A 56,122-nucleotide genomic window follows, 5' to 3' on the forward strand; every position below is an offset into this window, starting at 1 on the left:
GCGGTCGTCGAAGGCCTCGGCGAGGGCCTCGCGGCGGGTGGCGTCGGCCTCGGCGAAGGCGCGGCGGCCCGCCTCGGTCAGGGCGATCCCCACGGACCGGGCGTCCGTCGGGGACGGGACCCGCTCGACCAGGCCGCGGGCCCGGAGCGAATCGGCGACGCGCGAGACCTGGCTGCGGCTGAGCAGGGTCCGCGCGCCCAGCTCGGAGGGGGCGACCGGCTCGTGCTGGACGCTCAGCCACAGCATCACCTCGAACCACGACAGCGGCAGGTCGTGGTGGCGCGTGAGGGCCTGGTCGACCCGGGCCGTGAGGGTGGTACCGGCCCAGACCAGGCCGTAGAAGGCGTGGTCGCGGGGGGTGAGTCCGTCCAGGTTGAGTTCTCTGTGCGCCATGGGAAAAGAGTACCCGGGTTGCGTGCACGTGCACACAAAGATAATGTGTGTGTGCACGCACAAATCCAGGGAGACCTCCATGAGCACCAAGACCGTCCTCATCACCGGCACGTCCTCCGGCATCGGTCTGGCCGCCGCCGTGGCCGCCGCCCAGGCCGGCTGGCACACCGTGGCCACCATGCGCGACACCGCCAAGGCCGACGCCCTGCGCCAGGCCGCCGCCGAAGCCGGCGTCGCCGACCTGGTCCAGGTCAAGCGGCTGGACGTGACCGACGCCGGATCCGTCGCCTCGTGCGTGGCGGAGGTCGTCGCCGAGCGCGGCCGGCTCGACGCCGTCGTGAACAACGCGGGCGCCGGCTTCGTCGGCACCATCGAGCAGCACGACATGGAGGGCGTCCGGGCCACCATGGAGGTCAACTACTTCGGCGTCGTCGAACTCACCAAGGCCGCGCTCCCCCACCTGCGCGCCTCCGGCGGCCGGGTCATCACGGTGACGAGCGTCGGCGGGATGATCGGCCAGCCGTTCAACGAGTCGTACTGCGCGGCCAAGTTCGCCGTCGAGGGCTTCATGGAGTCCCTGGCGCCGGTCGCCGCCACCACCGGCGTCCAGGTGGCCGTCGTCGAACCGGGCGCCGTCGCCAGCGAGTTCGTCACCAACGTACGGCTCGACGTCCCGGCCCTGCTCGCCGAGGCCGGCCCGTACGCCCCCGCGCTGAAGGCCTACATCGAGCGCACCATGCAGACCTTCGGGAACGCCCAGACCTCGCAGGAGGCGGCGGCCCCGATCATCGCGGCGCTGACCGCCGAGACGATGCCGTTCCGGATCCAGACCTCCGACTGGGCGCGGGACTTCGTCGCCACCAAGCTCGCCGACCTGGACGGCTCGGCCGTCCAGGACCTCACCGGCGGCTGGCTGCGCTGACCCCGCGCCGCCCCCGACGGCCGGGCCGCAGCGGGTCCGCCGGTTACAGCAGACCGGCCGTCGCGAGCAGGTACGCCACCATCGGGTCGTAGAACCTCGGGTCACGGACGTGGTCGTCCAGCGGGACCGCCACCTGGAGGGTGCCCTCGGCCTCGCCGAGGAACAGGGCCGGGTCGTTGCAGTCCGCGTAGCCCACCGCGTCCAGGCCGCGCTGCGCGGCGCAGCCCGCCCAGCCGTGGTCGGCGACGACCAGGTCCGGCTGCGGGCGCCCCGCGGCGGCCAGGCCGTCCAGGATCGCCGCCATCGGCGCGGGCGAGTGGGTGTGCCACAGGGTCGCGCCCCGCTCCAGGACCGCGATGTCCGCGAACTGCCAGACCGAGCCCTCGTCGGCCGTCAGACCGGCCGGGATGACCACGATCTCGCAGCCGGCGGCGCGCAGGGCCACCGCGGTCGCCCGGTGGACGTCCAGCAGGCCACCCGGGTGCCCGGTGGCGAGCAGCACGCTCTGCCGGTCCAGCGCGGCCTTGCGCAGCCTGGCCGCCAGCCGCTCCAGGCCCGCGACGGTCAGTTCCGGATCGATGGTGTCCTGGCCCTGGCGGTGCTGCGGGTCGTCCACGACCCCGCAGCGCTCCGCCATCACCGCGAGGACGTCCTGCTCGTCGGCCCAGCGGTCGCCCAGTTCCAGGCCGAGCCAGTAGTGCCGATCGCCGTTGGCGAGTTTGCGGTAGTGGGAGAGGTTGTTCTCGCGTGGCGTGGCGACGTCCCCGGCGATCCGGGTGCGGACCAGGTGGTCGATGAGTTCGGCTCGGGTGGGTACGGACGTCTCTATCGGCATCGGCATACGGCCCATTCTGCCGCCGTCCGGGCGGACGCGTCCCGTCCGTCCCGACCGGCGGACGCGCCGGATCACCCGGAGAGCGCCCCGAACGATCCGTGCGCGAGCCTGCGCAGCAGCGATTCGGTCGCCTCCCGGCCCAGCGCCGCCAGGTGCGGGGTGGAGTTGAGCAGGCCGAACACCGCGTGCACGGAGACCCGGACCTCCGCCTCCCCCACCCGGGGGTGCAGCTCGCGCACGACGGCCACCCACAGCTCCACGTACTGGCGCTGCAACTGGCGTACGAGCTTGCGGTCGGCCTCGCGCAGCCGGTCGAGCTCCCGGTCGTGGACGGTGATCAGCGCCCGGTCGTCGAGCGCGAAGTCGATGTGCCCGTCGATGAGCGAGGCCAGCACCAGGGAGGGGTCCCCGGCCGCTTCCTCCGCCCGGCGGCGCCCGCCGGTCAGCAGCCGCTCGCTGATCCCGACCAGCAGCTCGGCGAGCATGGCGTCCTTGCCCGCGAAATGCCGGTACAGGCCGGGGCCGCTGATGCCCACCGCGGCCCCTATCTCGTCCACGCCCACGCCGTGGAATCCGCGCTCGGCGAAGAGGCGGGCGGCCTCGTTGAGGATCTGCTCGCGACGGGTCGGGGCGGCGGCACTGGTGCTCATGGGAATCCATTCTAGACAGGGCCGTTAGCGCTCGTTAACCTAGGCGGTACATGCGTTAACGCTCATTAACAGCGTGCACCGAGCAAGGGAGCTCGACCGATGCAGCAGGCACCAGTGCTGACGAGCGCCGCGGACCCGGCGTCCGAGGCCTGGCGGACCAACGAGGCCGCCCACCGCGAGCTGACCGAGGGCCTGCGCGCCCGGCTCGGCGCGGCCCGGCTCGGCGGCGGCGACAAGGCCCGCGCCCGCCACACCGCCCGCGGGAAGCTGCTTCCCCGCGACCGCGTGGACGCCCTCCTCGACCCCGGATCCCCGTTCCTGGAGCTGGCCCCGCTGGCCGCCGAGGGGATGTACGGGGGCGCGGCCCCGGCCGCCGGGGTCATCGCGGGCATCGGCCGGGTCAGCGGCCGCGAGTGCGTGATCGTCGCCAACGACGCCACCGTCAAGGGCGGCACGTACTACCCGATGACCGTCAAGAAGCACCTGCGCGCCCAGGAGGTGGCCCTGGAGAACCGTCTCCCCTGCCTCTACCTGGTCGACTCGGGCGGCGCCTTCCTCCCCATGCAGGACGAGGTCTTCCCCGACCGGGACCACTTCGGCCGCATCTTCTACAACCAGGCGCGCATGTCCGGCGCCGGCATCCCGCAGATCGCGGCCGTCCTCGGCTCCTGCACGGCGGGCGGCGCGTACGTCCCGGCGATGAGCGACGAGGCCGTCATCGTGCGCGGCCAGGGCACGATCTTCCTCGGCGGCCCGCCGCTGGTGAAGGCGGCCACCGGCGAGGTCGTCACGGCCGAGGAGCTGGGCGGCGGCGAGGTCCACTCCCGGACCTCCGGCGTCACCGACCACCTCGCGGAGGACGACGCGCACGCGCTGCGGATCGTAAGGAACATCGTGGCCACCCTGCCCGGGCGCGGGGAGCTGCCCTGGTCGGTGGAGGCCCCCGAGGAGCCGAAGGTGGACCCGGCCGGGCTGTACGGCGCGGTCCCGGTGGACTCCCGCACCCCGTACGACGCCCGCGAGATCATCGCCCGGCTCGTGGACGGTTCCCGCTTCCAGGAGTTCAAGGCCGAGTTCGGCACGACGCTGGTCACCGGCTTCGCCCGGATCCACGGCCACCCGGTCGGCATCGTCGCCAACAACGGCATCCTCTTCTCCGAGTCGGCCCAGAAGGGCGCGCACTTCATCGAGCTGTGCGACCAGCGCGGGATCCCGCTCCTCTTCCTCCAGAACATCTCCGGCTTCATGGTCGGCCGCGACTACGAGGCCGGCGGCATCGCCAAGCACGGCGCCAAGATGGTCACGGCGGTGGCCTGCACCCGGGTCCCGAAGCTGACGGTGGTGGTCGGCGGCTCGTACGGCGCGGGCAACTACTCGATGTGCGGGCGGGCGTACTCGCCGCGGTTCCTGTGGATGTGGCCCAACGCGAAGATCTCCGTCATGGGCGGCGAGCAGGCGGCCTCGGTGCTCGCCACCGTCAAGCGCGACCAGATCGAGGGCGCGGGCCAGGAGTGGCCGGCCGAGGACGAGGAGGCCTTCAAGGCCCCGGTCCGCGCGCAGTACGAGGAGCAGGGCAACGCCTACTACGCCACCGCGCGGCTGTGGGACGACGGGGTCATCGACCCGATGGAGACCCGGCAGGTGCTGGGACTGGCCCTGACCGCGTGCGCGAACGCCCCGCTGGGCGATCGCGGCTTCGGCATCTTCCGTATGTGACGTGAGGACCTCACTGATGTTCAGCACTGTTCTGGTCGCCAACCGGGGCGAGATCGCGGTCCGGGTCATCCGCACGCTGCGGGAGCTCGGGGTGCGCTCGGTTGCCGTCTTCAGCGACGCGGACGCCGACGCCCGGCACGTACGGGAGGCCGACACGGCCGTCCGGATCGGCCCGGCGGCGGCCGCCGAGAGCTACCTGTCGGTGGAGCGGCTGCTCGACGCCGCCCGCCGCAGCGGGGCCGAGGCGATCCACCCGGGGTACGGGTTCCTCGCGGAGAACGCGGGTTTCGCGCAGGCGTGCGCGGAGGCGGGGCTGGCCTTCATCGGGCCGCCCGCCAAGGCGATCTCCCTGATGGGCGACAAGATCCGGGCCAAGGAGACGGTGAAGGCGGCGGGCGTGCCCGTGGTCCCCGGCTCGTCCGGGAGCGGCCTGTCGGACGCCGAACTCGTCGCGGCGGCCGAGGAGATCGGCATGCCGGTGCTGCTGAAGCCCTCGGCGGGCGGCGGCGGCAAGGGCATGCGGCTGGTGCGGGACGCCGGGCTGCTGGCGGAGGAGATCGCGGCGGCGCGGCGCGAGGCGAGGTCCTCGTTCGGCGACGACACGCTGCTCGTGGAGCGCTGGGTGGACCGGCCCCGGCACATCGAGATCCAGGTGCTGGCGGACTCGTACGGGAACGTGGTGCACCTGGGTGAGCGCGAGTGCTCGCTCCAGCGCCGTCACCAGAAGGTGATCGAGGAGGCCCCGTCGGTCCTGCTGACGCCGGAGCTGCGGGCCTCGATGGGCGCGGCGGCGGTGGAGGCGGCGCGGTCGTGCGGGTACGTGGGCGCGGGGACGGTGGAGTTCATCGTCCCGGGCGGGGACCCGTCCTCCTACTACTTCATGGAGATGAACACCCGGCTCCAGGTGGAGCACCCGGTGACGGAGCTGATCACCGGGCTGGACCTGGTGGAGCAGCAGCTGCGGGTGGCCTCCGGCGCGGAGCTGGGCTTCGGCCAGGCGGACGTCACCCTCACCGGGCACGCCGTCGAGGCCCGCGTCTGCGCGGAGGACCCGGCGCGGGGCTTCCTGCCCTCCGGGGGGACGGTGCTGGCGCTGTCCGAGCCGTCGGGCGGGTCCGTGCGGACGGACTCCGGCCTGGTGGCGGGGGTGGACACCGGCTCGACCTACGACCCGATGCTGTCGAAGGTGATCGCGTACGGTCCCGACCGGGCCACCGCCCTGCGCATCCTGCGGGGGGCCCTGGCGGACACGGTGATCCTGGGCGTCCAGACCAACACCGGGTTCCTGCGCAGGCTCCTGGCGCACCCGGACGTGGTGTCGGGCAACCTGGACACCGGTCTGGTGGAGCGCGACCTGTCCACGCTGCTCCCGGAGGGCGTCCCGCCGGAGGTCTTCGCGGCGGCGGCCCTGCTGACCGCCGCCCGCCCCGCCCACTCCGCCCCTTCCCGGAACTGGGTCGACCCCTTCGGGGCAGCCGACGGCTGGCGCCTGGGCGGGACCCCCGCCTGGACGGTCCACCACTTCCGCCTCCCGGGCCAGGAGCCGGTAACGGTCCGCTCCCGCCCCTCGGGCACCGAGACGGAGCTCCTGCTCGCCGAGGGCCCCGGCGCACCGGCCCGGGGCCGGATCGTCAGCCGGGGCGAGGACCGCGTCACGGTGGAACTCGACGGCGTCACGCACACCTTCAGTCACGCCCGCTCCCCCGAAGGGACCTGGCTCGGCCGGGACGGCGACAGCTGGCACGTCCAGGCCCACGACCCCGTCACCGCGGCCCTCAGCGGTCGCGGCCACGCCGGGGCGGAGACGCTCGCCGCCCCGATGCCCGGCACCGTCACCGTCGTCAAGGTGGCCGTCGGCGACAAGGTGACGGCCGGTCAGAGCCTGCTCGTCGTCGAGGCGATGAAGATGGAGCACGTCATCTCCGCCCCGCACTCCGGCACCGTCGCCGAGCTCGACGTCTCCCCCGGCACCACCGTCGCGATGGACCAGGTCCTCGCGGTCGTCACGCCGGAGGAGCCGCGAGGAGAAGAGGAGGAGGGCAAGTGAACGGGCTTCCCATGACCGTCCCCGCCCCCGCGCTCCCGGCCCGCGTGCGGATCCACGAGGTCGGTGCCCGCGACGGGCTGCAGAACGAGAAGTCGGCCGTGCCCACGCACGTGAAGGCCGAGTTCGTGCACCGGCTGGCCGCCGCCGGGCTGACCACGATCGAGGCGACCAGCTTCGTGCACCCCAAGTGGGTCCCCCAACTGGCGGACGCCGAGGAGCTGTTCCCGCAGCTGTCGGACCTGCCCGGGGTGCACCTGCCCGTGCTCGTCCCCAACGAGCGCGGGCTGGACCGGGCGCTCGCCCTCGGGGCGAGCCGGATCGCCGTCTTCGGTTCGGCCACCGAGACCTTCGCCTCCCGCAACCTCAACCGGACCGTCGCCGAGTCCCTCGCGATGTTCGAGCCGGTCGTGGCCCGCGCCAAGGAGGGCGGGGCGCACGTCCGCGGCTACCTTTCCATGTGCTTCGGCGACCCCTGGGAGGGGCCCGTCCCGGTCCAGCAGGTGGTCCGCGTCGCCAAGGCCCTGCTCGACCTCGGCTGCGACGAGCTCAGCCTCGGCGACACCATCGGCGTCGCCACCCCGGGGCACGTCCAGGCGCTCCTCGGCGAGCTGGGCGAGGAGGGCGTCGGCGCCGACCTGATCGGCGTGCACTTCCACGACACCTACGGCCAGGCCCTGTCCAACACCCTGGCCGCGCTCCAGCACGGCGTGACCACGGTCGACGCCTCCGCCGGCGGTCTCGGCGGCTGCCCGTACGCCAAGAGCGCCACCGGCAACCTCGCCACCGAGGACCTGGTGTGGATGCTCGACGGCCTCGGCATCGAGACCGGTGTCGATCTGGCCGCCCTCACCGCCACGAGCGTGTGGATGGCCGAACAGCTGGGCCGCCCCAGCCCTTCCCGTACCGTCCGCGCCCTCTCCCACAAGGAGTAACGAAAACATGTCCCTCGACCACCGGCTCACCCCTGAGCACGAGGAACTCCGCCGCACCGTCGAGGAGTTCGCGCACGACGTCGTCGCCCCCAAGATCGGCGACCTGTACGAGCGGCACGAGTTCCCGTACGAGATCGTCCGCGAGATGGGCCGCATGGGCCTGTTCGGCCTGCCCTTCCCGGAGGAGTACGGCGGCATGGGCGGCGACTACCTCGCCCTCGGCATCGCCCTGGAGGAGCTGGCCCGCGTCGACTCCTCGGTCGCGATCACCCTGGAGGCGGGCGTCTCCCTCGGCGCCATGCCCCTCCACCTGTTCGGCACCGAGGAGCAGAAGCGGGAGTGGCTGCCGAGGATGTGCTCCGGCGAGATCCTCGGCGCCTTCGGCCTGACCGAGCCGGACGGCGGCTCCGACGCCGGCGGCACCCGCACCACCGCCGTCAAGGACGGCGACGAGTGGGTGATCAACGGCTCGAAGTGCTTCATCACCAACTCCGGTACGGACATCACCGGTCTGGTCACCGTCACCGCCGTCACCGGCCGCAAGGCGGACGGCCGCCCGGAGATCTCCTCGATCATCGTCCCGTCCGGCACCCCCGGCTTCACCGTGGCCGCCCCGTACTCCAAGGTCGGCTGGAACTCCTCGGACACCCGTGAGCTGTCCTTCCAGGACGTACGGGTCCCCCTCGCCAACCTGGTCGGCGCGGAGGGCCGCGGCTACGCCCAGTTCCTCCGCATCCTCGACGAGGGCCGGATCGCCATCTCGGCGCTCGCGACGGGCCTCGCCCAGGGCTGCGTGGACGAGTCGGTGAAGTACGCGAAGGAGCGCAAGGCCTTCGGCCGTCCGATCGGCGACAACCAGGCCATCCAGTTCAAGCTGGCCGACATGGAGATGCGCGCCCACATGGCCCGGATCGGCTGGCGCGACGCGGCCTCCCGCCTGGTGGCCGGGGAGCCGTTCAAGAAGGAGGCGGCGATCGCCAAGCTGTACTCCTCCACCGTCGCGGTGGACAACGCCCGGGACGCCACGCAGATCCACGGCGGCTACGGCTTCATGAACGAGTACCCGGTGGCGCGCATGTGGCGGGACTCGAAGATCCTCGAAATCGGCGAGGGCACCAGCGAGGTGCAGCGCATGCTCATCGCCCGCGAGCTGGGCTTCTCCTCCTAGCGCGGAGGACGGCGGCGGACCGTACACCGAGGGGGCCCTAGAAAAACTTAGGGCCCCCTTACCGCTTTCGGCCAAGGTTAGGCTAACCTTCCCTCCGAACGGCCCAGCGGCCGCCTGACACGCACGAAAGCGGACATCGACATGCCCAAGTCCCGTACCTCCTACCTCTCCCGCCGCGGGCTCATCGCGGCCGGCGGCGCCCTCGGCCTCGTCGCGGCGCTCACCGCGTGCGGCGGCACCGACTCCGCGAAGGGCGAGACGGGCAAGGACAAGGACAAGGGCGCCGCCGCCTCGGGTCCCTGGACCTTCAAGGACGACCTCGGCAAGGACATCAGCCTGAAGGCCGCCCCGAAGAACATCGTGGCCTACACCGGCACCGCCGCCGCGCTCTACGACTACGGCGTCCAGGTCAAGGGCGTGTTCGGCCCGACCAAGACCGCCGACGGCAAGCCCGACGTCCAGGCCGGCTCGATGGACATCTCCAAGGTCGAGATCCTCGGCAACGTCTACGACGAGTTCAACGTCGAGAAGTACGCGGCCCTCCAGCCGGAGCTGCTCGTCACCAACACCTGGGACGGCACCTACTGGTACGTCCCGGAGGCCTCCAAGGACAAGATCCTGAAGCTGGCCCCGGCCGCCGCCATCGGCGTGGGCGGCGACGCCTCCCTCGACAAGTCCCTGGAGCGCACGGCCGACCTGGCCAAGTCCCTGGGCGCCGACCTGAGCAGCAAGAAGACCGCCGACGCGAAGGCCCGCTTCGAGGCCGCCGCCGCCAAGGTGCGCGAGGCCACCAAGGCCAACCCGGGCATCAAGGTGCTCGTCGGCTCCGGCTCCGCCGACCTGTTCTACGTCTCCACCCCGAAGACCTCCGCCGACCTCAAGTACTTCGAGACCCTCGGCGTCGAGTTCATCACCCCGGACAAGGACAAGCTGGACGCGGGCGGCTTCTTCGAGAGCCTCAGCTGGGAGAACGCCGGCAAGTACAAGGCCGACCTGGTCCTGCTCGACAACCGCACCGGCACCCTCCAGTCGGAGGAGCTGAAGGCCAAGCCGACCTGGGCCGAGATGCCCGCCGTCAAGGCCGGCCAGGTCGCCCCGCGCGTGACCGAGCCGATCTACTCGTACGAGAAGTGCGCGCAGATCCTGGAAGACCTCGCCAAGGCCGTCCAGAACGCCAAGAAGGTCAGCTGACCCCAGGCGCCCGACCCGGCGCCGACCCGAATTCCCAGGGGGACCCACCGCATGACCGTCACCGCATCAGACGCCGCCCCGGCCATCGCCCACTTCCGGTTCTTCGAACTCGAAGTGCTCCGCACGCGCCGGCTCGGGCACTCGTTCCTGCGGGTCACGTTCGGCGGTGGGTCCCTCGCGGACTTCCGCTCGGGCGGCTACGACCAGAGCCTCTCGCTCTTCCTGCCGCCCGCCCACGAGAAGCACACGGTGCTCCCGTCCACCGACGAGGACACCTGGTTCGGCGCGTGGCGCGCGATGCCCGACGCCGACCGCCCGGTGATGCGCTCGTACACGGTGCGCGAGCAGCGCCGGACCCCCGAGGGCGTGGACGAGGTGGACATCGACTTCGTCCTCCACGGGGACGCCTCGCCGGCGTCCCGCTGGGCCGGAGGGGCCGCCACCGGCCGCCGGATCCTGGCGATCGGCCCGGCCGTCGCGGAGAACAAGTCCGTACGGTTCCAGCCGCCGGCCGGCACCGACGCGCTGGTGATGTACGCGGACGAGACCGCGCTCCCCGCCGCCGCCGCGATCCTGGACCGGCTCGCCTCCGGCACCCGTGTGCGGGCCTGGTTCGAGGTCCCGCACGAGGACGACCGGCTCGTCCTGCCCACCCTCGCCGACGCGGAGATCACCTGGATCGTCCGCGAGGGCGGAGCGGGCCGCGAGGAGCGCGTCCAGCGGGTGCTCGACGCGATGCGGATGGCCGAACTGCCGCCCGCCACGGCCCCGTACGTCTGGCTCGCGGGCGAGGCGGGCACCATCCGCGCGGTCCGCCGGCACATCGTGCAGGAACGTTCCATCGACCGGCGCGCGGTGCGCTTCACCGGTTACTGGCGGCTCGGCGCGAGCGAGGAGGAACTCCTCGCCGAGGCGTACGCCGGCAAGTCGGCCAGCGAGGACCCCGCGTCCGCGCTGTAGCCGAGGACGCCCCGCACTTCGCGGATCGCCGCCTCGCGGCAACTCGTTCCGCCCTCGGACGACTTCAGGGATGGGCCCCGGTTCCGACCGGGGCCCATCCCTATTTGGCTTGAGTGTTAGGTTAGGCTAACCTAATCCAGCACCCCCACCCCCGCTTCCCCTGCCTGCCCGGAGGAAAGTTGATGCGTTCGCATCTGCTGAATGAGACGACCGCGGACATCTACCGGCGTACCGTGACCGAGGGCGTCGAGCGTGTCGCCGCCAAACTCGCGACCACGGAACGGCCCCACACCGGCATATCCGTGGACGAACTCGCCCCGGTCATCAACGGGATCGACCTGGACCGGCCGCTCGAAGACCCGGCCGCCGTCCTCGACGAGCTGGAGGACGTCTACCTGCGCGACGCGGTGTACTTCCACCACCCGCGCTACCTCGGCCACCTCAACTGCCCCGTCGTGATACCGGCCGTACTCGGCGAGGCGGTCCTCTCGGCCGTCAACTCCTCGCTGGACACCTGGGACCAGTCCATCGGCGGCACGCTCATCGAGCGCCGCCTCATCGACTGGACCGCCCAGCGCATCGGCCTCGGCGAGGGCGCGGACGGCGTCTTCACCTCCGGCGGCAGCCAGTCCAACTTCCACGCGCTCCTGCTGGCCCGCGACGAGGCCTGCCGGATCGTCATGAAGCAGGCGCTGAACGAGGGCCGGGAACTCCCGAAGTCCGAGGTCCTCCCCAAGCTGCGCATCTTCACCTCCGAGGCCAGCCACTTCAGCGTCAAGAAGTCGGCCGCCATGCTCGGCCTCGGCTACGAGGCGGTCATCTCCGTCCCGGTCGACCGCAACCGCCGCATGGACACCGCGATCCTCGCCCTGGAGCTGGAGAACTGCCGCCGCGACGGCCTCTTCCCGATGGCCGTCGTCGCGACCGCCGGCACCACCGACTTCGGATCCATCGACCCGCTCCCCGAGATCGCCCGCCTGACCTCCGAGCACTCCGCCTGGATGCACGTGGACGCCGCCTACGGCTGCGGACTGCTGATCTCCCCGACGCGCCGGCACCTCCTCGACGGCATCGAGAACGCCGACTCCGTCACGGTCGACTACCACAAGTCGTTCTTCCAGCCCGTCAGCTCCAGCGCGGTACTGGTCCGCGACCGGGACACCCTCAAGCACGCCACGTACCACGCGGACTACCTCAACCCCCGCCGCATGGCGGAGGAGCGGATCCCGAACCAGGTCGACAAGTCCATCCAGACCACGCGCCGCTTCGACGCGCTCAAGCTCTGGATGACCCTGCGCACCATGGGCGCCGACGGCCTCGGCTCCCTCTTCGACGAGGTCATCGACCTGGCCGCGGCCGGCTGGGACATCATCGACGCCGACCCGCGCTTCGAGGTCGTCGTCAAGCCGCAGATCTCCACCCTGGTCTTCCGCTACGTGCCCGGTCCGGACGCCGCGGACCTGCCCGCCGAGCTCCTGGACGAGGCCCAGCTGCACGCCCGCAAGGCCCTGTTCGCCTCCGGTGAGGCGGTCGTGGCCGGCACCAAGGTGGACGGGAAGCAGTACCTGAAGTTCACCCTCCTCAACCCTCAGACCACGACGGCCGACATCTCCGCCGTCCTCGACCTTCTCGCCGCACACGCCGCGCAGTTCCTGGGAGCATCCCTTGCCGTCCACCGTTAAGCCCCACGACTTCATCGGAATCGGTCTCGGTCCCTTCAACCTGGGACTCGCCTGCCTGACCGATCCGATCGAAGAACTCGACGGTCTCTTCATCGAGTCGAAGCCGCACTTCGAGTGGCACGCCGGCATGTTCCTGGACGGCGCGCACCTGCAGACCCCGTTCATGTCGGACCTGGTCACGCTGGCCGACCCGACCTCGCCCTTCTCCTTCCTGAACTACCTGAAGGACCGGGACCGGCTGTACTCCTTCTACATCCGGGAGAACTTCTACCCGCTGCGGGCCGAGTACAACGACTACTGCCGCTGGGCCGCCGACCGGCTCGACAACGTCCTGTGGTCCACCTCCGTCAGCGAGGTCACCTACGACGAGGCCGCCGGGCTCTACGAGGTCCACACGGACGGGGGCGAGACCCACCTGGCCCGCCGCCTGGTCCTGGGCACCGGTACCTCGCCCTACGTCCCGCAGGCCTGCGCGAACCTCGGCGGGGACTTCCTGCACAACTCCTCCTACATGCAGAACAAGGAGGAGCTGCAGAAGAAGAAGTCGATCACCCTGATCGGCTCCGGCCAGAGCGCGGCCGAGATCTACTACGACCTGCTCGCCGAGATCGACGTCCACGGCTACCAGCTCAACTGGGTCACCCGCTCCCCGCGCTTCTTCCCGCTCGAATACACGAAGCTGACGCTGGAGATGACCTCCCCGGAGTACGTGGACTACTTCCACGCCCTCCCCGAGGAGACCCGCTACCGGCTGGAGACCCAGCAGAAGAACCTCTTCAAGGGCATCGACGGCGATCTGATCAACGAGATCTTCGATCTGCTCTACCAGAAGAAGATCAGCATGCCGGGCCCCGTCCCGACCACCCTGCTGACCAACACCTCCCTGAACACCACGGCGTACGACACCACCACGGGCACCTACGCCCTGGGGCTGCGCCAGGAGGAGCAGGAGCGGGACTTCTCCCTCGCCACCGAGGGCCTGGTCCTGGCCACCGGCTACAAGTACGTCGTGCCCGAGTTCCTGAACCCGGTCCGTCCGCGCCTCAACTTCGACGGGCACGGCCGCCTCGACGCCGCCCGCAACTACAGCGTGGACACCACCGGCCGGGGGGTCTACCTCCAGAACGGCACGACCCACAACCACTCCATCACCTCGCCCGACCTGGGCATGGCCGCGTACCGCAACGCGTACATCGTCGGTGAGCTGCTCGGCCGCGAGTACTACAAGGTCGAGAAGTCCATCGCGTTCCAGCAGTTCGCGGCCCCGGAAGGCATGCACGCATGAGCACCACCAAAATCCTGTACGCCCGCACCGACGCGGAACTGGGCACCTTCTCCGTGAGGCCCCTGGACCCGTTCGCCGACGCGGAGCTGCTGCACGGCTGGGTCACCCACCCGAAGGCCTCGTTCTGGATGATGCAGGACGCCACGCTGGCGGACGTCGAGCGCGAGTACACGCGGATCGCGGCGCACGAGCACCACCAGGCCTTCATCGGCCTGCACGAGGGCCGCCCGGCGTTCCTGATGGAGACGTACGACCCGAGCGAGCTGGAGCTCGTCGGCCTGTACGACGCGCAGCCCGGCGACGTCGGCATGCACTTCCTCGTCGCCCCGAGCGAGAAGCCGCTGCACGGCTTCACCCGCGCGGTCATCACCACCGTGATGGCGGCCGTCTTCGCGGACCCGGCGGCCGAGCGCGTCGTCGTCGAGCCGGACGTGCGCAACACGGCCGTGCACGCCCTCAACGAGGCCGTCGGCTTCGTCGCCGAGCGCCCCGTGACGAAGCCGGAGAAGGAAGCCCTGCTGAGCTTCTGCACCCGCGGCCAGTTCGAGGCGGCCACCGGCCTGACGGGAGCCTCCATATGAGCCTCGCCGACGCCATCTCCCACCTCTCCCCCGAGCTGTGGGACCGCGCGAACCGCGCCCTGGTCCGCAAGGGCCTGGCCGAGTTCTCGCACGAGCGCCTCCTGACCCCGAAGCCGCTCGGCGGCTCCTCGTACTCCGTGCTCAGCGACGACGCCACCGTGGAGTACCGCTTCGAGGCGGAGCTGCACGCCCTGGACCACTGGGCCGTGGACGAGGCCTCCATCACCCGCCACCGCGACGGCGCCGAGCTGCCGCTGGACGCCCTCGACTTCCACATCGAGCTGCGCGAGGCCCTGGGCCTGAGCGCCGAGGTGCTGCCGGTCTACCTGGAGGAGATCTCCTCCACCCTGGCGGGCTCGGGCTTCAAGTACACGAAGCCGCAGGTCTCCTCCGCCGTCCTCGCCAAGTCCTCCTTCCAGGACATCGAGACCGGCATGACCGAGGGCCACCCCTGCTTCGTGGCCAACAACGGCCGCCTCGGCTTCGGCGTGCACGAGTACCTCGCGTACGCCCCGGAGACCGCGAGCCCCGTGCACCTGGTGTGGGTGGCGGCCCGCAAGGACGTCTCCACCTTCACGGCGGGCGCGGGCCTGGACTACGACTCGTTCGTCCGCGAGGAGCTGGGCGAGGAGACCGTCGCGGCGTTCTCGGCGCGGATGGCGGAGCTCGGCCTGGACCTGGCGGACTACCACCTGCTGCCGATCCACCCCTGGCAGTGGTGGAACAAGACCACGGTCACCTTCGCGGCCGAGATCGCGAACCGCCGCCTGGTGCTGCTCGGCGAGGGCTCGGACGCGTACCTGGCCCAGCAGTCGATCCGTACGTTCTTCAACACCAGCGCCCCCGAGAAGCACTACGTCAAGACGGCGATCTCGGTGCTCAACATGGGCTTCATGCGGGGCCTGTCGGCCGCGTACATGGAGGCCACGCCTGCCATCAACGACTGGCTGCACCAGCTCATCGAGGGCGACGAGGTCCTGCGGTCGGTGGACTTCTCGATCATCCGCGAGCGCGCGGCGATCGGCTACCACCACCGCCAGTACGAGCGCGCCACCGACCGCTACTCGCCGTACCGCAAGATGCTGGCGGCGCTGTGGCGCGAGTCCCCGGTCGCCTCCCTCCGGGGCGGCGAGCGGCTCGCGACGATGGCCTCGCTCCTGCACGTGGACTCCGAGGGCAAGTCCTTCGTCGGCGCCCTGATCGCGGAGTCGGGCCTGACGCCCGAGGAGTGGCTGCGCTCGTACCTCAAGGCGTACCTGGTCCCGCTGCTGCACTGCTTCTACCAGTACGACCTCGCGTACATGCCCCACGGTGAGAACACCATCCTCGTCATCGAGGGCGGCGTGGTGAAGCGGGCGATCTTCAAGGACATCGCCGAGGAGATCGTGGTCATGGACCCGGACGCGGTCCTGCCGCCCGCGGTCGAGCGGGTCCGGGCGGACATCCCGGAGGACATGAAGCTGCTGTCCATCTTCACGGACGTGTTCGACTGCTTCTTCCGCTTCCTGGGCTCGATCCTGGTCTCGGAGGGCATCTGCGAGGAGGACACCTTCTGGAAGGCGGTCGCCGACTGCGGCCACGCCTACCAGGAGTCGATGCCGCAGCTCGCGGAGCGCTTCGAGCGGTACGACTACTTCGCGGAGGAGTTCCAGCTGTCCTGCCTGAACCGCCTCCAGCTGCGCAACAACAAGCAGATGGTCGACCTCGCCGACCCGGCGGCGGCCCTCCAGCTGATCGGCACCCTCAAGAACCCCGTCGCGCCCTTCGCGCGCCGGTAGGCATCGAGCGGGCCCCGCCGGACGATACGGTCCCTCGTCCGGCGGGGCCCGCCTTTGCGTGTGCGGCTACCGCCCCCAGGGGACGTCCGGGGCCCGGTGGAAGGCGATGTCCTGGGCCGTCAGGCGCGGGGCCTGCGCCGCCAGCCGCTGGCGGTACGCCGTCCAGTCCAGGGCGCCGGCCGGGGACCAGCCCAGTTCCGCGAGGCCCAGCACGCGCGGGAAGGCCATGTACTCCAGGTCGGCCCGGGCCGAGATGGTCTCCGTCCACAGCGGCGCCTCCACCCCGAGGACGGCGGACTCCGCCACGCCCTCCAGGTAGGTCCCCGGGTTCCACTCGTAGGCGCGCCGCACCGGGACGTACCCGGCCCAGGCCAGGCCCGGCTTCGTCGCCGTGTCGTACTTCATGTCCAGGTACAGCCGGTCCGCCGGCGAGAGGATCACCGGGTGGCCCGCCCGGGCCGCCGCGGCCACCGCCGCCTTCTCGGCCGCCGGCGTCTTGTCGTGACCCCAGTACTGGAGGACCGCGCCCGCCGCCGGACGGGCCGTCGCCAGCTGGTGCCAGGCCAGCACCGTCTTGCCGTGCCGCGCGACCACCTGCTGCGCCCGGTCCATGAACGCCGCGTAGTCCGCCGCCGGGGTCGAGTGCGCCTCGTCGCCGCCGATGTGGAGGTAGCGGCCCGGGGTCAGCTCCGCCAGCTCGCCGAGCACGTCGTCGATGAACTCGTACGTCCGCTCCTTGCCGACGCACAGCGAGCTGAAGCCCACCTTGGTCCCCGTGTACCGCTCCCGTGCCTTGCCGTCGCAGTTCAGCTCGGCGTACGAGGCCTGCGCCGCGTTGACGTGCCCCGGCATGTCGATCTCGGGGACCACCTCCACGTACCGCTCGCGGGCGTAGGCCACCAGCTCCCGGTACTCGTCCTTCGTCCAGTGGCCGCCGGGGCCGCCGCCGACCTCGCCGGCGCCCCCGTACTCGGCCAGCCGCGGCCAGCCGTCGACGGCGATCCGCCAGCCCTGGTCGTCGGTCAGGTGCAGGTGCAGCGTGTTGACCTTGTACTGGGCGAGCTGGTCGACGTACCGCTTGACCTGGTCGATGCCGAAGAAGTGCCGCGCGACGTCGAGCATCGCGCCGCGGTACGCGAACCTCGGCGCGTCGGTGACGGTCCCGCCGGGCACCGTTCCCGGGCCGCTCACGGGCAGCAGCTGGCGCAGCGTCTGCCCCGCGTGGAAGAGCCCCGCCGGGGTGCGGGCGGTCAGGGTGACCCCCGAGGCCGAGGCCTCCAGCCGGTACCCCTCGGGTCCCAGCCCGGCGGCCCGCCCGTCGAGGCGCAGCCGGACGCCGTCGCCGGCCTCCCCGTCGACCACGGGCAGCGGCAGCCCGCTGGGGCCGCGCAGCTGCTCGGCGAGGAGTTCGCCGACGCGTCGGACCTCCGCGCCGGCGGCGCCGTCGGCGCGGCCGGTACGGATGACGGTGCCCGCGCCGAAGGGGTACCCGGGGCCGCCGGGGCGGGCGGAGGCGGGCGCCGGCAGGAGCCGTTCGTAGGGGGTCAGGGCGGCGGTGCGGCCGCCCCCGGGTTTGGCGTCGTCGCCGTGGGCCGCGGTGCAGGAGACGGCCGCACCGAGGACGAGGAGGGTGCCGAGCGCGCGTCGCAGGACTCTCATGTGCCCAGGTATAGGCCAACTCCCGGCCCCGCGCGGGTGCGAGAATCCCAGGATGGCGGAAATCATCCAGAAGGACGGCACCTGGACCTTCGACGGTGACGTGGTGCGCATCGTCCCCGGCCGCGACAAGGAGGTCGGGCCGCTGCGCCAGACCCTCGGCGAGCTGGCCGTACCCCTGCGCGCGATCGCGGGCGTCTCCTACGAACCGGGCCGCAAGTCGGGCCGGTTGCGGCTGCGGCCGCGGGACGGGGCCGACCCGCTGCTCCAGGTGACCGGCGGGCGGCTGCCGGAGAGCTCCGACCCCTACCGGCTCACGGTCGAGCAGGACCGCACCGGGGTCGCGGAGTACTTCGTCGACGAGGTGCGCAACGCCCTGCTGCTGGAGCAGGTGGATCCGGGCCCGGTCGACGCCTACCTGCTGCCCGGGCCGGCGGTGCCGGTCACGGCGGGCGGGGGCGACGCGGCGGTGGCCTTCGACGGGGACCGGGTGTCCCTGGACTGGAACTGGACGGCCGAGGACTCCAAGCACTCCGCCGGTCCCAGCCGGTTCCGGGTGGCGGACGTCCGGGCGGTGGACTGGTCCCCGGCGAAGGGGCTGACGAACGGCTGGCTCCGGTTCTCCCTGGCGGGCACCCCGGCGGCGGCCGCCCCCAAGTACGACCCGCACACGGTGGAGCTCTTCGGCTTCGGCAAGAAGGAGCTGGTCACCGCGCTCGTGGCGGCCGCCGTGGCGGTACGGCTGCCCCACCCGGCCGCTCCCGCGGCCCTCCCGGAACGTGCCGCGCCCGCCGCCGGGGCCCTCGCCGGCGGGGCTGCCGCCGAGGACCACGACGCCCTGCTGCGCCGGCTCCAGGAACTGGGCGATCTGCGCGCGAAGGGCATCCTCACGGACGAGGAGTTCACGTCGGCGAAGGCGCTGGTCCTGCGCCGCTTCTGACCCCACTCAACCGGAATATCCCATTCTGTTGGTCCAGACCAGCAAGATCCTGCCCGGAATCGGGCAGGATTTTTGCATTCCGCCCCGCTGACGGTCAGTATCTACGGATGCTCGACCGCCGCCCGTCACACGACGATCTCGTCGACCACCTGGTCCGCAGCACCGCGCTCCAGCGCGGTGAGGCCGCCCGGGTGGTGCTGGACGTGCTCGCGTACTTCGACGAGACGACGGAGGACTTCGTCCGCCGCCGCCACCGTGAGCTCCAGTCCGGTGGCGCGGTCAACGCGGAGATCTTCGAGCGGATCGCGGCGGAACTGCCGCACCGCGCCGTGGCGCCACCGGAGCTCTCGCTCCGGCAGCTGCGCCGCGTCGTCTACGGCTGAGCGCGGCCGAAGGACGGACAGGGCAAGGGCCGGAGCCGCGACAGGGCGGCGAAGGCGAAGACGGCACGAGCGAACGAAAACCAGGAGGGGTAACACCGTATGTGCGGAATCGTGGGTTACATCGGCAAGCGTGACGTGGCACCGCTGCTGCTGGAGGGTCTCCAGCGCCTTGAGTACCGCGGCTACGACTCGGCGGGCATCGTCGTCAACACGCCGAAGTCGCCGGCCCTGAAGGTCGTCAAGGCCAAGGGCCGCGTCCGTGAGCTGGAGTCCCGGGTCCCCAAGCGCTTCGCCGGCACCACCGGCATCGCCCACACCCGCTGGGCCACCCACGGCGCCCCGAGCGACATCAACTCCCACCCGCACCTGGACGCCGACAACAACGTCGCCGTCGTCCACAACGGCATCGTCGACAACGCCGACGAGCTGCGCGCCAAGCTGGTGGCCGACGGCATCGTCTTCGTCTCGGAGACCGACACCGAGGTCATCACCCACCTGATCGCGCGCTCCCAGGCCGACACCCTGGAGGAGAAGGTCCGCGAGGCGGTCAAGGTGATCGAGGGCACCTACGGCATCGCCGTGATGCACGCCGACTTCCCCGACCGCATCGTCGTCGCCCGCAACGGCTCCCCGGTCGTCCTCGGCATCGGCGAGAAGGAGATGTTCGTCGCCTCGGACGTCGCCGCGCTGGTCGCCCACACCCGCCAGATCGTCACCCTCAACGACGGCGAGATGGCCACCCTGAAGGCCGACGACTTCCGCACCTACACCACCAGCGGTGCCACCACCACCGCCACCCCGGAGACCGTGGAGTGGGAGGCCGCCTCCTACGACATGGGCGGTCACGACACCTACATGCACAAGGAGATCTCCGAGCAGGCCGACGCGGTCGACCGCGTCCTGCGCGGCCGGATCGACGACCGCTTCAACACCGTGCACCTGGGCGGCCTGAACCTGGACCCGCGCGAGGCGCGCGGCATCCGCCGGGTCAAGATCCTGGGCTGCGGCACCTCGTACCACGCCGGCATGATCGGCGCCGGCCTCATCGAGAGCCTGGCCCGCATCCCCGCCGACGCCGAGCCGGCCTCCGAGTTCCGCTACCGCAACCCGGTCGTGGACCCCGACACCCTCTACATCGCGGTCTCCCAGTCCGGTGAGACGTACGACGTGCTCGCGGCGGTGCAGGAGCTCAAGCGCAAGGGCGCCCGCGTCCTCGGCGTGGTCAACGTGGTCGGTTCCGCGATCGCCCGCGAGGCCGACGGCGGCGTCTACGTGCACGCCGGCCCCGAGGTCTGCGTCGTCTCCACCAAGTGCTTCACCAACACGGTCGTGGCCTTCGCGCTGCTCGCCGTGCACCTCGGCCGCATCCGCGACCTGTCGGTCACCGACGGCAAGCGGATCATCGAGGGCCTGCGCAAGCTGCCCGCGCAGATCCAGGAGATCCTGGAGACCGAAGAGGACATCAAGAAGCTGGCGGCCGAGTACGCCGAGGCCAAGTCGATGATGTTCATCGGCCGGGTCCGCGGCTACCCGGTGGCCCTGGAGGCCTCCCTCAAGCTGAAGGAGATCTCCTACATCCACGCCGAGGCCTACCCGGCCTCCGAGCTCAAGCACGGCCCGCTCGCGCTCATCGAGCCGGCGATGCCGACGGTCGCGATCGTCCCGGACGACGACCTGCTGGAGAAGAACCGCGCCGCGCTGGAGGAGATCAAGGCCCGCAGCGGCCGGATCCTGGCGGTCGCCCACCGTGAGCAGGAGAAGGCCGACCACACCATCCTCGTTCCCAAGAACGAGGACGAGCTGGACCCGATCCTGATGGGCATCCCGCTCCAGCTGCTGGCGTACCACACCGCCCTGGCCCTGGGCCGGGACATCGACAAGCCGCGCAACCTGGCGAAGTCCGTCACCGTCGAGTAGTCCTTCCCGGACACCGCGGACATGGGTACGGCCCCCCGAGCCTCTCGGGGGGCCGTACCCGTATCCGTACCCGTGCCGTACCGGTACCCGTGCCCGTTCGCGTCAGCTCGCGGTGACCACGGCTCGGCGCGAGCCCCGGCCGAAGGCGGCGGGCCAGCCGGCCACGACGGCCGTCGCCCCGTACCAGGCGAGCAGCCCGCAGACCACGGCCACCCAGCCCGCGGCCTTGCCCAGGGCGCCGCTGTCCGCGAAGGCGCCTATCGCGAGGAGCAGCAGGGAGAGGGTGAACAGGGCGTACACGCCCTGACCGAACGGCCCGCGGGGCGCCCCCATCGTGAGGGTCAGCCCGAGGAGGGCGAAGAGGACGAGGAAGAGGCCGGCGGCATCTGCCGAAACCTTTCCGTCGGCTCCGTTGGCCCAGGTGAACCAGAAGGCACCGAGGCCCGCGAAAGCCGTCCCGTTGAACCCGTTGCCCGCGCGGAATTCGAGGATTCCGAGGACGAAGAGGGCGAGACCGCCGAGGTAGGTCGCGAGCGACACGGAGTCGGCCGCGCTCACGCCGTCGATGACACCGGTGTGGCCGATACCGAACGCGAGAAGGGTGAGACCCAGGGCGATGTTCCCGAGGGTCGAAGTCGAGGCCGTGCTTCCCGCAGAGACACCATTGTCCACGGCGGGCTCCCTTCGATCTGCAGTTGTTTGCTGCGTCCCAGCAGCATTTATCTACCCTTTACAAGGGGGTTCACAACCGCACGATCGACATACACGGGGTTACGGAATGACAACAACCGGTCGCTGCGCGCGCTTGGCCAGCCGCCCGGCCACCGAGCCGAAGATCCGGCCGACGATCCCGTGGGTGGATCCGACGACGATGGCGTCGGCCGAATACTCCCGGCCGACCTCCTCCAGCTCGTGGCAGATGTCCCCACCGCGCTCGACCAGGATCCACGGCACTTCCGACAGGTAGTCGGCGCAGGCCAGCTCCAGCCCCAGCACCTCGGTGCGGTGGTCCGGGACGTCCACGAAGACGGGCGGCTCACAGCCGGCCCACACGGTGGTGGGCAGCCGGTTGGCCACATGCACGATGATCAGGCCGGATCCGGAGCGCCGGGCCATCCCGATCGCGTACGCGAGGGCCCGCTCACTGGACGTCGAGCCGTCGAATCCCACCACGACGCCGTGCCGGAAGGCCGGGTCGCAGGGATGGCGTGCCTGTTCCACCGCGCGCAGGTCGCTGGACGCGTGGTCGGCGACTGGCTTGCGCTTGCGGTCCGCGGGTTCGGAGAATTCGTGACCGGCCATGATGTCTCGGCGAAGGGGTCCTTGGGGGAAGCGACAGGGGCGTGTTCGGCGACGCGGGTTCTGGACGGCGCAGGTTTACAACGACACAGGTTTTCAGCGACACAGGTCTTCAGCGACACAGCGTGACGGAGCTCTGTCCGGGAAGCATCTTCCCAAGCCCTTACCCCCAGGGTACGGCGACACTCCTGTCCTGCACAGGGCATGCCGCCCTTGGAGAGCGTCCCAGGGAGCATGCCGGAGAGGCGGCGGCTTGGCAATGACCACTGTCCCCTACAGCCAGTGACGAGCCACCCGTGTGCGCGGTGACCGACCCCCGCCGCCGGGCGTTGGACAGCCGTCCGACCGTCCAGGAAGAGCCGCAGGGAGTACGACGTGCCCGGCCATCCGGTTCACCCCGTCCAGCCCGCTCAGCCGACGCGGTCCGTCCGCGCTCCGCACCCCTTTCCCCCCTCCGCCCTTCACTCGTCCGTGCGGCCCGCGAGGCGCTCCCATGACGACCCCGCGGGTGACGTGGTGCGCTGGGCGGCGTTCAGCTGCCTGCTCGTCCCCGTGGTCCTCGTCGTCTACGGAACCTCCTTCGGCGGGACGGTGGGCGCGACCCTGGGGCTCGCCGCCGTCACGGCCGCCTGCCGGGTGCTGCTGCGGCACTCGGAGAAGATGGAGCGGGCCACCGCCGCCCGGGCGTTCGCGCGGGGCCGGCAGCCCGGCGGGGCCGCGCCCACGCACCGCGGCCGGCACTCGCGCGGCGGGGCCGGTTCACACCGCGGCTGCGCCGCCTCCGAGTGGATCCCGGGAGTGGCGCCCAGCACCCCGCCCCCTCAGGACTGACCGGTTCGCACGCACACACCCGCATGTTTTCAGCCAACTTCCGGACAGGGTGGCCCCCTTGCCGGAATGTCCCCCCAACCCCCCTACCACCAGCGACGACAGAGCCCCGGGAGGCTCGCGACCCTATGGGTACTGGCCATGGCCGGGCGGCGCGCTTCCCACCCCGGTAGCGGAATGGAACGCTTACTGATCGAATGCTTTTCGCCAAGTTGCCAAGTCGACATAGCGCTGCGTGCTGAACTTGTCACGCCGACACCACGGGACGCAGTAGATTCGATCATGTATTTACGGCGGGGGATCCACGTGCGAGGCCGAGGGGAAACGTGCAGGTGCGACCAGACCAAGGAGTCGCGACACCCAAGGGGGGCTTAGCGCCATGAGCCAGGATTCCACCGTCGTCGTGGACGCGGGTCGGAAACTCGCGGGGCGTCGCCGCAGGGAGATCGTCGCGGTGCTGCTGTTCAGCGGCGGACCGATCTTCGAGAGTTCCATTCCACTCTCCGTGTTCGGCATTGACCGGCAGGACGCGGGAGTTCCACGCTACCGACTGCTCGTGTGCGCCGGGGAGGACGGTCCGCTGCGGACCACCGGCGGACTCGAACTGACCGCGCCGTACGGGCTGGAGGCGATCGCCCGGGCAGGGACCGTCGTCGTTCCGGCCTGGCGCTCCATCACCTCACCGCCGCCGCCGGAGGCGCTCGACGCGCTGCGCCAGGCGCACGAGGAGGGGGCCCGGATCGTCGGACTGTGCACGGGGGCCTTCGTGCTCGCCGCCGCCGGTCTGCTGGACGGGCGGCCCGCGACGACGCACTGGATGTACGCGCCGACGCTGGCCAAGCGGTACCCGTCCGTCCATGTCGATCCGCGCGAGCTGTTCGTCGACGACGGCGACGTGCTGACGTCCGCGGGCACCGCGGCCGGAATCGACCTGTGCCTGCACATCGTGCGCACGGACCACGGCAGCGAGGCGGCCGGAGCCCTGGCCCGCCGGCTGGTCGTGCCGCCGCGCCGCACGGGCGGCCAGGAGCGCTACCTCGACCGGTCGCTGCCGGAGGAGATCGGCGCCGACCCGCTGGCCGAGGTCGTCGCCTGGGCGCTGGAACACCTCCACGAGCAGTTCGACGTGGAGACGCTGGCGGCGCGCGCCTACATGAGCAGGCGCACCTTCGACCGGCGGTTCCGCTCGCTGACCGGCAGCGCGCCGCTCCAGTGGCTGATCACCCAGCGGGTGCTCCAGGCACAGCGGCTGCTGGAGACCTCCGACTACTCGGTCGACGAGGTCGCCGGACGCTGCGGGTTCCGCTCGCCGGTCGCGCTGCGCGGGCACTTCCGGCGGCAGCTGGGGTCCTCCCCGGCCGCCTACCGCTCCGCCTACCGGGCGCGCCGGCCGCAGACCGACACGGCGCAGGTTTCGGACATCTCGTCGGGTCCGCTTCCGCACCAGCGCACTCCGCAGCCCCAGCGGGCCGCGGCGGCCCTGGCCGCCGCCGGTCCCTCGGTGACGGAGCTGTACGCCCCGGGCCGGGTGCTGCGCGAGCACGCGTAACGCCCGCCGCGGGCACCGCCCGACGTGAGGTCCCCCCATCGGCCGTCTCCGGTGGGGGGACCTTCGCGTGCGGGGACGGACCCCCCTGATCGCGCCGCGGGCCCGCCACGATCCGCGAGGTACCGCATAAGGTGGGACGCATGAACGATCGCATGGTGTGGATCGACTGCGAGATGACCGGGCTCTCGTTGACGGACGACGCACTTATCGAGGTGGCCGCACTGGTCACCGACTCGGAGCTCAACGTGCTCGGCGAAGGCGTGGACATCGTGATCCGCCCGCCGGACACGGCCCTGGAAACCATGCCCGACGTGGTGCGCGCGATGCACACCGCCTCCGGCCTGCTCGACGAGCTGGCCGGCGGGACCACCCTCGCGGATGCCGAGGCACAGGTCCTGGCGTACGTACGGGAACACGTGAAGGAGCCCGGCAAGGCCCCGCTGTGCGGGAACTCGGTCGGCACCGACCGCGGCTTCCTGCTGCGCGACATGGCGGCGCTGGAGGGGTACCTGCACTACCGGATCGTGGACGTGTCCTCGGTCAAGGAGCTGGCCCGCCGCTGGTACCCGCGGGCGTACTTCAACAGCCCGCCGAAGAACGGCAACCACCGGGCGCTCGCGGACATCAAGGAGTCCATCGCCGAGCTGCGCTACTACCGGGAGGCCGTCTTCGTACCGCAGCCCGGTCCGGACTCGGACACCGCGCGGAGCATCGCCGCGAAGCACGTGGTGCCCGCCGAGTAGGACCCCCCTTCCGACAGCGCGGAAACGGGCGCGGGGAAGGGGGGAGCGAGCACCCTCCCGGACCCTGTACCCTTTTCTTCGGCCGGTCGGTTTTCCGACCGGACATGGTGGGTGTAGCTCAGTTGGTAGAGCACCTGGTTGTGGTCCAGGTGGCCGCGGGTTCAAGTCCCGTCACTCACCCTGCGAGAAGGCCCCGGCCCGCGAAAGCGGACCGGGGCCTTCTGCGTGTAGCCGGGCCTCCCGCACGTACCGGAGCCTCCCGCGCGTACCGGGCCGGGGGCCTACGAGGACTCCCGGACCACCAGCTCGGTCGGGAGCACGATCGAGTGCTCCGGGGCCTCCCCCGCGATCCGCTCCAGCAGCACCCGGGCCATGGTGCGGCCCATCTCCTCGATCGGCTGGCGGACGCTGGTCAGCGGCGGGTCCATGTGCCGGGCCACCACCGAGTCGTCGAAGCCGACGAGCGCCACGTCGTCCGGTATCCGGCGGCCGGCCGCGCGCAGCTCGCGGCGGGCGCCCGCCGCCATCACGTCGGAGGCGGCGAACACCGCGTCGAGCCCGGGGCGGCGCTCCAACAGCTCGCGCATGGCCAGCCGGCCGCCTTCCTCGGTGAAGTCCGCGACGGCGATCAGCGCCTCGGCCACGGGCTGCCCGGCCGCGGCGAGGGCCTGCCGGTAGCCGTCCAGGCGGCACTGGGCCCCGTAGACGTCCAGCGGGCCGGTGATCGTGGCGATGGCGCGGCGGCCCCGGCCCAGGAGGTGGCGTACGGCCTCGGCGGCGCCCGCCAGGTTGTCGGAGTCCACGCAGGGCAGCGCCTCGTCGGCGGAGCGGCGGCCGCTGATCACGGCGGGGATGCCGAGCTCGGCCAGCAGCTCCGGCAGCGGGTCCCCGGCGTGTACGGAGACCAGCAGCACGCCGTCGACGCGGTGCCCGGAGAGGTACTGGGCGAGGCGGCGGCGCTCGCGGTCGCTGCCCGCCAGGGTGAGGACGAGCTGGACGTCGGTCTCGGCGAGGGTGGCGCCGACGCCCCGGACCACGTCCGAGAAGTAGGGCTCGGCGAAGAAGCGCGCCTCGGGCTCGGGGATGACGAGGGCGATGGCGTCGGTGCGGTTGGCCGCGAGGGCGCGGGCGGCGCGGTTGGGCACGTACCCGAGCTCGGCGACGGCGGCCTCGACGGCGGCCCTGGTGTGCTCGCTGACCTTGGACGACCCGTTGATCACCCGGGAGACGGTGCCGCGTCCGACTCCCGCCCGGACCGCCACCTCCTCCAGGGTCGGCCGTCCCCCGCTGCGCCCTTGCCCGTTCATGACTTCCTCCCGGGTGCGAATCTACCTCTTGACGCCAATGGGAGCGCTCCCACACTGTGTCACACGACACCCGGCACGTTCCGTCCTTTCAGGGAGGATGCCCATGCGAGCCAGCGCCCGAGTCCAGGCGAACGTCCGAAGAACCCTCGTCAGCGCGGGAGCCGCGGCGGCCGCGGCGGCCCTGCTGCTCACCGGGTGCTCGTCGGACCCGGCCGACTCCTCGAAGCGGGGCGGCCAGAGCGGCGGCCAGGACCGGACCACCCTCACCGTCGGCGTCTTCGGGGCCTTCGGCCTCCAGGAGGCCGGCCTCTACGACGAGTACACGGCGCAGAACCCCGGCATCCGCATCGAGCAGACCTCCATCGAGCGGAACGAGAACTACTACCCGCAGCTCCTGACCCACCTGGGCACCGGCAGCGGGCTCGCCGACATCCAGGCCGTCGAGGTCAACAACATCGCGGAGATCACCGCCACCCAGGCGGACAAGCTGGTCGACCTCGGCAAGGCCCCCGGCGTGGACCGGGCCGCGTACCTGCCGTGGAAGTGGGCCCAGGGCACGGCGAGCGCGGCGAACGGCGGCGCGACGGTCGCACTCGGCACCGACATAGGCCCGCAGGGGATCTGCTACCGCAAGGACCTGTTCGAGGCGGCAGGGCTGCCCACGGACCGGACGGCGGTCGGCGCGCTGTGGGCGGACGACTGGAACAAGTACCTGGAGGCGGGCAAGGCCTACAAGGCGAAGGCCAGCGGGGGGAAGGCCTTCGTGGACTCCGCCTCGGGCGTGATGGCGGCCGTCACCGGCAGCAGCGCGCAGCGCTTCTACGACGAGCGGGGCAAGGTCGCCTACAAGACCAACCCGGCGGTGCGGGGCGCCTTCGACCTGGCGGCCTCCTTCGCCACCGAGGGCCTGAGCGCGAAGCTCCAGCAGTTCACCCCGGCCTGGGACCAGGGCTTCGCCAACGGGACGTTCGCGACGGTCTCCTGCCCGGCCTGGATGCTCGGCTACATCCAGGACAAGGCGGGCCCGGCGGGCAAGGACAAGTGGGACGTGGCGCGGGCGCCGAAGCCGGGCAACTGGGGCGGCTCCTTCCTGGTGGTGCCCAAGGCGGGCAAGCACGCCGAGGAGGCGGCGAAGCTGGCGGCCTGGCTGACGGCCCCGGCGCAGCAGGCCAAGCTGTTCGAGAAGCGCGGGAGTTTCCCGAGCGCGAGCGCGGCGTACCGGCTGCCGGCGGTGTCGGGGGCCAAGCACGACTACTTCGGCGGCGCCCCGATCGGGGAGATCTTCGCGCGGGCCGCCGAGGGCGTGCCGGTGACGGTGCTCGGCCCGAAGGACCTGGTGATCGCGCAGAACCTGGCGGACATCGGAATGCTCCAGGTCGACCAGAAGGGCCGGACGCCGCAGGAGGGCTGGGACGCCGCGGTGAAGGCGATCGACAACGCCCTGGACCGGTGAGGGCCGGTGCTCGCGGATGACTGACGAGACGGCCGTCCTGTCCCCCTCACCCGCCCGCACGGCGCGGGAGGGCGAGGGGGGCGGCAGGCGCCAGGTGTGGCGCTCGCGCCGCTACCGGTGGGACGTGCGCTTCGGTCCGTACGCCCTCGTGGCGCCCTTCTTCCTGTTCTTCGCCGCCTTCGGGCTGTTCCCGCTGCTGTACACGGGCTGGGCGGCGCTGCACCAGGTGGAGCTGACCGATCCAGATTCGATGACGTGGGTGGGGCTGAAGAACTTCACCCGGCTGTGGGACGACGAGTTCTTCTGGAACGCGCTGCGCAACACCGTCACCATCGGGCTGCTGTCCACGGTGCCGCAGCTGCTGATCGCGCTGGGGCTGGCGCACCTGCTCAACTACCGGCTGCGGGGCTCCGCCTTCTTCCGGGTCGCGGTGCTCACCCCGTACGCGACCTCGGTGGCGGCGGCCACGCTCGTCTTCGTGCTGCTCTTCGGCCGGGACTACGGGATGGTCAACTGGGCGCTGTCCGGGCTCGGGGTCGGGCCGGTGGACTGGCAGAACGGCCCGCTGGCCTCGCAGGTGGCGGTGTCGACGATCGTGGTGTGGCGGTGGACCGGCTACAACGCGCTGATCTACCTGGCGGCCATGCAGGCCGTGCCCGCGGAGCTGTACGAGTCCGCGGAGCTGGACGGGGCCTCGCGGTGGCGGCAGTTCGTCCACGTGACGGTGCCCTCGCTCCGGCCGACGATCTTCTTCACCTGCGTGGTCTCGACGATCGGGGCGACCCAGCTGTTCGGCGAGCCGCTGCTGTTCAACGGCGGGGCGGCCGCGACGGGCGGCTCCGACCACCAGTTCCAGACGCTCGGGCTGTACCTGTACGAGCAGGGCTGGGTGAACCTGCACCTGGGGCGGGCCTCGGCGATCGCCTGGGCGATGTTCCTGATCCTGCTGCTGATCGCGGGCGCCGCCCGGCTGCTGCGGGGGCGGGGGGAGGCGCGATGAGGGCGCTGCGCGCGGGCAGGCTGACGTACGCGGTCCTCGGGGTGTTCACCCTCGGGTCGCTCTTCCCGCTGGTGTGGACGGCGATCGCGGCGTCGCGGAACAGCACGCGGCTCGCCCGGACGCCGCCGCCGTTCTGGTTCGGCGGGAACCTGGGGCGCAACCTGTCGGTCGCCTGGACCGACGCGAACATGGGCACGGCCCTGCTGAACACCGTGATCGTGGCGGGCACCGTCGCGGCCGGCACGGTGGTGTTCTCGACGCTGGCCGGGTTCGCGTTCGCCCGGCTGCGGTTCCGGGGCAGCCGGGTGCTGCTGGCGCTGGTGGTGGGGACGATGCTGATCCCTCCGCAGCTGAGCGTGGTCCCGCTGTACATGCTGATCGCCGAACTGTCGTGGACGGACCGGCTCCAGGCGGTGGTCCTGCCGACGCTGGTCTCGGCCTTCGGGGTGTTCTTCATGCGGCAGTACCTGGCGCAGGCCCTGCCGGTGGAGCTGGTGGAGGCGGCGCGGACGGACGGGGCGGGTTCGCTGCGGATCGTGTGGCACGTCGTCTTCCCGGTGGCCCGGCCCGCGATGGCGGTGCTCGGGATGCTGACCTTCGTCATGGCCTGGAACGACTTCTTCTGGCCGATCGTGGCGCTGACCCAGAACGGCAGCCCGACGGTGCAGGTGGCCCTGACGGGACTGGGCCGGGGCTACATCCCCGACCAGTCGGTGATCATGGCGGGCGCGCTGCTGGGCACGCTCCCGCTGCTGCTGGTGTTCCTTCTCTTCGGCCGCCAGATCGTGGGCGGCATCATGCAGGGGGCGGTCAAGGGATGACGGACAGGACATTCCCGGAGGGGTTCCTCTGGGGCACGGCCACGGCGGCCTTCCAGATCGAGGGCGCGGCGGCCGGCCGCGGGCCCTGCATCTGGGACACCTTCTGCCGTACGCCGGGCAAGGTGCACGGCGGGGACACCGGTGACGTGGCCGCCGACCACCACCGGCTGTGGCGCCAGGACGTCCGGATGATGGCGGAGCTGGGGCTGGGCGCGTACCGCTTCTCGGTCTCCTGGCCGCGGGTGCTGGCGGGCGGGATCGGCTTCTACGACGCGCTCGTGGACGAGCTGCTCGCGTACGGGATCCAGCCCTGCGTCACCCTCTACCACTGGGACCTCCCGCAGGAACTGGAGACCGGGCCGGCCGGCGGCTCCGGCGCGGGGGGCGGCTGGCCGGAGCGGGAGACGGCGTACGCCTTCGCCGCGTACGCGGAGACGGTCGCCGGGAAACTCGCCGACCGGGTCCCGCTCTGGACCACCCTCAACGAGCCCTGGTGCAGCGCCTTCCTCGGCTACGCCTCCGGGGTGCACGCCCCGGGCCGGACCTCCCCGGCCGACTCCCTGCGGGCCGCGCACCACCTCAACCTGGCGCACGGCCTGGCCGCTTCGGTGCTGCCCTCCTCGGCGCGGGTCGGGATCGCCCTCAACCCGAGCGCGGTACGGGCGCTGACGGGCCGGGCGACCGACCTGGACGCGCGGCGCCGGATCGACGCGCTCGCGAACCGGATCTTCACCGGGCCGCTGCTGCACGGGGCGTACCCCGAGGACCTGCTCGCGGACACCGCCGCGCTGACCGACTGGTCCTTCGTACGGCCCGGTGACACGGCGCTGATCCACCGGCCGCTCGGGTTCCTCGGGGTGAACTACTACGCCCCGGCGGTCGTCTCGGCGTCCCCGGACGGCCCCCGGGCCGACGGCCACGGCTCCGGCGGCCGTTCGCCCTGGCCGGGCGCGGAATCCGTCGCCTTCCACCAGCCGCCGGGCGAGCTGACCGACATGAACTGGTCGATCGATCCGACCGGGCTGTACGACCTGCTGATGCGCTTCACCCGCGAGGCGCCGGGGCTGCCGCTGCTGGTCACCGAGAACGGGGCGGCGTACGGCCCGGACCTGCACGATCCGCTGCGCATCCGCTACCTGGAGGCCCATCTGGCGGCGGTCCACCGGGCGATGGGCGACGGCGCCCCGGTGGAGGGCTACTTCCTCTGGTCACTGATGGACAACTTCGAGTGGTCCTACGGCTACAGCAAGCGCTTCGGGATCGTCCACGTCGACTACGAGACCCAGGCCCGCACCCCGCGCTCCAGCGCCCACTGGTACGCGGCCCTGGCCCGGAGCGGCACCATGTGAGCCGCCGGCCGCGCCGCGCCCCGGACGGGGGCCGCTCGCCCCGGAATCCGGCGCGGGGGCTCAGGTCCGCCTCGGTCCGGGCACGGGCGCCCCGGAGGCGGCCGGCTGGTCGAGGACGCCGAGGTCGTGGAAGAACTCGTACCGCCCCGGGTCGTCCGGCAGGAACCAGTGGAACCCCTGCTCCAGGAAGACCGCCGCCAGGCTGAGCGCGACGGCCGCCCCGAGGAACCACAGGGCGAACAGTCCCACCGCCCGGTACGGACCGGGACCGGAGGTCGGGATCGCCCGGTCCGCCGTGGAGTGGGCGAAGGCGAGCACGACGCCGATCGCGGCGACCGAGAGCTGGAAGAGGATCCACGCCCACACGTACAGGTGGAGCCCGAGCACCTCGCCGCCGTAGCCCTTGGCGCCCGGCAGGATGTGCAGCGCCGTCTGCCGCCACGAGGCGAACGAGCCTCCGGTGGCGGCGACGAGCGCCAGCCCCCAGCCCGTCATGTAGTCCCGGCCGGTCACCGCCCCGTACGTCAGCGCCGTGCGGATGACGTGGCACGCGCCGAGCGCCGCCAGCACCATGAACATCCGCTGCACGAGGCAGAGCGCGCACGGGACCTCGCCGAGCCCGAACTGGCGGAACAGCCCGACGCAGACGGCCCCCGTCCAGCCGACGACGAAGAAGCAGGCGAACCAGTACTGGACCCGCCCCAGCAGCCCGCCCTCCAGCGGGGCCTCCGGGAGGAGGCTGTCCATCGTCGCCGTCATCAGTAGCTCAGGGTCAGGGCGAGGCCGCCGGTGACGTGATGTGCCGTCAGCAGGACCACGGCGAGGAGCAAGACCCACCAGGCAGCGAGCACGACGGTCCGGGACGACTCCCGGTACATCGCGATCAGGGTGGCGAGGAGGCCGCCGAAGATCAGGGTGTCCATGCCGCGGACCGTACCGAGCGGGAGGGACACCGGCGGCGAGGCGCGCCCCCGGCGGCTGCCGGTTAGATCAGTTGCCCCGCCGCTTGCGGCGGCCGCGGCGGACCCGGGCGCCGTCCGGGCCGCCCCGGGCGCGGGCGTCCAGGGCGATCCACACCCGGACCTCGGTCCCGCCGAGCACGGACCGGCCGAGCCGTACGTCGCCGCCCGTCGACTCCGCGACGCGGCGGACGATGTCCAGGCCGAGCCCCGTCGAGCCGTCGCGGCCGCCGTCGTTGCCCCGGCGCAGGGCGGCGTCGGGGTCGGCGATCCCGGGGCCCGCGTCCGAGACGAGGACGATGACCGCGTCCCCCGCGTCGTGCACGTCCACCGCGAACGGGGTCGTCTCGGGGGTGTGCCGGAAGACGTTGCCGAGCATCGCGTCCAGCGCGGCCGCGAGCTCCGGCCGGGCCACGGGTATCCGTACGGGACGGTCCACGCCCGCGAGCCGCACCTCGCGGCCCTCGTCCTCCGCGAGCGCCGACCAGAAGGCCATCCGGTCGCGGATCACCTCGGAGGCGTCGCACCCGGCCACGCCGGCGGCCGCGGCGGGCGAGCGCTGTTCGCGGGCGGTACGGATGATCGTGTCGACCTCCCGTTCCAGCTGCTCCACCGCCGCCCGGGTCTGCTCGGCGGCCGGGCCGTCTCCGAGCGAGGCCGTGTTGAGCCGCAGCACCGTCAGCGGCGTCCGCAGCCGGTGCGACAGGTCGGCGGCCAGCTCCCGCTCGTTGGCCAGGAGTTCCACCACCTGGTCCGCCATCGAGTTGAACGCGACGGCCGCCGAGCGGAGTTCCTTGGGGCCGTCCTCGGGCACGCGCGCCCCGAGCCTCCCCTCCCCCAGCTGGTGCGCGGCGTCCGCGAGCCGCTCCGCCGGCCGCACCAGGCGGGCGCCGAGCCGGTCCGCGACCGCCACCGAGCCCACGATCAGGGCCAGGCCGACGCCCGCGAGGACCACCCAGGCGGTCGCGACGCCATTGCTGACCTCGCTCTCCGGCACATAGATCTCGATCACCGCGATGTCCCCGGAGCCGAGCGCGGTCGGCTGGAGCAGCGCCGAACCCCCGCCCGCCACGCGGGCGGTGGTGGCCCGCCCGATCCTGCGGGTCTCGGCCACCGCGTGCTCGCCCGCCCAGCCCTTGCCGATGTCCGCGGCCGCGTCGTCGCCCACGGGCGGCAGGTGGACGGCCATCCTCCGGGCGGCGCCCATCTGCGTGGACTCCACCGCCTTGCGCAGCTGGAGGGGGTCGGTGGTGATGGACAGGGTCGGCCCCATCGTGGCGGCCTGCCGCTCGGCGTTGGAGAAGGCCCGGTCGCTGGCCATCTCCTGGACCACCAGCCCGAGGGGCACGGCGAAGGCCACGACCACCATCGCGGTGACCGCGAGGCACACCTTGACCAGGGCCCATCTCATCCGCGGCTCACAGCGGCGGCTCCAGCTTGACCCCCACACCCCGCAGCGTGTGCAGGTAGCGGGGGCGGGCGGCGGTCTCGCCGAGCTTGCGGCGCAGCCAGGACAGGTGGACGTCGATGGTCTGGTCGTCGCCGTACGACTGCTGCCAGACCTCGGCGAGCAGCTCGCGCCGGGCCACGACCACCCCGGGCCGCCCGGCGAGGAACGCCAGCAGGTCGAACTCCCGCCGCGTGAGGTCCAGTACGGCCCCGTCCAGCTCGGCCTGACGGCGCAGCGGGTCGATCGCCAGCCCGCCGACGCGCAGCACCCGCGAGGGCGGTTCGGCCCCGGCGGCGGAGCGGGCGCGGCGCAGTACGGCCGCCATCCGGGCGGAGAGGTGCTCGACGGAGAACGGCTTGGTGAGGTAGTCGTCGGCGCCGTCGTTGAGCAGCCGGACGATCTCGGCCTCGTCGTCGCGGGCGGTCGCGATGATCACCGGTACGTCGGTGATGCCGCGCAGCATCTTCAGCGCCTCGGAGCCGTCCAGGTCGGGGAGTCCGAGGTCGAGGATGACCACGTCGAAGCGGTGGTGGGCGACTTCGCGGAGCGCCTCCAGGGCCGTGCCGACGCTCCGCACGGTGTGGGAGGCCTCGGTCAGGTGCCGGATCAGGGCGGAACGTACGAACTGGTCGTCCTCGACCACGAGCACACTTGCCATGGCGGCACCGTAGTCCATGTGAGGGACCGCGCGGGGTGTCGGGCCACCACTGGGGCGGGTGGTGCAGTATGTCCCCCGATGCGAAGAGGACTTCTCCATGCCATGGCCTGGACACTGGCGACCTCGGCGGCGGTGACGCTGTCGTGGTGGGGTGTGCACACCGTCATGTCCGGTACCGCCTACGATCCTCCGCTCGCGGTTCCGCTGACGACGCGTCCGCTGTCGTCCTCGACGCAGGGGTCGGAACCGCCGGATTCCCCTTCGCCTTCCGCTTCGCCGTCCCCGCCGGCCTCCCCCGCCGCCTCGGCTTCGGCCTCGGCCTCCGGCGGCAGCCCCTCCGCCTCCTCGCCCGCCCCGGCGAAGTCCTCGCGGAAGCCGTCGGCCGGGTACCAGGGCAGGCAGCCGGAGGATCCCGCCGCGGGGGACGTGAAGGGGTACACCGTCTCGGGCGGGCGGGTCGTGTTCGACCTCGGGGACACCTCGGCCGAGCTGGTCTCCGCGACCCCGGCGGCCGGCTGGCGCATACAGGTGTGGAAGCAGGACTTCTGGATCCGGGTCACCTTCACCCGGGACGGCCGGGAGGTGTCGGTGTTCTGCACCTGGCACGACCACGCGCCGACCGTGGAGATCGTCGACCCCTGATCCGCCGGTCCGCGGCCGCGCGCGCTCCCCGGGGACGCTCCCGCACCCCCTACCGGAACACCGAGGGCGGCGGCTCCGGCGAGGCCACCGCCGAGGCGTCGGCGACCGGGGCCGCCCCGCCCGCGAAGTCCGCGAGGGCGCGGCCGTGCTCGACCCGCCCGGGGTGCGGGTCGCTCGCCACCCGACGGGTGAAGTCGGCGACCGGGAGCTCCCGGTCGGCGGCCACCAGCACCGCGTTGCCGAAGCGTTTCCCCCGCCACACCACCGGGTCGGCCGCGACCGCCAGGTGCCCGAACCGGGACGCGGCCGTGGCGATCTGGCCCCTCAGGTGCGTCAGCGGCGGACCGTCCGCCAGGTTGGCCACGTACCACCCGGTGGGCGCGAGGGCACGGCGTACGTCGTCCAGGAACTCGGTGCTCGTCAGGTGCGCCGGGGTCCGCGCCCCGCTGAACACGTCCGCGATCACCAGGTCCGCCCAGCCGTCCGGGATCTTGGCGAGGCCCGCCCGCGCGTCCACCGCGCGGACCCGGACCCGCGCCTGCGGGTCCAGCGGCAGGTGTTCCCGTACGAAGGCCACCAGCCCGGCGTCGATCTCCACCACCTGCTGGGTGGAGCGGGGCCGGGCGGCCGCCGTGTAGCGGGCGAGGGTGAAGGCGCCGCCGCCCAGGTGCACCACGTTCAGGGGCTGCCGGGCGGGCGCGACGAGGTCGATCAGGTGCCCGATCCGGCGCTGGTACGCGAAGTCCAGGTACCCGGGGTCGTCCAGGTCGACGTGTGACTGCGGGGCCCCGTCGATCAGCAGCGTCCAGGCGTTGCCGCGCTCCCGGTCGGGCGCCAGCTCGGCCCGGCCGCCGGCCACCTGCCCGACGACCGCCTCGGCGGCGCCGCGTCCGCGCGGTGCCTCGCCCTTGCCCTTGCTGCCCTTGCCGCCCTTGCCTGCCACCACCCCATTGTGACGGGCCGGGGCGGCGCGGGCGTCAGCGGCAGTTGTCGGCGGCCTCGATCAGCCGGGCCGCCTCGCCGAGCGCCGCGCGCAGCACCTCGGGGTCGGTGACCGGACCGACGGCCTCGGGCGGGAGCAGCCAGCCCGTACAGCCCGCCGTGGGCGAGGCGGCGCCGGCGTCGACCACGACCTCGACGTCGCCGAAGCGCATGCCGCGCCCGTTGGTCTGCGTACAGGCGCTGCCCGGCAGGTCCCAGGCGTCCGCGGTGCCGGGCGGGACGAGGAAGCCGAGGGTGTCGCCCGAGCCGTCGTGCAGCACGGGGCCGACGCCGACGCCCGCGGTGGCGTGCGCGGCGGTGCGGCGGATGATGTCCACCGCCTCCAGCCCCTGGCGGGCGGGGACGGTGACCAGGTCCGGCGCCGCCACCAGCAGCGGGGTGCCCGCTCCGGGCTCGGGCGCGGTGTTCGTTCCAGTGCTCGCCATGCCGGCCTCCACCAAGGGAATCCCTCCTCGATCCGCATACGCGTGCAGGAGCCTGCGCCGGAGACCCGGGAGCCGCCTCCCACTCCGCACGGGTTCAACGCGCCACATCGTCAACGGGTGCGGCGGAAGGATGCCGCAAAGGATGGCAGTTCATGGCGGATCGTGGGTGAGATATCCGTTTTGTAGCCAAACACCGTGCGCGGGATCGGCCGCTGGCGGTACGTTCATGCGCGCCGGGCACCCGCATCACACGTCACATGACCGGCAGCGCGTTCCTTGCCAGAGAGGTCACGTCCATGGCGGCGTCCCCCCACTCACCCAACTCCACCTTCCGGCGAATGCGCGGAGACCGCTCCCCGGCCGAGTTCGCGGCCGTGGTGCGACGGGCGGCCCGTGAGATCGGCGAAACGGTTTCCTGCGACGCCCGTTACATCGGCCGGGTCGAGTCCGGCGAGATCCGCTGCCCCAACTACGCCTACGAGCGGGTCTTCCTCCACATGTTCCCCGGCCGGACCCTCGCCGACCTGGGCTTCTCCCCGCGCGAGGCCGTCCGCGGCCGGCTGGCGCAGCGCACCCCCCTCACCCCCAAGGAGAGCGACGTGCTGCGTCGCGCGTTCATGGCGGGCGGCTCCGCGACCGTGGCCGCCGCCACGCTGGGCCTCACCCTGCTCGGCGACGGCCGCCGCGTCCCCTCCCGCGCCGGCGAGTCCGAGGCCGCGGCGGTCGAGGACGCCGTACGCCAGATCCGGCTGCTGGACGACCGGCACGGGGCCGACGCGCTCTACCGGCGGGCCGCCGAACCCCTGCGCACCGCCTACGCGTTGCTCGACGCCGGGGCCACCCGGCAGTCCACCGAGGACCGGTTGCACTCCGGCGCGGGCGAACTGGCCGTATCGGTGGGCTGGCTGGCACACGACTCGGGCCGCTTCGACGACGCCCGCTCCCACTACGCCGAGGCGCTGGCCACCGCCCGGGTCGCGGGGGACGCGGGCCTGGAGGCGCACGCCTTCAGCAACATGGCGTTCCTGGCGCGGGACTGCGGGCGCTCCCGCGAGTCCGTCCGCGCCGCCCAGGCGGGCCGGCGCGCGGCCCGCTCACTGGGCTCCCCGAGGCTGCTGTCGCTGCTCGCGCTCCGGGAGGCCGGCGGCTGGGCGGGGCTGGGCGACCGCAAGGCCTGCGAGGAGGCGCTGTCCCGGGCGCACACGGAGTTCTCCCGGGGCGAGGCGGGGGCGGACCCGGAGTGGATGTCCTTCTTCGGCGAGGCCGAACTGGAGTTTCTGGAGGCGCGGTGCTGGGCGACGCTCGGCGAGCACGCCCGCGCGGCCCGGCACGCCCGCCGCGCGGCCGACCTCCAGGACCCGCACTTCGCGCGGAACGTGGCCCTCTACACCGCCGAGCTGGCCGACGACCTGGCCCACGCGGGCGCCCCCGACGAGGCGGCCTGGGCGGGCGGGCGGGTCCTGGACCTGCTCACCGAGGTGCAGTCCACCCGGGTCCGGTCGATGCTGTCGGCCACGGCCCAGACCCTGGTCCCGCACCAGCGCTCCCCGCGCGTGGGCGCGTTCCTGAACCGCCACGCCTCGGCCTGACCACACCCCGCGAGCCCGCCGCCGGGCGGGGCGGCCGGTCAGGCGTCGAGGTGGCCCGTGTCGTTCCAGCGCTCCAGCGCGGGGGCCCCGTACGCCCAGCCGAGCACCGACAGGGAGGTCGGCTCCAGCCTGATGCGCGCGCCGAAGGAGACGTCGAAGCCGAGCCAGCGGGCGGCCAGGGTGCGCAGGATGTGGCCGTGGGCGAAGACCAGGACGTCGCGCTCGGCCGCGCGGGCCCAGCCGACGACCTCGTCCGCCCGGGCCCCGACGTCGGCGACGGACTCCCCGCCGGGGACCCCGTCGCGCCAGATCAGCCAGCCGGGGCGGACCGCCTGGATCTCGGCCGGGGTCATGCCCTCGTAGTCGCCGTAGTCCCACTCCATCAGCGCGTCCCAGGGATCGGCCCGGACGCCGAACCCGGCGAGCTCGCAGCTCTCGCTCGCCCGCACCAGCGGGCTGGTGCGGACCTCGACCCCGGGCAGGCCCCGCCACGGATCCCGCGCCAGCCGCTCGCCGAGCAGCTTCGCGCCCCGCCGGCCCTCCTCCAGCAGGGGCACGTCGGTGCGCCCGGTGTGCTTGCCGAGCTGGGACCACGCCGTCTGGCCGTGGCGGGCCAGCAGGATGCGGGGGGCCATATGAATTTCTCCCGGTCCGTATGGATGCGTACGGATTCGCGCAGATGGGGTGCTTTCCCTGCCATTCCGTCGTCCGTCCATCATCCAACACACGAACACCGGGCAACTCCTCCCGGCCCACGAGCGTCTTACGGCGTATGACCAAACGGCAGCGGCCCACGCGATGGTGGGCAGAACTGCTGCTCCTGGGACTCGTCTACGCGGCGTACTCGGGCGGCAGACTCCTGGCCCGCGGGGACGTGGCCCTCGCCACGGACCACGGCCTCGCGATCCTGGACGTCGAGGGTCCGCTGGGCATCGACTTCGAGCGGCCGCTCAACCGGCTCTTCTCGGAGACGGGCTGGCTCGGCATACCCGCCGACTTCGTCTACGCCTCGATGCACTACCTCGTCACCCCGGCCGTCCTGCTCTGGATCTACCACCGGCGGCCCGCGCACTACCGGAGCGCCCGCACCTGGCTGGTGGCCTCCACCCTCCTCGGGCTCGTCGGCTTCAGCCTGATGCCCACCTGCCCGCCCCGGCTGCTCGACGCCGCGCACGGCTTCACGGACACGATGGCCCAGTACAGCGCCTACGGCTGGTGGGGCGCCGAGGCCAGCGCCCCGCGGGGGCTCGGGGCCCTCACCAACCAGTACGCGGCGATGCCGAGCCTGCACGTCGGCTGGGCCCTGTGGTGCGGGGTCCTGCTGTGGACGCACGGCCGGCACCCGCTGGTGAAGGCGTTCGGCATCGCCTACCCGGCGATCACCACACTGGTGGTCATGGGCACCGCCAACCACTACTTCCTCGACGCGGCCGCCGGGGCGGCCGTGATGGGCCTCGGTTTCCTCCTCGCGCGCACCCCCCTGACCCGCGGTTTCGGCACGGGAGCTGCCGGTTTCCGCCGTAAGTCCACGATTGTCAGTGGCGGATGGGACACTTCCGCCCGTGAGCTCCTACCCGCCCAGCGGCCCTCCGCAGAACACACCGCAGACGACGACACTGCGGCAGCGGCTCGCTGACCTGCGCGGCCCCGCCGTGCCACCGCGCCCGCTCGACGCCCGGGCGCTGGCGGCGCTCGCCGCCAACCCCGGCTGTGGCAGACGCGCCCTGCTGGACGGCGCCGGAGTGGACAAGACCGCGCTCGCCGCGGCCCTCGGATCGCCCGCCGCCTTCGGGCAGTCACAGTTCGCGATCATCCGCGGGAACTCCTTCGAGGCCAAGGTCAAGGGGGACGGCGGCGCCGAGCTGCTCCGGCTGGTCCACGCCCGGCTCGATGCCGGTACGGAACCGCCCGGGCCCGGGGCCCGCGTCCCCGACCTGACCGCCGCCGGGCCCGAGGGGCGCGCCGCCCGGACCGCGCTCGCGCTGCGCGAGGCGACCGCCGGGGCCGCCCGCGGCGGCTGGACCCTGCTGGACCACCCGATGCTGGCGCTGGAGGTGGCGGGCTCCCCCGCCTACCTGGAGCCGGACGCCGTCGTGGTGCATCCCGACGGCCGCTGGACCGTCGTGGAGATCAAGTCGTTCCCGATGATCGACGGGGCCGCCGACGCCGCGAAGGTGGGCGCCGCCGCCCGGCAGGCCGCCGTCTACGTCCTGGCCCTGGAGAAGACCGCCGAGAAGCTGGGCGGCGCCACCGTCGGCCACCGGGTACTGCTGGTCTGCCCCAAGGACTTCTCCAACCTGCCCACCGCCGCCGCCGTCGACATCCGCCGCGAGCACGCCGTGACCCGGCGCCAGCTGGAGCGGCTGACCCGGGTCGAGGAGCTCGCCGCGGCCCTGCCCGAGGGGCTCAGTTTCGACCCGGCACGGCCCGCCGAGGAGCTCACCGAGGCCGTCTCCGCCGTGGACGCCTCCTACGCCCCCGAGTGCCTGGCCGCCTGCGAGCTGGCCTTCCACTGCCGGGAGCGGGCCCGCGCCGCCGACGAGGTGACCGCCCTGGGCCGTTCCGTACGGGGCGAGCTGGGCGCGCTGACGACCGTCGGGGCCGCCCTCGCGGCGGCCGCCGGACGCGCCTCTTGCGAGGACCCGACCGCGACCGCGCTGCACCGGGCGGCCCGGCTGCGCGCCGAGGCGCTGGAGCAGGCCCCCGCCCGGACCGCGCGGGAGGACGCCGCATGTCCCTGCTGACCACCCTGGCCCGGCTGGAGGCCGTCCGCGCGGGACGCGCGCAGCCGCTGGCGACCGTACGGCACCGGCATCTGAGCGGGAATCCGCTGGTCTTCGTACCGCTGACGACGGCGGGCGAGGCCGGGGCGCCGCTCGGGGCGATGGTCGGGACGGACCCGCACGACCCGCGGATCCTCGTCATACCGCAGCCGCGCGACCGGGACCTGCGCTGGGACTTCCTGGCGGACCTGGCGCGACAGGTGATGCCCTACATCGACGCGTACGCCGATGCCGTCGAGCCGGCCGAGCGGACCGAGACCGACCCGGAGACGGGCAAGCGCGTCAAGGTCGAGGCCGAGCTGTGCGTGGACGCGCCGCAGCTGATCGTGCCCGGCCGGGCCGGAATCGAGTACGTCCGCCTGCTGGGACGGTCGATGCGGTTCCGCCGGACCGCCGAGGAGGACCCGGACAACCCGTACCCGGTGCCCACCCAGGTCCCGCTGCTGGGCCGCTGGTTCACGCATCTGGGCGAGCGCGCCCGGGTCCCGGGGTCCTCGATGCTGCTGGCGGCGACGGACCTGCTGTCCCGGCACTGGGCCACCGGCCAGAGCAACCTGGAGGACCAGCACCTGCGGGCCCTGCTGGAGTGGATCGACCCCGGCCAGGGGATGTCCGGCGCCGAGGCGGCGCTGCGCGCGGAGCTCGGCCGCGACGAGTCCGGCCAGCTGCTGGTCCCGCCCGCCGGTCCCGCGACCGACCCGGCCTTCGACAACAGGCTGCTGGCCCCGGCGATCGCGAGGTTCGACGCGGCGCGGGCGGGCGAGCCCCGCGACGGGGACGGGCCGCGGCTCGCCGAGCGGGAGATCCGGCGCCTGGTCGTGGACCAGATGACCGGCACCTGGTGGTCGGTGTGGCAGGCGCTGGAGCTGCTGCGCGGGCTGCCGCCCGGGGAGCGGGCCGAGGAGCGCTGGACCCGCGACCGCTGGTCGTACACCGGCCACCGGGACCGGGTCCGCGCGGGCGAGCCCCCGCAGCCGCGCCGCGACGACGCGGTGACGGCGGCGCAGAAGCTGGCGACGCGGGAGACCGAGCAGGTGCGCCTGGACGCCCAGGAGGCGCTGGACGACGCCCTGGTGATGGCGGGCCGGCGGCTCGCCGGCGAGGCCTTCGCCGGCGAGGTCACCGAGGTGGTCATGGAGTGGACGGAGTCGAAGCGGCCGAGCCCCCGCCCGCTGGTGACGGTGGCGACGGAGGACCGGCCGCAGCTGGAGGACGGCGTCGGCGGCAAGGTGTTCCGCTCGCTGGAGGGGCGCCCGCAGGCCGCCGAGTTCGTGCGCTTCGAGGAGGACGGGCGGCTGGTGCTGCGGCTGCTCGACAAGATGGGCCGCGGCCGGGAGCCCGAGCCGGGCTCGGTGCCGGAGAAGGGCGACCGGGTGTGCTGGACGCTGTTCGAGCACGACGCGCGCGGCGGCCCGAAGCTGCCCGACCCGGAGCAGACCCCGTGGACGCACGGCGGGCCGCCCGGGCACCTGACCGGACCGGCCCTGCCCGACCCCGTGACCGCCGAGGACGTGCTGTGACCTCCTTCGACCCGGGGGCCGAGGCGGCCCGGGCGACCGCCGCGATCCTGCGCGACACCCTGCACGGCACCGAGCGGGGCGTCGTCGTCGACTCCCCGCCCGGGGCCGGCAAGTCCACGCTCGTCGTCCGGGCGGCCCGGGAACTGGCCGCCGCCGGGCGCCGGCTGATGGTGGTGGCGCAGACCAACGCGCAGGTCGACGACCTGGTGCTGCGCCTCGCCGACAAGGACCCGGAGCTGAAGGTGGGCCGGCTGCACAGCAGCGACGGCGACGCCTACGACCCGGCGCTGCGCGAGCTGCCCTCGGTCACCCTGTCGGCGAAGCCGGCGGACCTCGCGGAGCTGCCGGTCACCATTTCCACCGCGGCGAAATGGGCCTACGTCAAGGACGTGGAGCGGTGGGAGCACGCCATCGTGGACGAGGCGTACCAGATGCGCTCGGACGCGCTGCTCGCGGTGGCCGGGCTGTTCGACCGGGCGCTGTTCGTGGGCGACCCGGGACAGCTCGACCCGTTCAGCGTGGTCGGCGCGGAGCAGTGGGCGGGGCTGTCCTACGACCCGTCCGCCTCGGCGGTGTCCACGCTGCTGGCGCACAACCCCCGGCTGCCCCAGCACCGGCTGCCGGTGTCCTGGCGGCTCCCGGCCTCGGCGGCGCCGCTGGTCTCGCGGGCGTTCTACCCGTACACGCAGTTCCGCAGCGGTACGGGCCCGGGCGAGCGGCGGTTGTCGTACGGGGTCGCGGGCGACGGCTCGGGCCCGGACCGGGTGCTGGACGAGGCCGCGGAGTCGGGCTGGGGGCTGCTGGAGCTGCCCGCCCGGCACACCCCGCGCACCGATCCGGAGGCGGTGCGGGCGGTGGCGCTGGTGGTGCGGCGCGCGCTGGACCGGGGGGCGGTGACGCGGGACGAGCAGAGCGAGGGCCCGGCCCCGCTGACGGCGGGCCGGATCGCCGTCGGCACGGCCCACCGCGACCAGGCGGCCGCGGTCCGCGCGGCGCTGGCCGCGCTGGGCGTCACCGGGGTCACGGTGGACACCGCGAACCGGCTCCAGGGGCGCGAGTACGACCTCACGGTGGTGCTGCACCCGCTGTCGGGCCGCCCGGACGCGACGGCGTTCCACCTGGAGACGGGCCGGCTGTGCGTCCTGGCCTCCCGGCACCGGCACGCCTGCGTGGTGGTGGCCCGGGCGGGCATAGCGGAGCTGCTGGACGACCACCCGTCGACGGAGCCGGTACAGCTGGGCGTCACGGTGAAATTCCCGGACGGCTGGGAGGCCAACCACTCGGTCCTCGCCCACCTGGCGGAACACCGGGTGCACTGGAAGCCGTAGGCGGGGCGCACGCGCCCCCGCGGGCGCCCTGCCGTGCCCTTGCGCGGCGTTGGACAATGGACGGTGGCCCGGAATCCGTACCAGCAGGAGGACACGCATGGCAGAGCCCGAGCGGACCGAGCGGAGGATGCGGCCCGCGCCGCTGCTCTTCGAGCCCTCGGAGGCCGCCCAGGATCCGGAGCACTTCTTCGACCTGGAGTCGATCGAGGACCCGGCGGAGCTGCTGGCGCGCGCGACGGAGCTGGCGCTGGCGTTCCGCGCCGCGGAGGACCGGGCCGTGGAGTTCCAGGCGGTGGCGGCGGCCCAGCTGGCGGATCCGCGGCGGTTCGACCGGCTCCCGCCCGCCGTGATCGCCGCGCGCGCGGAGTGGACCGAGGACTACGCGCGCCGGATGATCGAGTTCGGCGAGGACCTGCAGCGCGGGCCGTCCCCCGAGGCGCCGTAAGCCGGACGGCTCAGCGGCCCGGCGGCCCGGCGGCCCGGCCGGCCCGCACGGCCCGGCGGCCCCACGGAATACGTGACGCGTGACACATCTGGCATATGCGGCGCGCAACATACTCCACCCCGAGGGTCGCCGTCCCGGATTTGCGTAACTCCGAGGAACCGCTGCGCTACGGGCGGTACATCTGGCATATGACGACCTTGACCGGCTGCCCCGCCCTCGAAGTCCGGCCCAGTGCCCCCGCGACGGACGTCACCCCGTCCGGCGCCGCGTGGCTCGCCTCCGCCTCCGCCCACCCGCGCACCACCCTCGCGCTGTGGCAGGCCCGGCCCGCCGCGCCCGCCGCCCTGCCCTGCGGGACCGCGTTCGACGTCGTCAACGTCCCGCTCGTGCTCGGTCGCCGGATGCTCGACCTGCTCTGGTCCGAGGGGCCCGGTTCCGGTCCGGCCGCCGTGCACCGCGGCCGGCTGCTGCTCTTCGCCGCGCCCGGCGTGGCCCACCGGCTGCCCGCCCTGCTGGCGTGGGAGGAGTGGGCGCCTCCGGTCGCGGCCCCGCTCTGTCACGGAGCCGGCGACGCCGTCACCGTGCCGCCCCTGGCGGCGGGCCCCGGCCCGTCCCGCTGGCTGGTGGCGCCCGACAGCCGGACGCCGTGGCTGCCGGGCCCGGAGGCGCTGCTCTGGGCGTTCGTGCGCGCCGCCCGAGCTGCGGATATCGATTTTTCCTTCCGCCGGTCCTGATGCTAATGTCTTCCTCGTCAGCAAGCGCCGCTAGCTCAGTTGGTTAGAGCAGCTGACTCTTAATCAGCGGGTCCGGGGTTCGAGTCCCTGGCGGCGCACAGACGGAAGAAGCCCCCGCAGCGAAAGCTGCGGGGGCTTCTTCGTTGCGCCGGCGGCCGGCGCCACCAGGCGACCGCCGGACGACTGACCGGCCGACCGGCCGGACGTCTAGGTCGTGATCTTGACCGTGTACGCGCCGGACTGGGTCCGGTCGGCCACCTCGATGGTGATCCGCTCGCCCGGCACCGTGAACGTCTCCCCCACCTCCAGCGGCGCGTCCGCCAGCGGCGGGTACACCGAACGGTCCCAGCAGGCCTCGGATTTCGGATGCGCGTCCAGCACCTCGATCGGACCGCCGCCCGAGGCCGCCCCGTTGCGGACCCGGTAGACGAGGACCCCCTCCGTACAGGTGTCCCCGTCGTTGCCGGCGGAGCCCCGCGCCTCGATGGCGATCGCGCTCCCGGCACCGGTACGGACCACGGCGAGCCGGGTCCCGCCGGTGCCGCCGGGTGGCGGGGCCTCGGCGAGCGGCTGGAGGGTGTGCAGCGAGGAGCCCGACTGCACGCAGTCCACCTGCGAGGCGTCCAGCCAGCCCAGCTTCCACTTGTGCCAGGCGAACAGGTCCGGGGACATCCCGAACTGGCTCCCCATGACGTCCCAGTCGCCGACGTAGGTGTCCCAGTCGCCCTTGCCGTCGCTGGGCCGGTGGTAGAGGTCGGGCAGGTCGAAGACGTGCCCGGTCTCGTGCGCCAGTACGTTCCGGTCCGGCGGGTGCTGCTCGAAGACGGTGACGATCCGCCGCAGCTCGGTTCCGTCGGCGACGAGGGGCCGGTCGAAGTTGACGACCTTCGTGGCGTCGGAGTCCACCCCGGGCGCGTCCGGGTCGGCGACGAAGTACACGACGTCGTACTTGCTGAAGTCCACCTCAGGGTCGGCGCTCGCGACGGCGTCCCGGAGGTAGGCCGCCCGCTTCTCGGGGGCCCAGTCCCGCTGTATCCCGTACGCGGCCGACGGCTTGGGCATCCGGATCCAGTGCTCCTGCGGGTGCGGGACCAGCCGGAACCGCCCGTAGGAGGCCCGCTCGAAGAAGTTGCTGGTGGCAGGGAAGTAGTCGCGGGTCAGCTCCCCGGGCGTCAGGGTGGTCCGGTGGTCGGGGAAGGACAGGAACACCATGACGGCGTTGAGGGTGCGTTCGGGTTTGGGGTAGGCGGCGTTCCAGGTGTCCAGGCCCAGCGAGTGGTGCGCGCTGGTGCGGCTCAGCGCGCAGGGTCCGGACCCGGGGACGGCCACCGCGGGTCCCGCGACGAGCGACATCGCGGCGAGGGCCGCCAGGGACGTCAACCCCGCCGCCGCGCTCCGCAGGCGGGAGCGGTCCACTCCCCCGGGTGTCTGCTGTCGCGGCACATCGACCTCCGGTGGTGGATTGGTACCTTTCTAGCCACCTTGAGGCGATTGTCTGATTAATGCCCTGTTCCGCTGCCCCACACGAGTGAGCGATACGGCAAGTCGGTGACCCCCGGGATTCACGCGACACCTACAGAACGTCACGACCGATCACACGAGATCAGGCGAGATCAGACGAGGTCCACGGGTGCTCACAGCCGTGCGGAAACGATCGCCCGCCGGCGGGCCGCCGAGACGTCATCACGGCGAAGTGCCGCGCCCCGCGCGGCGACGCCGCTGGATAGGGCCGTCCGGTGCCTCTATGATCGGCACACTTTCCTGCACGGACACTCACGAGCACTGCGGGAGCCAACGGTGAGCGGAACCTCAGAGGGAACCGGTTCGGCGGCCGACAGCATCCGATCGGCCACTACGGAGCGTCACCCCGCGGTGCCGGCGACGGCACCTCCGTCCCGGGCGGAGTCCGAACGGCGCGACTACCGGGCCGCCTTCAACGCGGCCCACCTCGCGATGGCCGTCGTCGACCGGGGCGGCTACGTCGTCGCCGCCAACGACGCCCTCGCCGCCCTGCTCGGCACCGAGCCGCAGGCGCTCGTCGAGCAGCACGCCGCCGACCTGGTGGACCTGGCGGCGGAGGCCCGGACCTGGCAGGCGTACCAGGAGGTGCTGCGCGGCCGGCAGGCCCGGCTGCGGTGCACGCGGCGGCTCAAGCACCCCGACGGGCACTCGCTGTGGACCGAGGTCACCCTCGGGCCGGTGCCCGGCACGGGCGAAGTCCTGCTGTCGGTCGCCGACATCAGCGACCGGCGCGACCTCCAGGCCCGGCTGCGGCACCTCCAGATGCACGACCCGGTCACCCGGCTGCCCAACCGGACGCTGTTCTTCGAGCGGCTCTCCGCCGCCCTGGAGCACTCCTCGTACGAGCAGGGCGGCACGGGCCGGATCGGGCTGTGCTACCTCGACCTCGACGGGTTCAAGGCCGTCAACGACACCCTGGGGCACCGGGTCGGCGACCGGCTGCTGACCGCCGTCGCGGCCCGGCTGACCCAGTGCGCCGACCAGTCCGGGTACGGGCGCACCGGCGGGCACCTGGTGGCGCGGCTCGGCGGGGACGAGTTCGCCCTGCTGGTCGAGGACTCCACCGGCACCGAGCAGCTCGCGGACCTGGCGCGGAGCGCGCTGGCCGCCGTGCAGGAGCCGTTCGACCTGGCCGGGCAGCGGCTGTCGGTGTCCGCGTCGATCGGGGTGGTGGAGCGGGCCTCGGCGGACACCTCGGCGACCGCGCTGATGCAGGCCGCGGACACCACCCTGTACTGGGCGAAGGCGGACGGGAAGGCCCGCTGGACCCTCTTCGACCCGGAGCGCAACGCGCACCGCATGACGCGCCAGGCGCTCAGCTCGACGCTGCGGCCGGCCGTGGAGCGGGGCGAGTTCGCGCTGGAGTACCAGCCGCTGGTGGACCTGGAGAGCGGCGCGGTGCGCGGCGTGGAGGCGCTGGTGCGCTGGAACCACCCGCAGTTCGGCACGCTGACGCCGAATCGGTTCATCGGGATCGCCGAGGAGGACGGGTCCATCGTCCAGCTGGGCCGCTGGGTGCTGCGGACGGCCTGCCGGCAGGCCCGGCGCTGGCAGATCGAGCAGCCCAGCGACGCCCCGGTGTTCGTCTCCGTGAACGTCGCGGTGCGCCAGGTGTGGGACTCGGACCTGGTGGGCGACGTCGCGGAGATCCTGGCCGAGACGGGGCTGGCCCCGCAGCTGTTGCAGCTGGAGCTGACCGAGTCGGCCGTGATGGGCTCGGCGGGGCGGCCGTTGCAGGCCCTCCAGGCGCTGAGCGACATGGGCGTGCGGATCGCGATCGACGACTTCGGGACCGGGTACTCGAACCTGGCCTACCTGAGCCGGCTGCCGGTCTCGGTGCTGAAGCTGGACGGCTCGTTCGTGCGCGGCTTCCGCTACGACGACGGCGCGCACCCGAATCCGGCCGACGAGACCATCGTGGAGGCGCTGGTCCAGCTCGCGCACCGGCTGGGGCTGACGGTGACGGCGGAGTGCGTGGAGACCGTCGGCCAGGCGGCCCGGCTGCGGCGGGTCGGCTGCGACACCGGCCAGGGGTGGCTGTACTCCCGCGCGGTGGCCCCGGACGTGATCGCCCGCATGATCGGCCGCCAGGCCGCGTCCGCGGCGTCCCCGGAACAGGACGGACCCGCCCCGCACCCCTTCGTCTGACCAGGGCAGGTCGGCCGCCTTCCCGGGACGCACCTCCGCCTGACGCACCTCCGCCCCGCACCCGGAACGCGGGGTGCGGGGCGGAGGACCGCTCGGCGCGGGGTGGGGGGAGATCAGCAGGCGCCGAGGTCCTTCCAGACACCCCATTCACCCGTGGTGCCCGGCGCCTCGTTCTGCGTCCACCACTGGGCCTTCCACTTGTGGCCGTTGTGGGAGACCTCCTGGCCGCCGGTGTAGACGGTGCCCGCGACGTACGCCGCGACCGAGCCGCAGCCGGTGGTCGGAGGCGTGGTGGGGGGCGTGGTGGGCGGAGTGGTCGGAGGCGTCGTGGGCGGGGTGGTGGGCGGGACCGTGGTTCCGCCGAGAGCGTCCGAGATCTGGTTCAGCAGCGTGGTGTTGTCGTCCAGGCCGAGCAGCGAGTACATCATCGCGCCGGCGAGACCGCGCTGCTTGCCGTAGTCGACGCGGGCCTGGACGGACTTCTGGTTGAGGCCGGTGAAGAACTCGCCGTCCTTGTAGAAGTACGAGGCCTTCGCCTGGTCGTCCCAGAAGGTGGTCGCCGGGTTGTCGACGATCCCGCCGAGCTCCTTGTAGTTCGCGATGCCGGCCTGCTGGCTGGTGGGCCGGGCGGCGGAGGGGCCGGTCGCCGTCTGGGCGAGGCCGTGGGTGGTTCCGGCGGGGACGCCCTTCCAGCCGCGGTAGTAGAACTCGTAGCCCAGGGTCAGCTTGCCGGCGGGGAAGCCGCCCGCGATCCCGTAGGCCGCGTTGCCGTCGATCCAGGAGTCGATGGCGTTCTTGACGCCGTACTTCTGGGTGCCCGGCGCGATCGGGTCGGTCGGGTCGGCGGCCGAGTTGTCCAGCGGGGACTGGTGGTACGTCGGCCCGTCGCCGTCCCAGGCGCCGTGCATGTCGTAGGTCATGATGTTCGCGTAGTCGAGGTACGAACCGATCTTGTCCGTCTCGATGTACTTGATCTTGTCCTGGCCGGCCGGGAGCGCCGCGGTCAGCAGGTACTTCTTTCCGCCGTTGGCCGCGCCGTAGGCGTCGAGCTGCTCGCGGAACTCCTTGAGCAGGAGCGTGAAGTTCTGCTTGTCCTCGGGGGCGTAGTGGTTGCCCAGGTGCCCGCCGGCGGAACCGGGGTACTCCCAGTCGATGTCGATGCCGTCGAAGATCCCGGCAGCCGCGCCCGCGCCGCCGAAGCCGCCCTCGACCGGCAGGTTGCCCTTGATGTACTGGTCGATGCAGGAGGACACGAGCTTCTTGCGGGAGGCGTCGGTCTTCGCCGCGTCGCTGAAGTACTTGGAGTACGTCCAGCCGCCGATCGATATGTTGATCTTCAGGTGCGGGTACTTCGCCTTCAGCTGCTTGAACTGGTTGAAGACGCCCACGATCGGCTGGTCCCACTTGTCGGCGACCCCGCTGACGCTGTCCGCCGCGCCGAAGGACTTCTGGTAGTCGGCGTACGAATCGCCCGCGCCGTCACCGGCGTTGGGGTTGTTGTCGTCGCCCGCTGCCTTGTTCGCCTCGAAACAGGTGAGGTTGGTGGGGTGGATGTTGCCGAACGAGTAGTTGATGACGTCCAGCTTGCCCGCGATGCCGCGGGTGTCGAGGTGCTTGGGATAGAAGGCGTTCCCGTACACGCTCCACTGGTCGTAGTAGGCGATCCGGACACCGCCCGAGGTCGCGGTGGTCGAGGAGCCGGCGGCCGCCGCCGTGCCGAGTCCCGCGAAGGAGGCCAGCGCTCCGGCTGCCAGCGCGACCGTGGCGGCGGCCGCGATGAGGGGTTTACGGATGTGCATGAACTGACTCCGTGGGGGTGGGAGGGGAAGCGTGAGGTCAGGTGGGAGAAGTGATAGCGATCACCCCGCGCCCGAGTCAATGGTTTGGACCAAAGAAGGACTAGACCACTCCCGCGCCAAATCCCCTCGTCAGAGACATGAGCGCACAGCAGAAACCGCCCGCCACCCCGGGTGACGAGCGGTTTAAGGGTGCCTTTAGGCACCTCCGCGCAAGGTTTCGGCAACAAACCAGCCAAACCCCGTTCGCAATCGATCAGCCGCGTCCGGCCGGGAGTTCCGTCATCCCGTACGCATCTGCGATGAGCTCGTACGAGCGCACCCGGGCGGCCCCGGCGTGCGCGCCGGCGGTGAGCATCAGCTCGTCGGCGCCCGTCAGCTTCGCCAGCTCGTCGAGCCGGCCGCAGACCTCCTCGGAGGTGCCGTGGGGGATGTGCGCGAGCCAGCCCTCGGTGAACTCCCGCTCCGCCGGGGAGAACTCGTACGCCGCCGCCTCCTCGGGCGTCGGGACCAGGCGCGGCCGGCCGGTGCGCACCAGGAGCGCCGACAGCGCGCCCGCACGGGCCTGGGCGCGGGCCTCCGCCTCGGTGTCGGCCGCGAGCGCGGCGACCCCGATCACCGCGTACGGGGCGTCCAGGGCAGCCGAGGGCCGGAAGGACTGCCGGTAGAGGTCGAGCGCGGGCAGCGTCCCGGCCGGCGAGAAGTGGTGGGCGTACGCGAAGGGCAGGCCGAGCTCGCCGGCCAGCCGGGCGCTGTACCCGGAGGAGCCGAGCAGCCACAGCGGCGGCCGCCCGGTGAGGCCCTGCGCGGGCCCGGGTATGGCGTGCACGCGGGAGTACGGGTGCCCGTCGGGGAAGTCGTCGTCGAGGAAGCGGGTGAGCTCCGAGAGCCGGCGCGGGAACTCCTCCGCGGCCTCGTCCAGGCGGCCGGGCCCGCGCAGCGCGGCGGCGGTGCGCCCGTCGGTGCCGGGTGCGCGGCCGAGCCCGAGGTCGATCCGGCCCGGGGCCAGGGCCTCCAGGGTGCCGAACTGCTCGGCGATGGCGAGCGGGGCGTGGTTGGGCAGCATGACCCCGCCCGAGCCGAGCCGGATGCGGGAGGTGTGGGCGGCGAGGTGGGCCAGGATCACGGCCGGGGAGGAGCTGGCCACCCCGGGCATGGAGTGGTGTTCCGCGACCCAGTGGCGCGTGTAGCCCCGGGACTCGGCGAGCCGGGCGATCTCGACGCTGGTGCGCAGGGCGGCGTGGGCGGTGCTGCCGGCGCCGACGGTGACGAGGTCCAGCACGGACAGCGGCACCGGAGCGCGGCCGCGGGCGGTCCCCCGGACCGGGTCGGCGTGCCCCGCCGGCCCCTCGTCGCCCGCGTCCCGACCGGCGTCCCTGGTGTCACTCATCGTCGCTCCCGTCCCTTTCGGTGTCCGTACGAAGAAGTCGAACCATGGGACAGCGCCGGGCATTCCCGGCGTATTCCGGGAATCCGGACCTGGGGAATGCCTATGGCATATGCCAGGCGAGTAGAGCCTGACGGAGGGACGTGATTGAGCCATCAAACTCCTCAACAGGCGCTCCACACGGGCCCCTTGATGGCTATCGTGGTAGGGCAAGCGGTAACAACCTGGTAGGGGGAAAACCGTGGCGCTGAAGCCCGAGCCGACCGCGCCGTTCCACTCGGTGCAGTACGCCCTTCGCGTACTCGAAACGATCGCCCGCCACACCGGCGGCGTGACCAACGCGCAGATCGCGCGCGAAACGGGACTGCCTGCGGTCCACCTCACCCCGATGCTGCTGATGCTGCGCCGCGAAGGGTACGTGCTCCAGGTCTCGGACGGCGCGTACGCCATAGGGGACTCCCTGGTGCTGCTGGGTTCGGGGATCGACCGGCAGCAGGCGCTCCAGGACAAGCTCCAGGAAACCCTGGACCGGCTGCGGGACTCCGTCGGCGCGGCGGTCTACATCAGCCGGTACGTGGACGGCGAGGTCAAGATCACGCAGTTCGCGGACAGCCCCCGCACCCCGAAGGTGCACGAGTGGGTCGACTTCCGCTCGGCGGCGCACGCCAGCGCGGTCGGCAAGTGCCTGCTGACCCAGCTCGACCAGAACGGCCGGCGCGACCACCTGTCCCGCCACAAGATCGCGCGGCTCACGTCGAAGACGATCGTGAACGAGCGGATCCTGTTCTCGAAGCTGGACGCCCAGCCGGCCACGGTCCCGGTGCTCGACCTCCAGGAGTACGCCGTGGGCACGGTCTGCGCGGCGGTGCCGATCACGGCGGGAGCCTCGGTGGGCTGCCTGGCGCTGTCGATGCCGGTCGAGCACGCGCACCGGCTGCGGGCCGCCGCCGACGCGCTGAACCGGAAGGCCGCGCCGCTGCTGCTGTCGCTCACGCTCTGAGGGCTCTGGGTGTTCTGAGGGACTCTGAAGGCCCGGACTCCCCGGAAAACACTTCGGGCGGTTCCCGGTGAACCGGAAACCGCCCGAAGGACAGGTGCGCCGCCAGGGACTCGAACCCCGGACCCGCTGATTAAGAGTCAGCTGCTCTAACCAACTGAGCTAGCGGCGCCTGCTGACAGAGAAAATACTACCCGGTCCCGAGGAGTGCTCAAAACCGGTACTCCCCGGGCCGGGCAGGGGCGCGGTCACCAGGTGGTGACCACCCTGGAGTCCCCCTCAATGCGCACGCCGACCGTGCCGGTGTCCCCGTAGACCTCGTGCCGCCACGCGCCGAACACCTCCGCGATCCGGCGGGCGTCCTCGCCCACGCCCTTGCCGACGTTCTCGGTGGTGAAGGTCACCCAGGCCTCGGCGGTCTTCGCCGTCTTGCGGACCCGGACCTCCGTGACCCCCTCGCGCGGGATCCAGTGGTCGTCATCGGTGCGGTGCGCGGCGTAGTACGTGTTGAAGTCGCGGGTCATGTCGTACCAGCCGGCCACGACGGCGCAGGGGGCCGCCGCGCTGCCGTCGGTGGGGAGGTCCGGGCCGCCGGTGTCCTCCTCGGTGGGGACGTCGGGCGTGCCGGTGTCCTCCTCGGTCGGAATGTTCGGCGCCCCGGTGTCCTCCTCGGTCGGGATGTTCGGCGCCCCGGTGTCCTCCTCGGTCGGCAGGTTCGGCGTGCCGGTGTCCTCCTCGGTCGGAATGTTCGGCGCCCCGGTGTCCTCCTCGGTCGGCAGGTTCGGGGTGCAGGTCGGCGAGGCCGGGGCCGCGCCGGACGGGGCCGCCGACTGGCCGGCCACCGAGGTGCCGCAGGCCGCCAGAAGTAAGCAGCACAGGCCCGTCGCGGCCACCCGTGCGGTCGTGGAAAGGGTCACGGAAACAGTTGTCATGCTCATCCCCCCGTTTCTCCGTGAAGAGGGGCACCGGGCCCCGGGGGTTCCCGTCAGCGCTCCAGAAGGTCGGCCCGGCCCTGCGCCTCGTACGCCGCGAGGAGGTCCGCCAGCGCCTCCGGGTCCAGCGGGCGGTAGCCGGCGGCCCCCGGCGGGGACCACCAGACCGGGTCCGGGGCGGCACGGAAACCGGCCTTGCGCAGGCCGACCCGGTGGACCTTGTTCGTGGCCGTGGTCGGCATCGCGCCGACGATCCGGACGTAGCGCGGGGACATCTTCGTCCCGAGGTCCGGCTGCGCGGCGAGGAACGCGGCGAAGGCCTCCGGGTCGAACACGGCGCCCTCCCGGAGGGCGAGCGCGGCCATCACCTGGTCGCCCGCCACCTCGTCCGGCACCGCGTACACGGCGACCGCCGCCGCATCGGACCAGCGGGCCAGGATGTTCTCGATCACCGCCGCGGCCAGGTTCTCGCTGTCGACCCGGAGCCGGTCGTCGGTGCGGCCCGCGAAGTAGAGGAACCCGGCGGGGTCGCGGAAGAAGAGGTCCCCCGTCCAGTACCAGCCGTCGCGGGTACGGGCGGCCTCCGCGTCGGGGTTGCGCCAGTAGCCCTCGAAGAGGCTGCGGCCCCGGTTGACCAGCTCCCCGATGGCCTCGTCCCCGTTGGCCAGGCGGCCCCGGTCGTCGAGGACGGCCGGCGGGCACTCCGCGCCCGTGCCGGGGTCGATCACCGCCAGGTCGTCCCCGCTGCCCGCCCGGCCCAGGGCGCCGGGCGGGGTGTCCGGCGTACGCACGACCGAGGCGCCGCCCTCGGTGGCCCCGTACCCCTCCACCAGCCGGACCCCGAACCGCTCGGCGAAGCGGGCCGCGTCCACCGCACCGGCCTCGGTGCCGAAGCCGAGGCGCAGGGTGTGCTCGCGGTCGTCGGGGCGGGGCTCGGTGGCCAGGAGGTACTGGACGGCCCGGCCGACGTAGGTGAAGTACGTAGCCCCGTACGCCCGTACGTCGTCCAGGAAGGCGGTGGCCGAGAAACGGCGGCGCAGTGCCACCGGGGCGCCGGCGACCAGGGCCGGGAGCCAGTCGGCGATGACGGCGTTGCCGTGGAAGAGCGGCATGCAGATGTAGTGGACGTCCTCCGGGGTGACCGCGAACTGGCGGGCCAGGGAGTCCCCCGCGGCGGCGAGCCGGCCCTGGGTGCAGATGGCGGCCTTGGGGGCGCCGGTGGAGCCGGAGGTGAAGTAGAGGAGCAGCCGGGAGCCCGGGCCCGGGGTGGCGATGGTCGCCTCGCCGGGCTTGGCGGCCGCGTACGGGGCGAGGAGGGCCTCGTACTCCTCGGTGCCGGTCACGAGGATCCGTACGCCGGGCAGGTCGAGGCCGCGCAGCAGCGGCAGGTGGGCGCGCTCGGTGACCAGGATCCGGCAGTCGGTGTGCAGGATGTCGCGGGCCAGCTCGGGGCCGCGCCGGGTCGGGTTGATCCCGGCGACGGCGGCCCCGGCGAGGGCCGCCGCGCCGAGCCAGAACGGGAACTCCGGGGTGTTGTCGAGCAGCACCCCGAGATGCGGCTCGGCCCCCGGCGGCAGGAGGTCGACGAGCAGCGCGGCGCGCGCGGCCGCTTCCTGGGCGGTCCGGTGCCGGCTGAGGACGGTGTGCTCGCCCTTCAGACCGGGCCGGTGGTCGCCCCATTGGCGCGCGATGAGCTCCGCGACGGTTTCGGGTGTCGTCCGCATGCCGCCGGAGGGTAATTGACGTTGCGTCAGAACTGAACGTCGGAGCAGGAGTAGAAGGCCATCGGGGTGTCGTTGACGGTCCAGACGGCGAGGATCATGTGCCGGCCGGTCTTCCCGCCGGGCATGACGCCCTGGTGGACGGTCGTCATGGCGGGGCGGGCGCCGTTGTAGGCGACCGTCAGGAAGGGCTGCGGGTCGAGGGAGGCGCGGGTGAGCGGCCGGGTGGGGTCCCAGCCGTTCTTCGTGACGTAGTACTTGAAGTCGGTGGTGGAGTGGTTGGCGGTGAACTGCCAGCGGAAGCCGTAGCTCTGCCCGCTGGTCACCTTGGTGGTGGGCCAGGTGCCGCCGCGCGGGTCGTCGAGCTGCGCGAACTCGCCGTGCCCGCCGGAACAAATGGCGCCGTCGGCGGGGCCGGCGGCGGGGAAGCCCTTGAAGCCCTCGACGCTCTGCGGCTCCCACTGGATGGGGCCGCAGTCGGAGACGGTCTTGTTGGCGCAGAGCTTCTGGCGGCTGATGGGGGTGTCGGTGTAGCCGTGGCTGCTGGCGCTGGGGGCGCCGAGGAGGCCGACGCCGGCGACGATGCAGGCGCCGAGCGCGAGGGCGCCGGCTCGCCGGCGGAATCTGGGCATGCGGACGGTACGCATGGTGCTCCTTGGACGTGGGGGGAGTGCGAGGGGCGCGCGCAGGGGGATGGGTG

50 protein-coding genes, 3 tRNA genes and 1 pseudogene (1 of these 54 running past the window's edge) are annotated in these 56,122 nt (G+C 72.6%); 33 read left to right on the forward strand and 21 right to left on the reverse strand.

The features are described 5' to 3' along the window. Positions 1–393, reverse strand: the 5' portion of a protein-coding gene (locus EES41_RS13940) for a MarR family winged helix-turn-helix transcriptional regulator (RefSeq protein ID WP_123078475.1). It extends 69 nt beyond the left edge of the window; 393 of the gene's 462 nt are visible here — the first part of the coding sequence; its start codon is at positions 391–393; the stop codon falls past the left edge of the window. 43 nt (positions 394–436) lie between these two features. Here EES41_RS13940 and EES41_RS13945 point away from each other — a divergent pair, with 43 nt between their 5' ends. Then, positions 437–1,315, forward strand: coding sequence for an SDR family oxidoreductase (locus EES41_RS13945; protein ID WP_254211435.1), 879 nt, complete (start codon positions 437–439; stop codon positions 1,313–1,315). 43 nt (positions 1,316–1,358) lie between these two features. Here EES41_RS13945 and EES41_RS13950 read toward each other — a convergent pair whose 3' ends face one another. Further along, positions 1,359–2,150 (reverse strand): phosphatase, encoded by a 792-nt coding sequence (locus EES41_RS13950; protein WP_123082443.1) that lies wholly within the window; start codon positions 2,148–2,150, stop codon positions 1,359–1,361. A gap of 71 nt (positions 2,151–2,221) precedes the next feature. Further along, positions 2,222–2,800 (reverse strand): TetR/AcrR family transcriptional regulator, encoded by a 579-nt coding sequence (locus EES41_RS13955; RefSeq protein WP_123078479.1) that lies wholly within the window; start codon positions 2,798–2,800, stop codon positions 2,222–2,224. A 99-nt stretch (positions 2,801–2,899) separates the two neighbouring features. On the opposite strand from EES41_RS13955, the gene EES41_RS13960 reads away from it, so the two are divergent. The 10 genes from EES41_RS13960 to EES41_RS14005 all read left to right on the forward strand — a co-directional run bounded on the left by EES41_RS13960 (position 2,900) and on the right by EES41_RS14005 (position 16,140). Then, entirely contained in the window at positions 2,900–4,516 is a 1,617-nt protein-coding gene (locus EES41_RS13960; protein WP_073773577.1) for a carboxyl transferase domain-containing protein, read from the forward strand. A 16-nt stretch (positions 4,517–4,532) separates the two neighbouring features. After that, positions 4,533–6,563: an acetyl/propionyl/methylcrotonyl-CoA carboxylase subunit alpha gene (locus EES41_RS13965; protein ID WP_123078481.1), complete on the forward strand. Its 2,031-nt coding sequence runs from the start codon at positions 4,533–4,535 to the stop codon at positions 6,561–6,563. Between the two features lie 11 nt (positions 6,564–6,574). Continuing rightward, positions 6,575–7,495, forward strand: coding sequence for a hydroxymethylglutaryl-CoA lyase (locus EES41_RS13970; RefSeq protein ID WP_123078483.1), 921 nt, complete (start codon positions 6,575–6,577; stop codon positions 7,493–7,495). 7 nt (positions 7,496–7,502) lie between these two features. Beyond that, a complete protein-coding gene (locus tag EES41_RS13975) occupies positions 7,503–8,663 on the forward strand; it encodes an acyl-CoA dehydrogenase family protein (protein ID WP_008741588.1) in 1,161 nt (386 codons plus the stop codon). A 141-nt stretch (positions 8,664–8,804) separates the two neighbouring features. Further along, a complete protein-coding gene (locus EES41_RS13980; protein WP_123078485.1) occupies positions 8,805–9,854 on the forward strand; it encodes an ABC transporter substrate-binding protein in 1,050 nt (349 codons plus the stop codon). A gap of 51 nt (positions 9,855–9,905) precedes the next feature. Then, a complete protein-coding gene (locus EES41_RS13985; protein ID WP_123078487.1) occupies positions 9,906–10,814 on the forward strand; it encodes a siderophore-interacting protein in 909 nt (302 codons plus the stop codon). Positions 10,815–10,996: 182 nt separating this feature from the next. Next, positions 10,997–12,496 carry an aspartate aminotransferase family protein gene (locus EES41_RS13990; RefSeq protein ID WP_123078489.1) on the forward strand — a complete coding sequence of 500 codons (1,500 nt, stop codon included), beginning with the start codon at positions 10,997–10,999 and terminating at the stop codon, positions 12,494–12,496. Then, positions 12,480–13,781: a lysine N(6)-hydroxylase/L-ornithine N(5)-oxygenase family protein gene (locus EES41_RS13995; protein WP_123078491.1), complete on the forward strand. Its 1,302-nt coding sequence runs from the start codon at positions 12,480–12,482 to the stop codon at positions 13,779–13,781. Before EES41_RS13990 ends, EES41_RS13995 begins: the two co-directional genes overlap by 17 nt. Beyond that, a complete protein-coding gene (locus tag EES41_RS14000; protein ID WP_123078493.1) occupies positions 13,778–14,362 on the forward strand; it encodes a GNAT family N-acetyltransferase in 585 nt (194 codons plus the stop codon). Before EES41_RS13995 ends, EES41_RS14000 begins: the two co-directional genes overlap by 4 nt. Beyond that, on the forward strand, positions 14,359–16,140 hold the full coding sequence (locus EES41_RS14005; RefSeq protein WP_123078495.1) for an IucA/IucC family siderophore biosynthesis protein: 1,782 nt from the start codon (positions 14,359–14,361) through the stop codon (positions 16,138–16,140). The genes EES41_RS14000 and EES41_RS14005 overlap by 4 nt, the downstream gene beginning before the upstream one ends. A 66-nt stretch (positions 16,141–16,206) precedes the next feature. Here the strand turns inward: EES41_RS14005 and EES41_RS14010 are convergent, their stop codons facing one another. Then, a complete protein-coding gene (locus EES41_RS14010; protein WP_123078497.1) occupies positions 16,207–17,799 on the reverse strand; it encodes a beta-N-acetylhexosaminidase in 1,593 nt (530 codons plus the stop codon). A gap of 52 nt (positions 17,800–17,851) precedes the next feature. Between EES41_RS14010 and EES41_RS14015 the strand changes: the two genes are divergently transcribed. From EES41_RS14015 to glmS, 3 genes are all read left to right on the forward strand, one after another. Then, complete coding sequence (locus tag EES41_RS14015; protein WP_123078499.1) at positions 17,852–18,736, forward strand: DUF4429 domain-containing protein; 885 nt, start codon at positions 17,852–17,854, stop codon at positions 18,734–18,736. A 107-nt stretch (positions 18,737–18,843) separates the two neighbouring features. Continuing rightward, the gene (locus EES41_RS14020; RefSeq protein ID WP_123078501.1) at positions 18,844–19,119 is read left to right on the forward strand and encodes a hypothetical protein; all 276 of its coding nucleotides are present in this window, start codon (positions 18,844–18,846) and stop codon (positions 19,117–19,119) included. Positions 19,120–19,218: 99 nt separating this feature from the next. Continuing rightward, positions 19,219–21,036, forward strand: a complete 1,818-nt coding sequence (gene glmS, locus EES41_RS14025) for a glutamine--fructose-6-phosphate transaminase (isomerizing) (RefSeq protein ID WP_008741578.1) — start codon at positions 19,219–19,221, stop codon at positions 21,034–21,036. Between the two features lie 102 nt (positions 21,037–21,138). Here glmS and EES41_RS14030 read toward each other — a convergent pair whose 3' ends face one another. Both EES41_RS14030 and EES41_RS14035 read right to left on the reverse strand, forming a co-directional pair. Next, complete coding sequence (locus EES41_RS14030; RefSeq protein WP_123078503.1) at positions 21,139–21,708, reverse strand: GPR1/FUN34/YaaH family transporter; 570 nt, start codon at positions 21,706–21,708, stop codon at positions 21,139–21,141. A 99-nt stretch (positions 21,709–21,807) separates the two neighbouring features. Further along, a complete protein-coding gene (locus EES41_RS14035; RefSeq protein WP_123078505.1) occupies positions 21,808–22,338 on the reverse strand; it encodes a universal stress protein in 531 nt (176 codons plus the stop codon). Positions 22,339–22,806: 468 nt separating this feature from the next. Here EES41_RS14035 and EES41_RS14040 point away from each other — a divergent pair, with 468 nt between their 5' ends. The 4 genes from EES41_RS14040 to EES41_RS14055 all read left to right on the forward strand — a co-directional run bounded on the left by EES41_RS14040 (position 22,807) and on the right by EES41_RS14055 (position 25,635). Beyond that, a complete protein-coding gene (locus EES41_RS14040; RefSeq protein WP_164495830.1) occupies positions 22,807–23,166 on the forward strand; it encodes a hypothetical protein in 360 nt (119 codons plus the stop codon). A 376-nt stretch (positions 23,167–23,542) separates the two neighbouring features. Further along, positions 23,543–24,712: a helix-turn-helix domain-containing protein gene (locus EES41_RS14045; protein WP_123078509.1), complete on the forward strand. Its 1,170-nt coding sequence runs from the start codon at positions 23,543–23,545 to the stop codon at positions 24,710–24,712. Positions 24,713–24,852: 140 nt separating this feature from the next. Continuing rightward, positions 24,853–25,455, forward strand: coding sequence for an oligoribonuclease (orn, locus tag EES41_RS14050; protein WP_008741573.1), 603 nt, complete (start codon positions 24,853–24,855; stop codon positions 25,453–25,455). A 107-nt stretch (positions 25,456–25,562) separates the two neighbouring features. Beyond that, a tRNA-His gene (locus tag EES41_RS14055) sits at positions 25,563–25,635 on the forward strand. Positions 25,636–25,736: 101 nt separating this feature from the next. Here the strand turns inward: EES41_RS14055 and EES41_RS14060 are convergent. Beyond that, a complete protein-coding gene (locus EES41_RS14060) occupies positions 25,737–26,762 on the reverse strand; it encodes a LacI family DNA-binding transcriptional regulator (RefSeq protein WP_123078511.1) in 1,026 nt (341 codons plus the stop codon). Between the two features lie 103 nt (positions 26,763–26,865). Here EES41_RS14060 and EES41_RS14065 point away from each other — a divergent pair, with 103 nt between their 5' ends. The 4 genes from EES41_RS14065 to EES41_RS14080 are packed head-to-tail and all read left to right on the forward strand — an operon-like array spanning position 26,866 to position 31,385. Then, the gene (locus tag EES41_RS14065) at positions 26,866–28,215 is read left to right on the forward strand and encodes an extracellular solute-binding protein (protein ID WP_123078513.1); all 1,350 of its coding nucleotides are present in this window, start codon (positions 26,866–26,868) and stop codon (positions 28,213–28,215) included. 16 nt (positions 28,216–28,231) lie between these two features. After that, positions 28,232–29,215: a carbohydrate ABC transporter permease gene (locus EES41_RS14070; RefSeq protein ID WP_123078515.1), complete on the forward strand. Its 984-nt coding sequence runs from the start codon at positions 28,232–28,234 to the stop codon at positions 29,213–29,215. Then, entirely contained in the window at positions 29,212–30,036 is an 825-nt protein-coding gene (locus EES41_RS14075) for a carbohydrate ABC transporter permease (protein WP_164495831.1), read from the forward strand. The genes EES41_RS14070 and EES41_RS14075 overlap by 4 nt, the downstream gene beginning before the upstream one ends. After that, complete coding sequence (locus tag EES41_RS14080; protein ID WP_123078517.1) at positions 30,033–31,385, forward strand: GH1 family beta-glucosidase; 1,353 nt, start codon at positions 30,033–30,035, stop codon at positions 31,383–31,385. Before EES41_RS14075 ends, EES41_RS14080 begins: the two co-directional genes overlap by 4 nt. A 60-nt stretch (positions 31,386–31,445) precedes the next feature. Here EES41_RS14080 and EES41_RS14085 read toward each other — a convergent pair whose 3' ends face one another. The 4 genes from EES41_RS14085 to EES41_RS14100 form a co-directional block, all read right to left on the reverse strand. Next, positions 31,446–32,144, reverse strand: coding sequence for a disulfide bond formation protein B (locus tag EES41_RS14085; RefSeq protein WP_254211436.1), 699 nt, complete (start codon positions 32,142–32,144; stop codon positions 31,446–31,448). After that, the gene (locus tag EES41_RS14090) at positions 32,144–32,308 is read right to left on the reverse strand and encodes a DUF5993 family protein (protein WP_250568795.1); all 165 of its coding nucleotides are present in this window, start codon (positions 32,306–32,308) and stop codon (positions 32,144–32,146) included. Before EES41_RS14090 ends, EES41_RS14085 begins: the two co-directional genes overlap by 1 nt. Positions 32,309–32,375: 67 nt before the next feature. Then, complete coding sequence (locus EES41_RS14095; protein WP_073799367.1) at positions 32,376–33,755, reverse strand: HAMP domain-containing sensor histidine kinase; 1,380 nt, start codon at positions 33,753–33,755, stop codon at positions 32,376–32,378. 7 nt (positions 33,756–33,762) lie between these two features. Further along, positions 33,763–34,452, reverse strand: a complete 690-nt coding sequence (locus EES41_RS14100; protein ID WP_174261686.1) for a response regulator transcription factor — start codon at positions 34,450–34,452, stop codon at positions 33,763–33,765. Positions 34,453–34,530: 78 nt separating this feature from the next. Here EES41_RS14100 and EES41_RS14105 point away from each other — a divergent pair, with 78 nt between their 5' ends. Next, the gene (locus EES41_RS14105; RefSeq protein ID WP_123078522.1) at positions 34,531–35,094 is read left to right on the forward strand and encodes a hypothetical protein; all 564 of its coding nucleotides are present in this window, start codon (positions 34,531–34,533) and stop codon (positions 35,092–35,094) included. A gap of 49 nt (positions 35,095–35,143) precedes the next feature. Here the strand turns inward: EES41_RS14105 and EES41_RS14110 are convergent, their stop codons facing one another. Beyond that, on the reverse strand, positions 35,144–36,037 hold the full coding sequence (locus EES41_RS14110; protein WP_123082446.1) for a spermidine synthase: 894 nt from the start codon (positions 36,035–36,037) through the stop codon (positions 35,144–35,146). Positions 36,038–36,071: 34 nt separating this feature from the next. Next, on the reverse strand, positions 36,072–36,521 hold the full coding sequence (locus EES41_RS14115) for a hypothetical protein (RefSeq protein ID WP_063781057.1): 450 nt from the start codon (positions 36,519–36,521) through the stop codon (positions 36,072–36,074). 296 nt (positions 36,522–36,817) lie between these two features. Here EES41_RS14115 and EES41_RS14120 point away from each other — a divergent pair, with 296 nt between their 5' ends. Further along, positions 36,818–38,110 (forward strand): tetratricopeptide repeat protein, encoded by a 1,293-nt coding sequence (locus EES41_RS14120; RefSeq protein WP_123078524.1) that lies wholly within the window; start codon positions 36,818–36,820, stop codon positions 38,108–38,110. A 38-nt stretch (positions 38,111–38,148) separates the two neighbouring features. On the opposite strand, the gene EES41_RS14125 is transcribed toward EES41_RS14120, so the two are convergent. Beyond that, positions 38,149–38,745: a histidine phosphatase family protein gene (locus EES41_RS14125; RefSeq protein ID WP_123078526.1), complete on the reverse strand. Its 597-nt coding sequence runs from the start codon at positions 38,743–38,745 to the stop codon at positions 38,149–38,151. A 137-nt stretch (positions 38,746–38,882) separates the two neighbouring features. Between EES41_RS14125 and EES41_RS14130 the strand changes: the two genes are divergently transcribed. From EES41_RS14130 to EES41_RS14165, 7 genes and pseudogenes are all read left to right on the forward strand, one after another. Then, complete coding sequence (locus tag EES41_RS14130) at positions 38,883–39,746, forward strand: phosphatase PAP2 family protein (RefSeq protein ID WP_123078528.1); 864 nt, start codon at positions 38,883–38,885, stop codon at positions 39,744–39,746. Then, positions 39,673–40,854 carry a hypothetical protein gene (locus tag EES41_RS14135; protein ID WP_254211437.1) on the forward strand — a complete coding sequence of 394 codons (1,182 nt, stop codon included), beginning with the start codon at positions 39,673–39,675 and terminating at the stop codon, positions 40,852–40,854. The genes EES41_RS14130 and EES41_RS14135 overlap by 74 nt, the downstream gene beginning before the upstream one ends. Further along, entirely contained in the window at positions 40,842–42,413 is a 1,572-nt protein-coding gene (locus tag EES41_RS14140; RefSeq protein ID WP_123078530.1) for a hypothetical protein, read from the forward strand. The genes EES41_RS14135 and EES41_RS14140 overlap by 13 nt, the downstream gene beginning before the upstream one ends. Next, positions 42,410–43,741 carry an AAA domain-containing protein gene (locus EES41_RS14145; protein ID WP_123078532.1) on the forward strand — a complete coding sequence of 444 codons (1,332 nt, stop codon included), beginning with the start codon at positions 42,410–42,412 and terminating at the stop codon, positions 43,739–43,741. The genes EES41_RS14140 and EES41_RS14145 overlap by 4 nt, the downstream gene beginning before the upstream one ends. Positions 43,742–43,838: 97 nt before the next feature. Beyond that, positions 43,839–44,186 carry a hypothetical protein gene (locus EES41_RS14150; protein WP_037797628.1) on the forward strand — a complete coding sequence of 116 codons (348 nt, stop codon included), beginning with the start codon at positions 43,839–43,841 and terminating at the stop codon, positions 44,184–44,186. Between the two features lie 188 nt (positions 44,187–44,374). After that, positions 44,375–44,954, forward strand: a pseudogene (locus tag EES41_RS14160) (bifunctional DNA primase/polymerase). Continuing rightward, positions 44,945–45,018: transfer RNA gene (locus EES41_RS14165), tRNA-Lys, on the forward strand. The pseudogene EES41_RS14160 and the gene EES41_RS14165 overlap by 10 nt, the downstream one beginning before the upstream one ends. Positions 45,019–45,127: 109 nt before the next feature. Here the strand turns inward: EES41_RS14165 and EES41_RS14170 are convergent. Continuing rightward, entirely contained in the window at positions 45,128–46,363 is a 1,236-nt protein-coding gene (locus tag EES41_RS14170; protein WP_123078536.1) for a M6 family metalloprotease domain-containing protein, read from the reverse strand. A 354-nt stretch (positions 46,364–46,717) separates the two neighbouring features. Between EES41_RS14170 and EES41_RS14175 the strand changes: the two genes are divergently transcribed. Then, positions 46,718–48,589: a bifunctional diguanylate cyclase/phosphodiesterase gene (locus tag EES41_RS14175; protein WP_254211438.1), complete on the forward strand. Its 1,872-nt coding sequence runs from the start codon at positions 46,718–46,720 to the stop codon at positions 48,587–48,589. 113 nt (positions 48,590–48,702) lie between these two features. Here the strand turns inward: EES41_RS14175 and EES41_RS14180 are convergent, their stop codons facing one another. Then, positions 48,703–50,388, reverse strand: coding sequence for a glycosyl hydrolase family 18 protein (locus tag EES41_RS14180; RefSeq protein WP_123078538.1), 1,686 nt, complete (start codon positions 50,386–50,388; stop codon positions 48,703–48,705). A gap of 253 nt (positions 50,389–50,641) precedes the next feature. After that, positions 50,642–51,775 (reverse strand): LLM class flavin-dependent oxidoreductase, encoded by a 1,134-nt coding sequence (locus tag EES41_RS14185; protein WP_123078540.1) that lies wholly within the window; start codon positions 51,773–51,775, stop codon positions 50,642–50,644. A 238-nt stretch (positions 51,776–52,013) separates the two neighbouring features. Between EES41_RS14185 and EES41_RS14190 the strand changes: the two genes are divergently transcribed. Continuing rightward, on the forward strand, positions 52,014–52,772 hold the full coding sequence (locus EES41_RS14190) for an IclR family transcriptional regulator (RefSeq protein ID WP_008743995.1): 759 nt from the start codon (positions 52,014–52,016) through the stop codon (positions 52,770–52,772). Positions 52,773–52,867: 95 nt separating this feature from the next. On the opposite strand, the gene EES41_RS14195 is transcribed toward EES41_RS14190, so the two are convergent. The 4 genes from EES41_RS14195 to EES41_RS14210 form a co-directional block, all read right to left on the reverse strand. Next, positions 52,868–52,941: transfer RNA gene (locus EES41_RS14195), tRNA-Lys, on the reverse strand. A 76-nt stretch (positions 52,942–53,017) separates the two neighbouring features. Next, complete coding sequence (locus tag EES41_RS14200; RefSeq protein WP_123078542.1) at positions 53,018–53,686, reverse strand: hypothetical protein; 669 nt, start codon at positions 53,684–53,686, stop codon at positions 53,018–53,020. Positions 53,687–53,754: 68 nt separating this feature from the next. Next, positions 53,755–55,425 carry an AMP-binding protein gene (locus EES41_RS14205; RefSeq protein WP_123078544.1) on the reverse strand — a complete coding sequence of 557 codons (1,671 nt, stop codon included), beginning with the start codon at positions 55,423–55,425 and terminating at the stop codon, positions 53,755–53,757. A gap of 26 nt (positions 55,426–55,451) precedes the next feature. Beyond that, a complete protein-coding gene (locus EES41_RS14210; RefSeq protein ID WP_123082449.1) occupies positions 55,452–56,054 on the reverse strand; it encodes a lytic polysaccharide monooxygenase in 603 nt (200 codons plus the stop codon). Between the last annotated feature and the right edge of the window lie 68 nt (positions 56,055–56,122).

It is taken from the genome of Streptomyces sp. ADI95-16, assembly GCF_003721495.1.
Classification (GTDB): domain Bacteria; phylum Actinomycetota; class Actinomycetes; order Streptomycetales; family Streptomycetaceae; genus Streptomyces; species Streptomyces goshikiensis.

What these genes read in the sequence shown, in the direction of transcription:
- EES41_RS13945 (WP_254211435.1), top strand. Translation starts at nt 437, where the DNA reads ATGTGTGTGTGCACGCACAAATCCAGGGAGACCTCCATGAGCACCAAG.
- EES41_RS13950 (WP_123082443.1), bottom strand. Translation starts at nt 2,150, where the DNA reads ATGCCGATAGAGACGTCCGTACCCACCCGAGCCGAACTCATCGACCAC.
- EES41_RS13955 (WP_123078479.1), bottom strand. Translation starts at nt 2,800, where the DNA reads ATGAGCACCAGTGCCGCCGCCCCGACCCGTCGCGAGCAGATCCTCAAC.
- EES41_RS13960 (WP_073773577.1), top strand. Translation starts at nt 2,900, where the DNA reads ATGCAGCAGGCACCAGTGCTGACGAGCGCCGCGGACCCGGCGTCCGAG.
- EES41_RS13965 (WP_123078481.1), top strand. Translation starts at nt 4,533, where the DNA reads ATGTTCAGCACTGTTCTGGTCGCCAACCGGGGCGAGATCGCGGTCCGG.
- EES41_RS13970 (WP_123078483.1), top strand. Translation starts at nt 6,575, where the DNA reads ATGACCGTCCCCGCCCCCGCGCTCCCGGCCCGCGTGCGGATCCACGAG.
- EES41_RS13975 (WP_008741588.1), top strand. Translation starts at nt 7,503, where the DNA reads ATGTCCCTCGACCACCGGCTCACCCCTGAGCACGAGGAACTCCGCCGC.
- EES41_RS13980 (WP_123078485.1), top strand. Translation starts at nt 8,805, where the DNA reads ATGCCCAAGTCCCGTACCTCCTACCTCTCCCGCCGCGGGCTCATCGCG.
- EES41_RS13985 (WP_123078487.1), top strand. Translation starts at nt 9,906, where the DNA reads ATGACCGTCACCGCATCAGACGCCGCCCCGGCCATCGCCCACTTCCGG.
- EES41_RS13990 (WP_123078489.1), top strand. Translation starts at nt 10,997, where the DNA reads ATGCGTTCGCATCTGCTGAATGAGACGACCGCGGACATCTACCGGCGT.
- EES41_RS14000 (WP_123078493.1), top strand. Translation starts at nt 13,778, where the DNA reads ATGAGCACCACCAAAATCCTGTACGCCCGCACCGACGCGGAACTGGGC.
- EES41_RS14005 (WP_123078495.1), top strand. Translation starts at nt 14,359, where the DNA reads ATGAGCCTCGCCGACGCCATCTCCCACCTCTCCCCCGAGCTGTGGGAC.
- EES41_RS14010 (WP_123078497.1), bottom strand. Translation starts at nt 17,799, where the DNA reads ATGAGAGTCCTGCGACGCGCGCTCGGCACCCTCCTCGTCCTCGGTGCG.
- EES41_RS14015 (WP_123078499.1), top strand. Translation starts at nt 17,852, where the DNA reads ATGGCGGAAATCATCCAGAAGGACGGCACCTGGACCTTCGACGGTGAC.
- EES41_RS14020 (WP_123078501.1), top strand. Translation starts at nt 18,844, where the DNA reads ATGCTCGACCGCCGCCCGTCACACGACGATCTCGTCGACCACCTGGTC.
- glmS (WP_008741578.1), top strand. Translation starts at nt 19,219, where the DNA reads ATGTGCGGAATCGTGGGTTACATCGGCAAGCGTGACGTGGCACCGCTG.
- EES41_RS14035 (WP_123078505.1), bottom strand. Translation starts at nt 22,338, where the DNA reads ATGGCCGGTCACGAATTCTCCGAACCCGCGGACCGCAAGCGCAAGCCA.
- EES41_RS14045 (WP_123078509.1), top strand. Translation starts at nt 23,543, where the DNA reads ATGAGCCAGGATTCCACCGTCGTCGTGGACGCGGGTCGGAAACTCGCG.
- orn (WP_008741573.1), top strand. Translation starts at nt 24,853, where the DNA reads ATGAACGATCGCATGGTGTGGATCGACTGCGAGATGACCGGGCTCTCG.
- EES41_RS14060 (WP_123078511.1), bottom strand. Translation starts at nt 26,762, where the DNA reads ATGAACGGGCAAGGGCGCAGCGGGGGACGGCCGACCCTGGAGGAGGTG.
- EES41_RS14065 (WP_123078513.1), top strand. Translation starts at nt 26,866, where the DNA reads ATGCGAGCCAGCGCCCGAGTCCAGGCGAACGTCCGAAGAACCCTCGTC.
- EES41_RS14070 (WP_123078515.1), top strand. Translation starts at nt 28,232, where the DNA reads ATGACTGACGAGACGGCCGTCCTGTCCCCCTCACCCGCCCGCACGGCG.
- EES41_RS14075 (WP_164495831.1), top strand. Translation starts at nt 29,212, where the DNA reads ATGAGGGCGCTGCGCGCGGGCAGGCTGACGTACGCGGTCCTCGGGGTG.
- EES41_RS14080 (WP_123078517.1), top strand. Translation starts at nt 30,033, where the DNA reads ATGACGGACAGGACATTCCCGGAGGGGTTCCTCTGGGGCACGGCCACG.
- EES41_RS14085 (WP_254211436.1), bottom strand. Translation starts at nt 32,144, where the DNA reads ATGACGGCGACGATGGACAGCCTCCTCCCGGAGGCCCCGCTGGAGGGC.
- EES41_RS14090 (WP_250568795.1), bottom strand. Translation starts at nt 32,308, where the DNA reads ATGGACACCCTGATCTTCGGCGGCCTCCTCGCCACCCTGATCGCGATG.
- EES41_RS14095 (WP_073799367.1), bottom strand. Translation starts at nt 33,755, where the DNA reads ATGAGATGGGCCCTGGTCAAGGTGTGCCTCGCGGTCACCGCGATGGTG.
- EES41_RS14100 (WP_174261686.1), bottom strand. Translation starts at nt 34,452, where the DNA reads ATGGCAAGTGTGCTCGTGGTCGAGGACGACCAGTTCGTACGTTCCGCC.
- EES41_RS14105 (WP_123078522.1), top strand. Translation starts at nt 34,531, where the DNA reads ATGCGAAGAGGACTTCTCCATGCCATGGCCTGGACACTGGCGACCTCG.
- EES41_RS14115 (WP_063781057.1), bottom strand. Translation starts at nt 36,521, where the DNA reads ATGGCGAGCACTGGAACGAACACCGCGCCCGAGCCCGGAGCGGGCACC.
- EES41_RS14120 (WP_123078524.1), top strand. Translation starts at nt 36,818, where the DNA reads ATGGCGGCGTCCCCCCACTCACCCAACTCCACCTTCCGGCGAATGCGC.
- EES41_RS14125 (WP_123078526.1), bottom strand. Translation starts at nt 38,745, where the DNA reads ATGGCCCCCCGCATCCTGCTGGCCCGCCACGGCCAGACGGCGTGGTCC.
- EES41_RS14130 (WP_123078528.1), top strand. Translation starts at nt 38,883, where the DNA reads ATGACCAAACGGCAGCGGCCCACGCGATGGTGGGCAGAACTGCTGCTC.
- EES41_RS14140 (WP_123078530.1), top strand. Translation starts at nt 40,842, where the DNA reads ATGTCCCTGCTGACCACCCTGGCCCGGCTGGAGGCCGTCCGCGCGGGA.
- EES41_RS14150 (WP_037797628.1), top strand. Translation starts at nt 43,839, where the DNA reads ATGGCAGAGCCCGAGCGGACCGAGCGGAGGATGCGGCCCGCGCCGCTG.
- EES41_RS14180 (WP_123078538.1), bottom strand. Translation starts at nt 50,388, where the DNA reads ATGCACATCCGTAAACCCCTCATCGCGGCCGCCGCCACGGTCGCGCTG.
- EES41_RS14185 (WP_123078540.1), bottom strand. Translation starts at nt 51,775, where the DNA reads ATGAGTGACACCAGGGACGCCGGTCGGGACGCGGGCGACGAGGGGCCG.
- EES41_RS14205 (WP_123078544.1), bottom strand. Translation starts at nt 55,425, where the DNA reads ATGCGGACGACACCCGAAACCGTCGCGGAGCTCATCGCGCGCCAATGG.
- EES41_RS14210 (WP_123082449.1), bottom strand. Translation starts at nt 56,054, where the DNA reads ATGCCCAGATTCCGCCGGCGAGCCGGCGCCCTCGCGCTCGGCGCCTGC.